Source organism: Nocardia sp. NPDC051900, from assembly GCF_044452545.1.
GTDB lineage: Bacteria > Actinomycetota > Actinomycetes > Mycobacteriales > Mycobacteriaceae > Nocardia > Nocardia sichangensis.
Genome location: NZ_JBITBU010000013.1, coordinates 170,714 through 228,384, shown reverse-complemented (window position 1 = coordinate 228,384; position 57,671 = coordinate 170,714). Strand labels below are relative to the sequence as shown.

The 57,671-nt window shown below is 69.3% G+C and carries 49 protein-coding genes (2 of these 49 running past the window's edge); 24 read left to right on the top strand and 25 right to left on the bottom strand.

Translation table 11 applies throughout. The annotated features are described in order from the left end of the window. A protein-coding gene (locus ACIA5H_RS23310; RefSeq protein WP_397077325.1) for a helix-turn-helix transcriptional regulator crosses the window boundary here: on the bottom strand, nt 1-150 show its 5' end (the start). Its footprint begins 753 nt before the window's first position; only the first 150 of its 903 coding nucleotides appear in the window; it begins with the start codon at nt 148-150; the stop codon falls past the left edge of the window. 115 nt (nt 151-265) lie between these two features. On the opposite strand from ACIA5H_RS23310, the gene ACIA5H_RS23305 reads away from it, so the two are divergent. Both ACIA5H_RS23305 and ACIA5H_RS23300 read left to right on the top strand, forming a co-directional pair. Beyond that, nucleotides 266-1,630, top strand: a complete 1,365-nt coding sequence (locus ACIA5H_RS23305; protein WP_379251677.1) for a hypothetical protein — start codon at nt 266-268, stop codon at nt 1,628-1,630. An 89-nt stretch (nt 1,631-1,719) separates the two neighbouring features. Then, nucleotides 1,720-2,064, top strand: coding sequence for an erythromycin esterase family protein (locus ACIA5H_RS23300; RefSeq protein WP_397077324.1), 345 nt, complete (start codon nt 1,720-1,722; stop codon nt 2,062-2,064). A gap of 559 nt (nt 2,065-2,623) precedes the next feature. Here ACIA5H_RS23300 and ACIA5H_RS23295 read toward each other — a convergent pair. Beyond that, nucleotides 2,624-4,144, bottom strand: coding sequence for a catalase (locus ACIA5H_RS23295; protein ID WP_355080880.1), 1,521 nt, complete (start codon nt 4,142-4,144; stop codon nt 2,624-2,626). 362 nt (nt 4,145-4,506) lie between these two features. Here ACIA5H_RS23295 and ACIA5H_RS23290 point away from each other — a divergent pair, with 362 nt between their 5' ends. The 7 genes from ACIA5H_RS23290 to ACIA5H_RS23260 all read left to right on the top strand — a co-directional run bounded on the left by ACIA5H_RS23290 (nt 4,507) and on the right by ACIA5H_RS23260 (nt 10,573). Then, entirely contained in the window at nt 4,507-4,836 is a 330-nt protein-coding gene (locus ACIA5H_RS23290) for a DUF732 domain-containing protein (protein WP_379251679.1), read from the top strand. A gap of 113 nt (nt 4,837-4,949) precedes the next feature. After that, nucleotides 4,950-5,999, top strand: coding sequence for a fused (3R)-hydroxyacyl-ACP dehydratase subunits HadA/HadB (locus ACIA5H_RS23285; RefSeq protein WP_379251680.1), 1,050 nt, complete (start codon nt 4,950-4,952; stop codon nt 5,997-5,999). Nucleotides 6,000-6,160: 161 nt separating this feature from the next. After that, nucleotides 6,161-6,325 (top strand): hypothetical protein, encoded by a 165-nt coding sequence (locus ACIA5H_RS23280; RefSeq protein ID WP_379251681.1) that lies wholly within the window; start codon nt 6,161-6,163, stop codon nt 6,323-6,325. A 278-nt stretch (nt 6,326-6,603) separates the two neighbouring features. Beyond that, on the top strand, nt 6,604-7,803 hold the full coding sequence (locus ACIA5H_RS23275) for a PP2C family protein-serine/threonine phosphatase (RefSeq protein WP_397077338.1): 1,200 nt from the start codon (nt 6,604-6,606) through the stop codon (nt 7,801-7,803). Continuing rightward, the gene (locus tag ACIA5H_RS23270; protein WP_397077323.1) at nt 7,800-9,425 is read left to right on the top strand and encodes a CHASE3 domain-containing protein; all 1,626 of its coding nucleotides are present in this window, start codon (nt 7,800-7,802) and stop codon (nt 9,423-9,425) included. The genes ACIA5H_RS23275 and ACIA5H_RS23270 overlap by 4 nt, the downstream gene beginning before the upstream one ends. Then, a complete protein-coding gene (locus tag ACIA5H_RS23265) occupies nt 9,422-9,868 on the top strand; it encodes a response regulator (RefSeq protein WP_355080889.1) in 447 nt (148 codons plus the stop codon). The genes ACIA5H_RS23270 and ACIA5H_RS23265 overlap by 4 nt, the downstream gene beginning before the upstream one ends. A 285-nt stretch (nt 9,869-10,153) precedes the next feature. After that, nucleotides 10,154-10,573, top strand: coding sequence for an ATP-binding protein (locus ACIA5H_RS23260; protein WP_397077322.1), 420 nt, complete (start codon nt 10,154-10,156; stop codon nt 10,571-10,573). A 9-nt stretch (nt 10,574-10,582) separates the two neighbouring features. On the opposite strand, the gene ACIA5H_RS23255 is transcribed toward ACIA5H_RS23260, so the two are convergent. Continuing rightward, nucleotides 10,583-10,960 carry a MerR family transcriptional regulator gene (locus ACIA5H_RS23255; RefSeq protein WP_355080893.1) on the bottom strand — a complete coding sequence of 126 codons (378 nt, stop codon included), beginning with the start codon at nt 10,958-10,960 and terminating at the stop codon, nt 10,583-10,585. A 145-nt stretch (nt 10,961-11,105) separates the two neighbouring features. Here ACIA5H_RS23255 and ACIA5H_RS23250 point away from each other — a divergent pair, with 145 nt between their 5' ends. From ACIA5H_RS23250 to ACIA5H_RS23240, 3 genes are all read left to right on the top strand, one after another. After that, nucleotides 11,106-11,525, top strand: coding sequence for an HSP20 family small heat-shock protein (locus ACIA5H_RS23250; protein ID WP_355080895.1), 420 nt, complete (start codon nt 11,106-11,108; stop codon nt 11,523-11,525). 206 nt (nt 11,526-11,731) lie between these two features. After that, a complete protein-coding gene (locus ACIA5H_RS23245; protein ID WP_356962146.1) occupies nt 11,732-11,890 on the top strand; it encodes a hypothetical protein in 159 nt (52 codons plus the stop codon). 23 nt (nt 11,891-11,913) lie between these two features. Further along, a complete protein-coding gene (locus ACIA5H_RS23240) occupies nt 11,914-12,171 on the top strand; it encodes a cold shock domain-containing protein (RefSeq protein ID WP_356962144.1) in 258 nt (85 codons plus the stop codon). A 27-nt stretch (nt 12,172-12,198) separates the two neighbouring features. Here the strand turns inward: ACIA5H_RS23240 and ACIA5H_RS23235 are convergent, their stop codons facing one another. Beyond that, nucleotides 12,199-13,794, bottom strand: coding sequence for a GMC oxidoreductase (locus ACIA5H_RS23235; RefSeq protein WP_397077321.1), 1,596 nt, complete (start codon nt 13,792-13,794; stop codon nt 12,199-12,201). A 341-nt stretch (nt 13,795-14,135) separates the two neighbouring features. Here ACIA5H_RS23235 and ACIA5H_RS23230 point away from each other — a divergent pair, with 341 nt between their 5' ends. Beyond that, nucleotides 14,136-15,599, top strand: coding sequence for a DUF6345 domain-containing protein (locus ACIA5H_RS23230; RefSeq protein ID WP_397077320.1), 1,464 nt, complete (start codon nt 14,136-14,138; stop codon nt 15,597-15,599). Nucleotides 15,600-15,921: 322 nt separating this feature from the next. Here the strand turns inward: ACIA5H_RS23230 and ACIA5H_RS23225 are convergent, their stop codons facing one another. Then, nucleotides 15,922-16,311: a TetR/AcrR family transcriptional regulator gene (locus tag ACIA5H_RS23225; protein ID WP_397077319.1), complete on the bottom strand. Its 390-nt coding sequence runs from the start codon at nt 16,309-16,311 to the stop codon at nt 15,922-15,924. Nucleotides 16,312-16,521: 210 nt separating this feature from the next. Between ACIA5H_RS23225 and ACIA5H_RS23220 the strand changes: the two genes are divergently transcribed. Beyond that, complete coding sequence (locus tag ACIA5H_RS23220) at nt 16,522-16,713, top strand: (2Fe-2S)-binding protein (protein WP_355080904.1); 192 nt, start codon at nt 16,522-16,524, stop codon at nt 16,711-16,713. 58 nt (nt 16,714-16,771) lie between these two features. After that, on the top strand, nt 16,772-17,251 hold the full coding sequence (gene bfr / locus ACIA5H_RS23215; RefSeq protein WP_039801806.1) for a bacterioferritin: 480 nt from the start codon (nt 16,772-16,774) through the stop codon (nt 17,249-17,251). Between the two features lie 471 nt (nt 17,252-17,722). Here bfr and ACIA5H_RS23210 read toward each other — a convergent pair whose 3' ends face one another. From ACIA5H_RS23210 to ACIA5H_RS23185, 6 genes are all read right to left on the bottom strand, one after another. Continuing rightward, complete coding sequence (locus tag ACIA5H_RS23210; protein WP_397077318.1) at nt 17,723-18,565, bottom strand: patatin-like phospholipase family protein; 843 nt, start codon at nt 18,563-18,565, stop codon at nt 17,723-17,725. Nucleotides 18,566-18,640: 75 nt separating this feature from the next. After that, nucleotides 18,641-18,820 (bottom strand): hypothetical protein, encoded by a 180-nt coding sequence (locus ACIA5H_RS23205; protein ID WP_397077317.1) that lies wholly within the window; start codon nt 18,818-18,820, stop codon nt 18,641-18,643. Further along, on the bottom strand, nt 18,808-19,008 hold the full coding sequence (locus tag ACIA5H_RS23200) for a hypothetical protein (protein WP_397077316.1): 201 nt from the start codon (nt 19,006-19,008) through the stop codon (nt 18,808-18,810). Before ACIA5H_RS23200 ends, ACIA5H_RS23205 begins: the two co-directional genes overlap by 13 nt. 38 nt (nt 19,009-19,046) lie before the next feature. Continuing rightward, entirely contained in the window at nt 19,047-20,057 is a 1,011-nt protein-coding gene (locus ACIA5H_RS23195) for an adenylate/guanylate cyclase domain-containing protein (RefSeq protein WP_397077315.1), read from the bottom strand. 43 nt (nt 20,058-20,100) lie between these two features. Then, a complete protein-coding gene (locus ACIA5H_RS23190) occupies nt 20,101-20,427 on the bottom strand; it encodes a hypothetical protein (RefSeq protein ID WP_379251690.1) in 327 nt (108 codons plus the stop codon). Nucleotides 20,428-20,766: 339 nt separating this feature from the next. After that, complete coding sequence (locus tag ACIA5H_RS23185; protein ID WP_379251691.1) at nt 20,767-21,192, bottom strand: DUF4383 domain-containing protein; 426 nt, start codon at nt 21,190-21,192, stop codon at nt 20,767-20,769. A 1,093-nt stretch (nt 21,193-22,285) separates the two neighbouring features. On the opposite strand from ACIA5H_RS23185, the gene ACIA5H_RS23180 reads away from it, so the two are divergent. After that, nucleotides 22,286-24,130, top strand: a complete 1,845-nt coding sequence (locus ACIA5H_RS23180) for an ABC transporter ATP-binding protein (RefSeq protein WP_397077314.1) — start codon at nt 22,286-22,288, stop codon at nt 24,128-24,130. After that, nucleotides 24,127-25,962, top strand: a complete 1,836-nt coding sequence (locus ACIA5H_RS23175; RefSeq protein ID WP_397077313.1) for an ABC transporter ATP-binding protein — start codon at nt 24,127-24,129, stop codon at nt 25,960-25,962. Before ACIA5H_RS23180 ends, ACIA5H_RS23175 begins: the two co-directional genes overlap by 4 nt. 108 nt (nt 25,963-26,070) lie before the next feature. Here the strand turns inward: ACIA5H_RS23175 and ACIA5H_RS23170 are convergent, their stop codons facing one another. Together ACIA5H_RS23170 and ACIA5H_RS23165 are read right to left on the bottom strand one after the other, a co-directional pair. After that, entirely contained in the window at nt 26,071-26,376 is a 306-nt protein-coding gene (locus tag ACIA5H_RS23170) for a hypothetical protein (RefSeq protein WP_355077673.1), read from the bottom strand. Nucleotides 26,377-26,549: 173 nt separating this feature from the next. Further along, nucleotides 26,550-27,140 (bottom strand): HdeD family acid-resistance protein, encoded by a 591-nt coding sequence (locus ACIA5H_RS23165; RefSeq protein WP_397077312.1) that lies wholly within the window; start codon nt 27,138-27,140, stop codon nt 26,550-26,552. A 213-nt stretch (nt 27,141-27,353) separates the two neighbouring features. Between ACIA5H_RS23165 and ACIA5H_RS23160 the strand changes: the two genes are divergently transcribed. After that, nucleotides 27,354-28,340, top strand: a complete 987-nt coding sequence (locus ACIA5H_RS23160; RefSeq protein WP_356962128.1) for a glycosyltransferase family 9 protein — start codon at nt 27,354-27,356, stop codon at nt 28,338-28,340. 30 nt (nt 28,341-28,370) lie between these two features. On the opposite strand, the gene ACIA5H_RS23155 is transcribed toward ACIA5H_RS23160, so the two are convergent. After that, nucleotides 28,371-28,691 carry an ArsR/SmtB family transcription factor gene (locus tag ACIA5H_RS23155; protein ID WP_379251696.1) on the bottom strand — a complete coding sequence of 107 codons (321 nt, stop codon included), beginning with the start codon at nt 28,689-28,691 and terminating at the stop codon, nt 28,371-28,373. A 183-nt stretch (nt 28,692-28,874) separates the two neighbouring features. On the opposite strand from ACIA5H_RS23155, the gene ACIA5H_RS23150 reads away from it, so the two are divergent. The 3 genes from ACIA5H_RS23150 to ACIA5H_RS23140 all read left to right on the top strand — a co-directional run bounded on the left by ACIA5H_RS23150 (nt 28,875) and on the right by ACIA5H_RS23140 (nt 30,959). After that, nucleotides 28,875-29,591: a M23 family metallopeptidase gene (locus ACIA5H_RS23150; protein ID WP_355077667.1), complete on the top strand. Its 717-nt coding sequence runs from the start codon at nt 28,875-28,877 to the stop codon at nt 29,589-29,591. Beyond that, nucleotides 29,575-29,757 carry a hypothetical protein gene (locus tag ACIA5H_RS23145; RefSeq protein ID WP_397077311.1) on the top strand — a complete coding sequence of 61 codons (183 nt, stop codon included), beginning with the start codon at nt 29,575-29,577 and terminating at the stop codon, nt 29,755-29,757. Before ACIA5H_RS23150 ends, ACIA5H_RS23145 begins: the two co-directional genes overlap by 17 nt. 140 nt (nt 29,758-29,897) lie before the next feature. After that, nucleotides 29,898-30,959 carry a hypothetical protein gene (locus tag ACIA5H_RS23140; protein ID WP_397077310.1) on the top strand — a complete coding sequence of 354 codons (1,062 nt, stop codon included), beginning with the start codon at nt 29,898-29,900 and terminating at the stop codon, nt 30,957-30,959. On the opposite strand, the gene ACIA5H_RS23135 is transcribed toward ACIA5H_RS23140, so the two are convergent. Then, the gene (locus ACIA5H_RS23135; protein WP_355077663.1) at nt 30,931-31,251 is read right to left on the bottom strand and encodes a hypothetical protein; all 321 of its coding nucleotides are present in this window, start codon (nt 31,249-31,251) and stop codon (nt 30,931-30,933) included. The genes ACIA5H_RS23140 and ACIA5H_RS23135 overlap by 29 nt on opposite strands. A gap of 243 nt (nt 31,252-31,494) precedes the next feature. Here ACIA5H_RS23135 and ACIA5H_RS23130 point away from each other — a divergent pair, with 243 nt between their 5' ends. Continuing rightward, a complete protein-coding gene (locus ACIA5H_RS23130) occupies nt 31,495-31,830 on the top strand; it encodes an RNA polymerase-binding protein RbpA (protein ID WP_355077661.1) in 336 nt (111 codons plus the stop codon). Between the two features lie 75 nt (nt 31,831-31,905). Here the strand turns inward: ACIA5H_RS23130 and ACIA5H_RS23125 are convergent, their stop codons facing one another. The 9 genes from ACIA5H_RS23125 to ACIA5H_RS23085 all read right to left on the bottom strand — a co-directional run bounded on the left by ACIA5H_RS23125 (nt 31,906) and on the right by ACIA5H_RS23085 (nt 54,606). After that, nucleotides 31,906-32,688 carry an ABC transporter permease gene (locus ACIA5H_RS23125; RefSeq protein ID WP_355077700.1) on the bottom strand — a complete coding sequence of 261 codons (783 nt, stop codon included), beginning with the start codon at nt 32,686-32,688 and terminating at the stop codon, nt 31,906-31,908. Nucleotides 32,689-32,777: 89 nt separating this feature from the next. Beyond that, nucleotides 32,778-33,770, bottom strand: a complete 993-nt coding sequence (locus tag ACIA5H_RS23120; protein WP_355077659.1) for an ATP-binding cassette domain-containing protein — start codon at nt 33,768-33,770, stop codon at nt 32,778-32,780. Next, entirely contained in the window at nt 33,767-47,404 is a 13,638-nt protein-coding gene (locus tag ACIA5H_RS23115; protein WP_397077309.1) for an amino acid adenylation domain-containing protein, read from the bottom strand. The genes ACIA5H_RS23120 and ACIA5H_RS23115 overlap by 4 nt, the downstream gene beginning before the upstream one ends. Nucleotides 47,405-47,780: 376 nt before the next feature. Continuing rightward, the gene (gene lnt, locus ACIA5H_RS23110; RefSeq protein WP_397077337.1) at nt 47,781-49,451 is read right to left on the bottom strand and encodes an apolipoprotein N-acyltransferase; all 1,671 of its coding nucleotides are present in this window, start codon (nt 49,449-49,451) and stop codon (nt 47,781-47,783) included. 666 nt (nt 49,452-50,117) lie between these two features. Beyond that, nucleotides 50,118-51,716: an amidohydrolase gene (locus tag ACIA5H_RS23105; RefSeq protein WP_397077308.1), complete on the bottom strand. Its 1,599-nt coding sequence runs from the start codon at nt 51,714-51,716 to the stop codon at nt 50,118-50,120. A gap of 40 nt (nt 51,717-51,756) precedes the next feature. Next, the gene (locus tag ACIA5H_RS23100; RefSeq protein ID WP_356962121.1) at nt 51,757-52,011 is read right to left on the bottom strand and encodes a hypothetical protein; all 255 of its coding nucleotides are present in this window, start codon (nt 52,009-52,011) and stop codon (nt 51,757-51,759) included. Nucleotides 52,012-52,065: 54 nt separating this feature from the next. Continuing rightward, nucleotides 52,066-52,548: an FxsA family protein gene (locus ACIA5H_RS23095; RefSeq protein ID WP_355077651.1), complete on the bottom strand. Its 483-nt coding sequence runs from the start codon at nt 52,546-52,548 to the stop codon at nt 52,066-52,068. A gap of 92 nt (nt 52,549-52,640) precedes the next feature. Then, on the bottom strand, nt 52,641-53,300 hold the full coding sequence (locus tag ACIA5H_RS23090) for a response regulator transcription factor (protein ID WP_039798341.1): 660 nt from the start codon (nt 53,298-53,300) through the stop codon (nt 52,641-52,643). Between the two features lie 133 nt (nt 53,301-53,433). Further along, the gene (locus ACIA5H_RS23085; protein WP_397077307.1) at nt 53,434-54,606 is read right to left on the bottom strand and encodes a sensor histidine kinase; all 1,173 of its coding nucleotides are present in this window, start codon (nt 54,604-54,606) and stop codon (nt 53,434-53,436) included. 107 nt (nt 54,607-54,713) lie between these two features. Here ACIA5H_RS23085 and ACIA5H_RS23080 point away from each other — a divergent pair, with 107 nt between their 5' ends. Next, nucleotides 54,714-55,481, top strand: coding sequence for a TSUP family transporter (locus tag ACIA5H_RS23080; protein ID WP_355077647.1), 768 nt, complete (start codon nt 54,714-54,716; stop codon nt 55,479-55,481). Here ACIA5H_RS23080 and ACIA5H_RS23075 read toward each other — a convergent pair whose 3' ends face one another. Next, a complete protein-coding gene (locus tag ACIA5H_RS23075; protein WP_356962114.1) occupies nt 55,482-56,129 on the bottom strand; it encodes a TetR family transcriptional regulator in 648 nt (215 codons plus the stop codon). 166 nt (nt 56,130-56,295) lie between these two features. Between ACIA5H_RS23075 and ACIA5H_RS23070 the strand changes: the two genes are divergently transcribed. Continuing rightward, on the top strand, nt 56,296-57,671 hold the 5' portion of the coding sequence (locus ACIA5H_RS23070; protein ID WP_397077306.1) for a TldD/PmbA family protein. Its footprint extends 154 nt past the window's final position; the window shows 1,376 of its 1,530 coding nt (coding positions 1-1,376); the start codon lies at nt 56,296-56,298; its stop codon lies off the right edge, out of view.

The window sequence follows — 57,671 nt, the reverse complement described above, 5'->3', positions numbered from 1 at the left end:
TTCGCGACGGAGCCCCGGTGTACGTCGACGCGTTCCGGTGGGGATGCCGACATCCTCGGGTGCGATACGCGCTCGCCGGGATTTGAGGAAGGCTCCTAGTTCCGCGCGGCGCGCCCTGCGCACTGCTCGCACATCGACGACTTCGGTCATTCCAGAGATCATCCCGTACCGAGACACAAGTATCCAGGTGCTGCTGGTACCAGTTTCAGCGCGGCGCGGCGCCGGTGATGTTCGGTTCGTCCCGGCTGGGTACGACTGTGAAGTGGTGCGATGGCGTGAAGCACTCGAAGGCGTCACCGCGTTCCTGGCCGCCGCGGTGGCCGGGCTGTTGCTGGTCGTGCCGCTCAGCTTCGGCAGGACCTGTCATTGCACGCCCTATCAGGTGAATCGATTGGTGTTGAGCGTGCCGCGGGAGGCAGCGATCGGTGTGCTGGTCGCGGCGGTCACCGCGGTGGTCGCGGTCAGCCTGGCCCGGGCGCGTACCGCGTGGTGGATCGCGCTGGCGGCGACATCGCTGTTGTTCGTCACACACACGGTCGAAGCGAACAGTGCCTCGCCCGACGTCCTGACGACCACCGCCAACCTCGACGCGATCGGCAGCGGCATCCTGCTCGGCGCGACGGGCGTGGCCGTACTCGGCCGCCGCGTGCCCGCGACGGGCTTGGTACTCGGCGCTGTCGGCTGCTTCGTCGTCATCACGCTCTCGCAGGCATCGGGGCTGCTGGGCAACCCGCATCGGGCGACCGCCGAGCCACACGTGTGGTCGGTGTTGGAAACGCAACCTCTGTGGTTGCTGGCGGCGGTGGCCGGGCTCATCCTGACGTGCCAGGTGGTCACCCGGCACCGCTTCACGCCGGAACCGATCTATCCGGAACTGCCGCTCAGCCCGGTCATCGCCGCGATCGTGCTCGTGCTGACCGAATTGGCCGTCGCGGAGTGGCGCTTCCGTCACGGCGACGGCAGTCTCGCGCTGATCGTGACGGCGCTGTGCACGCTGCTGGCCACGACCCTCGCCGCCTGGCTGCTACCGCGCCGGGACGGGATCGCGATCTACCTCGCGGTCGGGCTCAGCGCCACAGGCAGCGCGGTGGGCAATGGTCCGCGACCGATATGGAGCGTGCCGCTCCTGCTGGGCCTGATCCTGCTCGGGTATCTGGTCGGAACCCGAATCCGACCCTCGGATCCCCTGATAGGCGCCGGTTTGCTCGCGGCCGTCGCGCTGTTCGCCTCCGTTGCCCCACCAGGTGGCACGCGCAACGTGGTCACGGCCGCGCTCGCCGTCGTCGCGGGGTATTGCGCGGTCTGCGTCCAGCCACGAACGGCGGGCAGCATTCTGGCGATCGCCATCCTGTGGCGCCCCTCGACCGTGGCGCCCACCCGCACCGAGTCGTTCGACTGGACGATGGTGTCGCCGCACCATCTGCACGATTGGGGTCCGGTCACCGTGGTGTCGGGCTCGGAATGGGCGGCGTTCGCCATCGCGGTGGGCTGCGGGATCGGACTCGCTCTCCGCGCTCTTCCGAGGCGAAGAGCCCGCGTGCCGCGCCGCGCTCCGGCCGACATGGCGGCGATGCGACCCGCGATGTCCAGGGCGTCGACGGCTCGACATGGGCGCATGGAACCGAGTTAGGCGTACCTCCGCCTTCGTCCGGCCATGCGCGGGTTGAAGACCCACTACGTCCGACAGCACCCATTGGGCGATATGTAGCGGGCACGACCATGCTCCTGGTCGACGACGTCGCTACCGGCGCGAATATGCGCGCCGCGCTGGAGCGGTGCGGCGGCCGGGTCCGACGCGAATCGTGGTGGTCGTGCCCACTGCTCCGAGTCCACGTGCCAGGAAGTGGGTGGCGCCTTGGACCGAATCGTGTGCGCGACCACGCCCACACCGGACGTCGCCACCGGCCGCGAACCGAGCGGCGCAGTCACTACTTCCGAGCACGGATTGCCCACCGGTTCGACGCGCTGATTCACATCGAGGAGACCCGCGCACTGGAACCGCTCGACGGCACCTCCCGATGGGAAGCCGGGGAAACTGCCCGAACCTATCCCTTCGCCGTGTGACCGGTCGCACCGCCGTGGTGTGGCAGCGAACGACCGTCCTGATGCGGCGCCGATATCCCGCCGTGGTGCGGCACAGGTCGACCGAGCGGCATCTGCGGTACCGGCGGCGCGGGCGGAACGAATCGCAGGATTTCGGAGAAACCCCGGAATCCACCGGGAATGGGAACCTCCAGCGGGAGATCGGGTTCGCCGACGGACGACGGCTCCGCCACGGCGGGAGCGGCGGGAAGCACGGCTGCCGCGGCCGCACATACCGCGGCGATCGTCCGGGCGGCCCACGAACTATGTTGTGCGCGTCGATCAGGTCGAACATCGGCGTCAGACGCCATGATGCGGTCCTCCGATCTGCGTCGGCCGGCCCGGTACGACCCATCCGGTGCCACGGGGACGTCACCGAGCCTCGAATTCGTTCGAAACACCACGGTGGTTGCGGTCCACTGGATCCGGAGAGTCATGCTCCCGCACACATTCGAAGAGCTGGCGCGGGACACACGACGAAACGATCACGAAAAGACAACGAACAAGCGGCCGGTCGGCACCGGCCGCTTGTTGGCGTCCGTCAGGCCTTCGCTTGCGCCGACGAGCGAGCCGGATTTGCTTGCCCGGCCGCCTTGGGGTCGAGTTCGTCCTGTTTCGCGCGCACCCCGGCCTCGACCCGGTCGCCGAGATTCTTGTCGACATTGCGCCAGTACTCGAATGCCCGGTCCAGCACCGGCGCACTGACGCCGTTCAGCAGGTGCCCGACGATGTTGTCCACCAGCCGCTGCCGTGCCGCGTCGTCGAGTACGTCGCGGACCATGGTGCCCGCTTGGCCCCAATCGTCGTCGTCCCGGTGCAGCGTGTAGGCCGAGCGCACGAGTTCGCCGTCGGTGTGCCACGTCGCGGGCGGGCCAGCGACGGCGGGATCGGCGTGCGGGCCGCCCTTCGAGTTCGGCACGTACACCGGATCGCCCGGGTTGTGGTGACGCAGCGCGCCGTCCTTGCTGTACGAGCGGACGGTGGTGGCGTGCGGCGTATTGACTGGGAGTTCTTTGTAATTGGCGCCGATGCGGTGCCGGTGCGCGTCGGGGTAGGAGAACCAGCGGGCCATCAGCATCTTGTCCGGGCTCGGCCCGGTGCCGGGTACCGAACTGCTCGGCTCGAATGCCGCCTGCTCGATCTCGGTATGGTAATCCGCCGGATTGCGGTCGAGCGTCATCCTGCCGACGTCGATCAGCGGATAGTCGCCGTGCGGCCAGACCTTGGTCAGGTCGAAGGGGTTGAACCGGTATGACTTCGCCTCGTCGAACGGCATGATCTGCATCTTCAACGTCCAACTCGGGAAATCGCCGCCTTCGATGGATTCCCACAGATCGCGGGTGTGATAGTCGGTGTCCATCGCCGCCATCTGATCGCCTTCGTCCTGGGTGAAGAACTCGATACCTTGATCGGTCTTGAAGTGGTACTTGACCCAGAACCGTTCCCCGGAGGCGTTCACCCACATGTAGGTGTGGCTGGAGTATCCGTTCATGTGCCGCCACGTGCGCGGGATACCGCGGTCACCCATCAACCAGGTCACCTGGTGCGCGGATTCCGGCGACAGCGTCCAGAAGTCCCATTGCATGTCGTGGTCGCGCAGATTGTTGTCGGCGCGGCGCTTCTGGGAACGGATGAAGTCCTGGAACTTCATCGGGTCGCGCACGAAGAAGATCGGCGTGTTGTTGGCGACCATGTCGAAGTTGCCCTGCTCGGTGTAGAACTTCAGCGCGAACCCGCGCGGATCGCGCCAGGTGTCGGGGCTGCCGCGCTCTCCTGCGACGGTGGAGAAGCGGGCCAGCATCTCCGTCTTCTTCCCCGGTTGGAAAACCTCGGCCATGGTGTAGGCACTCACGTCGTGGGTGACCTCGAAGACGCCGAACGCGCCGCCGCCCTTCGCGTGCGGCTGGCGCTCGGGCACCCGTTCCCGATTGAACGCCGCCATCTTCTCGATCAGATACCAGTCCTGCAGCAGGATCGGCCCATCCGGCCCGACGGTCAGTGAATGCTCGTCGCTGGGGACCGGGATACCGGCGTCATCGGTGGTGTAGTTCGGGCCAGACATCTCTCTCCTCTCCTACGAGCCGCGGGCAGGAGGCCGGCGACGAGACCGCAGAGACAAGCGGCGCGGTCAGCTTCACGACCGCGACGTGGTTTGCGGGTAGGCACGAACGGCATCGCCGCTGCGGCAGGCCGAAGGCCGATACCCGTCCCGTCGGTCCTGTCGATCGACTTCCCAGGGGACCACGGCTCAAACTAGCGCTGACCAGGCCCTCCGCGACGGCGAGCGACCGGGTCCGCGCCACCGGCGGCGCGCGATCGGTACCCGCACGACCGGCACGGGGGCTCTTTCGCGGGGCGACCGGCGCCCGGCTAGGCTGCGTCGGCTGTCGCATGCCGAATTCCGACCGACCACAAATTCTTTCGATGGGAAACGAAATGAAGCTCGCGCTGTGCGGGGTGCTGGTCGTCTGCACGTTGTCCGTCTCCGCGATCGCGGCGGCGTTCATCGTCGCCGAAGCGCGGGCGCACGCGCCGCGCGGCGCCACCAAAGGCTATTTCGCCGATCTACAGCGGCTCGGCGTGCGGACCGCGGGCGACGGCGTGACCGCGGCGCTGCTCGATCTGGGCTACGCGGTGTGCCGGGAATTGGCGGCGGGAACGCCCGAAGCCGACATCGTCGTGCGGGTGAGCGCGCACCAATCGGTGGACGAGGCCGCCGCCGTGGTGGTGGCGGCCGAGCGGAATCTGTGCTGAACCGCCACGATCGGCGAGCGAGGCGACCCGGTCCGCGGACGTCTCCGGCCGCGAAACGGCGTGCGATGCGGGCTGACCGGAAATTCGGCTCTCCTTGGGTAGATTCCCCCGCGATGTCCAGAATCCCTGCTACATCGAGTGTGAACGACGCGGCCGACGCCGCGGTGCCCGCCGCTATGGTCGGGCGCCGGTATCGCAGCGGCGATCACTACGAGGTCGCCCGCGAGAAGATCCGTGAGTACGCCCGCGCGGTGCGCAATCAGCACCCGGCGCACTGGTCGGAGGACGCCGCTGCCGACCTCGGCTACGGCAACCTGGTCGCTCCGCCGACCTTCGGCGCGGTGCCCGGGTATCTCGCCTATGCCGAGGTGTTCGACACGATCCTGCCCGGCTACGACCTGAGCCGGACCATCCAGACCGACCAGATGATCGAATTCCACCGTCCGCTCCTGGCCGGCGACCGGATCTGTTTCGAGATGTCCCTGGACTCGTTCCGGCACGCGTTCGGCGGCGACCTCATCGTCCTGCGCCAGACCATCCTGGACCAGGATGATCGGCCGGTCCTCACGTCTCGGACCAGCTTAGTCGGGCGGGCCGACGAGGCCTTGCCTGCTTGGTTGGACGCTGTGGTGATGCACGGAGTACGTCCTGAGGCCCGGCAGCAGCGCCGTGTCCCCGACCCGCGCCGCGTGGGGAATGGCAGCGAGCCCGCCCGCGAGACGCCCGTCACATCGGCGAACCCGCGGGGACGTCGGTTCGAAGCCGTGCGTCCGGGAGCGGAACTTCCCCCACGCACACTCACGGTCAGCCAAGGCGACCTGGTCAATTACGCCGGGGTGGCGGGCGACCCGAACCCCATCCATTGGAGCACCGAGGCGGCGGCCAAGATGGGAATGGGAACGGTTGTCGCGCAGGGCATGTTCACCATCGGGCTCAGTGTGGATTTGCTCACTTCGTGGCTGGGCGACCCCGGGGCCCTGCGCTCCTACAACGTCCGGCTGACCAATCCGGTGCACGTCGGCGCGACCGGAGGCCGGATCGAATTCTCGGGCCGGGTGAAACACCTGGACGCGGACACGCGCACCGCCACCGTCGCGATCACCGCCGAGCACGACGGCCACAAGATCTTCGGTCGCGCGACGGCCGAGGTCGTCCTCGCGTGATCGCGCGACCCGTTCGCGCCGCCGGATCGGTGTGTTTGGTCCGGAGCGACGCGGGCACGTTGGAGGCGGAGCACGCGCCCGCCGGGATCGGTGGACGCGAACTCGGCACTCGATCGAGCGGGCAACCGGCCCGCTCGCACCCGAAAGGACCGGTATCTGTCGTGGTTGTGCTTCTTGCTGTGATCGGCTCGGCTTCCCTTGCCGTCATCGCGGTCCATGCCACGGTCGTCGCACGCAGCTTGGCGGAAGTCCGCTCCCCGCGCCGCGAAGGCGCGACCCGGGACGACGAGCGGAGCACCGCACGACTGACGGGCACCATGGTCTGATCTTCCGGCTCCCTTCGCGCCCAGCCTCCGCTTCCGCCCAGGTGAACACCGTCATGTCTCGGTCGGGTGGCGGATCGGATACGATCTTGCCTGCCTCTCGGTCCAGCAAACGGCCGCTGAGACAGTAGGCGTGCGCTGGTGCCGCCCTTGGGGATCGGAGGCCGGGTTGTCGGTGTTCGCCGACGACGGCATCAGTGCTGTCAGTCGTTCCGTCGCAACCGGACCCACGACCGGCGGTGTCCGTGCGGCGTGACGGGACAGACGACGATCCCGAGGTGATGGTCGGCGCGGATTGGCCGTGGCAGCAACCTTCGGTGCTCTTGATCGAGGACGATCCGGGGGACGCGCTGTTGGTGGAGGAACTGGTCGTGGACGGCGCGCCGGGCCTGCGACTGGACTGGGTCCGGTCGCTGGCGGAGGCCGCCGAGCACCTCGCCTCCGCCGAGCCCGACTGTGTGCTGCTGGACCTGCATCTGCCCGATGCAAAGGGGCTCGAGGCGGTGGAGCGCATCCGCAAGCACACCGACCAGGTCGCGATCGTGGTGATGACCGGGCTCGATCAGGAGCAGACCGGGTTGGCCGCGGTCGCGGCGGGAGCCCAGGACTATCTGGTCAAAGGCCGGGTCGAGCCGGAGCTGTTCGGGCGCGCCGTGCGGTACGCGATCCAGCGCAAGCAGGCCGAGCGCACCAGCGCGGCCCTGCAGGCGAGCAATATGCGCGCGCAGGAGAACGCGCGGCTGGAGCGCGGCCTGCTGCCCACCCCGCTGTTGCGGGGACAGCGGGTCGTCGACGTCGTGGCGCGCTACCGTCCCGGCCGGGCCCATTCACTGCTCGGCGGCGATTTCTACGACGTCGTGCAGGACGCGGACGGCACGGTGCACGCCGTCATCGGTGACGTGTCGGGGCACGGCCCGGACGAGGCGGCGACAGGCGTGGCCCTGCGCCTGGCCTGGCGCACCCTGGTGCTGAGCGGAGTCACCGGCGCACGGCAACTGCGGCTGCTCGAGCAAGTGTTGCTGGCCGAACGCACCGGCAAGCAGACTTTCGCGACGGTGACGAGCCTGGTGTTGCATCCCGGCGACCGCCGCGCCCAGGTGCTGCGGGCCGGGCACCCGGGGATGCTGCTGCGCTCGGCTTCCGGATTGACCTGGGTCGAGGTCCCCGGCGGGCCCGCCCTCGGCTTTCTGCCCGGTCGCGCCGAGTGGCCCGTCCACGATCTGGAGCTGCCGCTGGGCTCCGGGCTGATGGTGTTCACCGACGGCCTGTTCGAAGGCCACGCCGGGACCGACCGGGAACGACTCGGTGAGCAAGGGCTGATGGAGGTCGCACGCGCTGTGCGAGCCGCGGATCCCGACTGGTTCGTCGACGAGCTGATCGGTCGCGTGGAGGCGCTGGCGGGTGCGTCCGGCGGATTGGACGACGATGTCGCCATTCTGTATCTGGGATGGAACGGCGACGGGCAAGGACAGGAGCGATGACGATGACGACCGGTCGAGCGCCGCTCAGCGCACGGTTGACCGCCCAGGCCTGGTTCCAACTGGTACTGGCCGCGATGGTGCTGGTGGTGATCATCGGCACCGTGGCAGGCGCCCAGGTGATCGCGCAGACCAACCGCGTGACCGATCGGCTCATCGACAAGTCGTTGCCCGCGGCGGCCGAAGCCTACCGGTTACAGAGTGCCCTGGTTAACCAGGAGACCGGTCTGCGCGGCTACCGGATCACCGCCGACCCGCAGTTCCTCCAGCCCTACCGGGACGGCACCCGGGACGAGGCGCAGTCGGCGACCCGCCTGCGCGAGCTGCTGGCCGATCGACAGCCGCTGCTCGACGAGCTCGACGCCGTGGAGCAGGCCGCACAGCGGTGGCGCGACGAGTACGCGGAGCCGCTGGTCGCGGGGTTGGCCTCTGGATCACCCCTCGGCACCGACCCCACCACGCCGGTCCGCGGTAAACCGCTGTTCGACGACCTCCGGACACGTTTCGACACCCAGAACAGCAGTCTCGCGGCGGCCATCGCCCACGACGAAGACAAGCTGACACACACTCGCGCGGTCCGGGACGCCGTGCTGGCCGGGATGGTCGTGGCGTTCCTGCTGACCGGTGTCCTGCTGACCGTGCTGATCCGGCGCTTGATCGTCCGTCCCCTCGGGTCCTTGACGGATGCGTCGCTGCGGGTCGCGGGCGGCGACTTCGATCATCACATCGACGCCCACGGCCCCGCCGACCTGGCGACCGTCGCGAACGCGGTGGAGAGCATGCGCCGCCGCATCGTCGCCGAGCTGGATTCCTCCCGCGCCAAGGAAGCGGTGCTCGCGGAGCAGAAGACGGATCTGGACCTGCAGGCCGTGGAACTGCGCCGGTCCAACGCCGAGCTGGAGCAGTTCGCCTATGTCGCCTCGCACGATCTGCAGGAGCCGCTGCGCAAGGTGGCGTCGTTCTGCCAGTTGCTGGAGAAGCGCTACGGCGACAAGCTCGACGAGCGCGGCAAGCAGTACATCGACTTCGCCGTCGACGGCGCCAAGCGGATGCAGGTGCTGATCAACGACCTGCTCACCTTCTCCCGCGTCGGCCGCGTCACCGACCGCACCGAACCCACCGGTCTCGGCCCGTCCCTTGACAAGGCGCTGACCAATCTCTCCGCGGTGATCGACGACACCGCCGCGAGCATCCGGCGGCCCGACGAGCTGCCCGAGATCATCGGCGATCCGACCCTGCTGACCATGCTGTGGCAGAACCTGATCGCCAACGCCATCAAGTTCCGCGAGCCCGACCGCGCACCGCGGATCGAGATCACCTGCGAACCGGCCGAGAACGGCAGTGGCTGGCTGCTGTCGATCTCGGACAACGGCATCGGTATCGCGCCCGAATTCGCCGAGAAGGTGTTCGTCATCTTCCAGCGGCTGCACAATCGTGAGGAGTACAGCGGAACCGGTATCGGGCTGGCTGTCTGCAAGAAGATCGTGGAGTATCACGGCGGCCGGATCTGGATCGACACCGAGTACACCGCGGGCGCCCGCTTCTACTTCACCCTGCGCACCGCCGAAGCCGACCTCTCCGCCCGCACCGCCGACGTACCCGCCCCTGAAGGAGCCACCGCATGACCGATCCCGGCCAGCCCATCGACATCCTGCTCGTGGAAGACGACCCGGGCGACGAGCTGATGACGCGAGAAGCCTTCGAGGACAACAAGATCGGCAACACCTTGCACGTCGCCAGGGACGGCGAGGAGGCGCTCGAATTCCTCTATCGCCAGGGACGGCACGCCGACGCTCCGCGGCCGGATCTGATCCTGCTCGACCTGAACCTGCCCAAGTACGACGGCAGGCAGGTGCTGGAGAAGATCAAAGCCGACCCTGATCTGTCGCACATCCCGGTGGTCGTGCTCACCACCTCCGCGGCCGAGGAGGACATCCTGCGCAGTTACCGGCTGCACGCGAACGCGTACGTCACCAAGCCGGTGGACCTCGACCAGTTCGTCGCCGCCATCAAACAGATCGACGAGTTCTTCGTCCAGGTCGTCCGGCTGCCGCGCCAAATGCTGTGATGGCGTTCGCCGCGGTGCCGGTGCCGGTGGTTCTCACCGACGGGACCGCGGCCTTGCTTGGGGAATGATCAACTGGGTATAGCTTCGGGGAGAACGGCACATCCACGGCGAACACGACAGCCGAGCTCGACGGCGGTCCACGTGCTCGGCGTGGCGAGTACAGCGCACCGATCCCCGATAGGGAGGTAACGAGGTGACGGCGCATCGACGCTATCGGCAAGGCACGACGACGGGAAAACCGGCCCGCGACAGACACACTGCGATCCCGGCGGCTGGTACGCGCTCGTGAGCGCGGGCGAGCGGGTTCCCCTACCCAACGCCGTGACGCCGCTGGAGCTGGACTTCCCCGCCGAGGCGGTGCAATTGGCTACCGTCCGGCATACCTTGCAGGATTGGCTCACCCAGTGCGGCATGGCCGCGGCCCCGGCCTACGACGTGCTGCTCGCCGTCGGTGAGGCGTGTACCAACGCCGTCGAGCACGGCCATCAGGGCGACGGCGGCGTGGTCCGCTTGCGCGCGTCGCTCGACGGCGGCGAACTCCGGGTGACCATTTCCGACAGCGGCCGATGGAAACAGCCCGATCCGCAAGCCGATTCGCTGCGGGGTCGGGGCATGCCACTGATCCGCGCACTCATTCCAGAGGTCACCGTGACTGCCGGCGATACCGGCACGGTGGTCGATCTGCGCACACCTTTTTCGGCGTAGTCCCGGAACCTACGCGCCACCGGGCGGATGGTTCCGCGCGTCCCGCAGACGGACGTTGTCGGCCTGCAGCCGGTCGTTGTCCGCGTGCAGCCGGTCGTTGTCCGCGTGCAGGTCGGCGTTCGCGTCCTCCAAGTCGAGAATGCGGCGGATGCCGGCCAGGTTCGCTCCCGTGGCGACCAAGTCGGTGATTCGCCGCAGCCGGGCCAGATCGTCGCCGCTGTAGCGGCGGGTGCCCCCGTCGCTGCGCGCAGGGGTCAGCAATCCGTGACGCTCGTAGAGCCGGAGCGTCTGCACCCCGATTCCAGCCAGTTCGGCAGCGACCGAAATCCCGTACACCGCTCGGTCGGGATCCGGCAGATGCACCGAGTCGCCCCTCTCCTGCGCCATCCATCCTCACTTCACTTCGGCCGACAGATTTCCTAGTTTAGCGCCTTGCGCTCAACTTTCTCTGGTGGTACAAAAAATCTATGCCAGACAACAGAGGTTATCTGGCCCCTACTATGGAGAATGGAGTGAGTTGGAGGTGGCGACCATGCTGATGCGCACCGATCCGTTCCGCGATCTGGACCGTCTGACGCAGCAGGTGTTCGGCACGAAGGCGCACCCCGCGGTGATGCCGATGGATGCCTGGCGCGCCGGCGAGGAGTTCGTCGTGGAGTTCGACCTGCCGGGTATAGATCCCGAATCCCTGGACCTGGACATCGAGCGCAATGTGGTGACGGTACGCGCGCGTCGTCCCGAACTGGACTCGGGCCGGGAGATGATCGCCGCGGAACGCTCTCGCGGCGTGTTCAGCCGTCAGCTGTTCCTGGGCGAGAACCTCGACACCGACAAGATTCGCGCCGACTACACCGACGGCGTTCTCCGCCTCACGATTCCCGTGGCAGAGAAGGCCAAGCCACGCAAGATCGAAATCGGCCGCGGTAACGGGCACAAGGCGATCGACGTCTGAGAAGCCGCGTAGACCGCGAGATTCCCGCACAATCGAAAGCGAGGTGATGTCGCAGCCAGTGATATCGGAATCAATCTGCGAAGAGTGTCATTCCCGCTTTTTCGGGCGGGCCCGGAATACCGGGCCCGCCTCTCGCCGGAATATGGAAGATGTTGTCGCACAGGTTGTTTCGTGCGAACGGAGCGTACTTGATGGAGCATCCGATTATGGCAGCCACCGATCCACCCGACCCCATGCTCACCGCGACCGAGGCCGGAGCCGGGATTTCCTCCGACGCCGCGATCGTCTGGCCCGACCCGAGTCCGCTGGACGCTTGGTGGCGGCGGATCATGCATTCCGATCCGGTGCGCCGCAGCGCCGCGTGATCCGGCCTCTATCCTTGACTTTCGTGACCGAACAGCCCTACCGCCCCCGTGCCGCGGCGGAATACTGGCGCCGCGGCACGGTGGTCTGGTTCAACATCGAGAAGGGCTTCGGGTTTCTACAGCCCGAAGACGATCCCACGCCGGTTTTCGTCGAGTACACCAGCATCGAGACCACGGGATACAAAGCGCTGTACGCGGGTCAGCCTGTGGTGTTCACCGCCGCCATGCGCAAGCGCGGCCCCGAGGCCACGGCGGTGCGCCCGGTGCTGCCCGACGCTTGACCAGGGCCCTGGGCCCGGCGGCAACGGTCAGATGACCGTGCCGACGTCATCGGCCACCAAGGTGTCCAAAGCGCGCTCGGCAACAGCGGCAATCGTCATCGACGGGTTGCACGCCGCGGTGTTCCCGGGCATAAGAGCACCGTCGAGCACGTACAGGCCCCGCTGGCCGTGCACCCGGCCCTCCAGATCGCAGACGGCTCCCATACTCGCACCACCCAAGGGGTGCCAGGTCGACGGAAACAGCAGGTTGGTGTCGGTGAGAATGCCTGCCGGACCGGCGATCCGGTGGGCCGCGGGACCAATGTAGTTGTCCTGGATGTAGCTGTCACCGTCCTGCGGCCACTGCAGAATCGCGTCGTCGCGGGCCGCGTCGTAGACGAAGTGCCCACGACCGTCGCTGACGCCGTACCCGACCATCATGGTGCTGTCGGCATCGGCGCCCATGGGCGGGATGGACGCCTGGATCAGGGTGTGAGCGGAGTGCGGGTCGGACCAGTTCTTGCTGCCGTAGACCACTGGACCGCCCTGCTCCGCACCGAAACTCGCGGTCGGATCGGTCCACAGGTAGATGCGGTCGGCATTGGTGCCCCACCCTTGGCCGAGTCCGTCGGGCATATCGGGGATCAGGCCTTTCGCCGAGGCGCGCGCCAGCAGTCTTGTGGTGTTGAGGCTTCCGGCAGCCAGCACCAGCGCACCGGCGGTGATGATCTTGTTCTCCAGCACGGCGCCGCTGGTGTCCAGGCGCTCGACGTGGACGATCCACTTGCCGTCGGCGGCACGCTCGACATCGGTGACCTGGTGCAGCGGCTCGACCGTCACCAGGCCGGTCGCCTCGGCGGTGGCGATGTAGGTGACGTCGACCGAATGCTTGCCACCGTTGTTCACCCCCATGGCGCCGTCGCCGTTGGTGTAGGAGGGCTTCATCTCGCCCCGCAGTTCGGCCAGGGCGAAGTTCCAGTCGATGGGCATCGGGATCTTCGACAGCGGAAGCCCGGCGCGGCGCACACGGTCGGCGAAGGCCCGCGCGGCCGCGTAGTTGGGACTGGCGATCAACTCGTCCGGGGCGACGGCCAAGCCGAGCATGCGTGCCACCCGCGGGTAGTGCACCCTATCCATCGTCGCCCAGTCCAAGGCCTCGGGGAAGTGGGTATCGAACACCTCCCGCGTCGGTTGCAGGGACATCCCTTGATAGACCAGCGATCCCCCGCCCACGCCCGCCGCGCACAGCGCGGTCATATTGGTACCGGGCACCGCCTCGACGAGTCCGGTGTACGGCTCGAAGACCATCGGCTTGCCGAACAATACGGGGCTGGACTTGTACCAGAGCACCCGCTTGTCCAGCGCCGAAGCGCGCGGGAAGGTCTCCGCGTTCGGGCCCGTCCGCCAGCGCAGACCACGTTCGAGCACCAGGACCCGAACTCCGGCCTCGGCCAGGCGCAGGGCGGTGACACCACCGCCGAACCCCGATCCGATGACGACCACACGATGCTCCTCGCGGGTGAGCGGAACGCTGTTCACCCGCGCGGCGATCGGACTCGTCGTGTTCGCGTAGCGGGAGGCGATCACGAGACCGCCCGCCGCGGCTGCTCCGGTCAACAGTGACCGGCGCGAAATTGCTGACATCACACACCCTCGAAGATCAGACGCGAGCTCGGATCTCGCGCGGCCCACCATGGCCGCTACGGGACAGTAATATAACCGGACATGCATGTCCGGTAGTGGCCTGATCTGTAGCAGAGGTCACAATCGCATCGGAGGTGGTCGGGTGCTCGATGAAGTTCCGGATGCGGCTGCGGTCCTCGCGCAGGCACCGCTGGATATCGGGTTCCCCCTGCGGTCCTCGACGTACTCGGAGAACTAATCGCGACGTTCCGTTCAACCGGGTCGAAAACGGGCGATGACCCGCGCGAATCGAGTAGTCGGCTACCCGTGCTCCGATGGCCGACGCCCGCGACCATTCAGCCATGTCAGACAACATCTACGCCGGCGCGTCGGTTCAGGTCTACCCGCAGGACGCCCCACTGAGTCACCCGCACGCCTGCGTCAACGGCTTCCTCGACTACGTCGCGAAGTTCAACGCGATCAATTTCCACGCCAAGGACGACGACGTCCGGGAATGGCGCTACGACAAGGAGTACGACAACTGGCAGGACCGCCTCGGCATGGACTCGGTGAAGGTCTTCTACCACTACGCGCACAGCACGACCATGGACGACGGCGTGTTCCTCACCGCGATGGGCCGGACCTGGGACGACACCATCTACGCGTGGTCGGATCGGATGAGTTTCGGTGACCAGCGGTTGCGCTACTTGTTCCTCCACGGATGCGAGTCGTTGCGAATGCACGACGGGCACAGCCCATTTCGTACCTGGCATACGCCGAACCTGGGCGCGCGGATGCTGTTCGGGTTCGACAGCCTCACCTTCGACACCGATCAGCAGGGGACGCGGTTCTTCAAGGAGTGGAACACCGGCAAGTCGTTCAGCCAGGCCTGGCAGGACGCGGCGCTGTCGATCTTCCACAACGATCACCGGGTGTCCTCGGCGGCATGTGGCGCCACCGACCGGGAAGCACAGGACCGGCTGTGGAACGAGCGTCTCTTCTTCGGCGAGCCGGTGTCGGACAATTGGTACTGGTGGCGATGGGCCGGCCAAGTCCCCATCGAGGTCGACCTCGGCATTCACGTTCCTCGCCGGCCGCGGGCGCTGCGCTTGTCGCGCCGTCGCGCCGACGCGGATACCGCCGCCGAACTCGCCGAACGGTTCGGTCTGCGGTCCGTGCTCGCCGAGCCCGCGTCACCCACAGCCGAGGAATATTCTGCCCCGGTCGAATTCGAACCGCGGCTGGTCATGCATCCGGACGGCGCGTACCACGTGTTCTACGCCGAGCCGGACCGCACTGCCGACAGCATCGCACCACAGGAGGTTCGGGATATCGCCGATCGCGCGGTCCGGCAGCTCGACCTCGGCCACGACCTGGCGTTGGCCGGCATGTCGGCCACCTTCCACGGCGGTGGCAGCCGCGACGGCGACGAGGTAGCGGCATCGGTGGCCGAGTACACCCTGCACTACCGCCAGGTCTATGACGGCGTCGCCGCGGTGGCAGGCGGCGATGGTCAACTGAGCGTGACGCTCGACCCGGCCGGTCGGCTCTGCTCGATATCGGACACGACAGTCCCGATCGCGGGCGCCGACGAGACCCGCCCGCCATCGGGCGACGATTTCGACGCCATGGCGGCTCTGGACGCGGCGACCAGCGCGCGAGCCGAATGCCTGCGCGACGGCGCGCGCGCGAGCGTCGTGCCCGATTCGCTCGAGGTCGGCTACCGCTTCGATCGCGACGCCGCGGTCGTGGTCGCCCGGCAGGCGGTCGAGATCACCTCCAGTGACCGCTTCCGGATCCGCGACGTCGTCGAGATCACCGTCTGAGCCGGGCCCGGCGCCCTCTTCCCCGCGCATTCCGGTCTCAGCCCTGGATGGTTTGTCGACCAGAACGAACCGCGCCCACCCGCACCTACGTCGACAGGCGCGGATTCATCCCGGACCCGGCGGAGTCAGGGCGCGCAGGCAGAAGGCCGTGATGCGCTCGACGTCGCCGGGAGCGGGCTCGCCGCGTCGGCGCAACCGCTCGGCGAGCGTGCCGGCAATCGCGTGAGCGTCGAGTCGTAATCCGGTGCGGCGCTCACCAATTCCGCGAGCGTGTCGCGCAGTAGCCCGGCAGGCGCGGTGTCCACCACGCCAGGTCCGGCCGTCAACCCAGACCCGGCCCAGCGGCTTTCCAGAGCACGGCCAGTGTCGCGGCAGCGGTCCGCTCTTCGGCCTGCGGCAGGATCGCCGCGACCCAGCGCCGCACGCGCGCACGCGGGTCGGCTTCCTTGGCCATCGGGTGGGCCACACAGCCGGTCAACCGCTCCGCTCCGTCCTCCAGCAGGGCGGCCACCAGCGCGTCCTTGGACGGGAAATGCCGATAGAACGCGTCGTTGGACAGCCCGGCGGCGGCCACGATGTCCGATACCCGTGGACGTCCGGTGGTACCGGCCGCGCTGATCACCGTCAGCGCGGCGTCCACCAATTTGCGCACCACCGCGTAGTCGGCGCCGCGTTCGGCCAACATCCGCCGGGCGATCCGGGTGGAGGACATCGCGCTCACCGGCAGCGCCAAGATCAAGTCCAGCGAGTTGCGGCAGCTGGCCGCGAAGCGACTGGCCGGCTAGCGCCCCTATCCGATGCGCCGCGATTCGCGTCGGCACCGGACTTCACACCGCTGCTCCGAGCTGCTATACATTAGGGGAGGCTTACCTCGTTAGTCGAGGCTAACCTCAGTGATAAAGTGACCTGGTTGTGAGGCTTCATGTATGTCTGCATCTGTAACGCGGTGTCCGAAGGTGACGTGCACACCTGCGTTTCGGCGGGCGCCGACAGCATCCGCCAGGTGAAGAACGCCTGCGGATGGAAGCCCGGTTGCGGCAGCTGCACGGCGCGGTTGGCCGAGGTGATCGGCCGCGCGCGGGCATCCACCGGAGCGCAGCCCTCGGCCGCCTGAGCCGACACACCAGGCGGTCTGTCCGCAGCTGCGCGCATTTTGTGCCACGATCGCTGCTATGGACGGCGACAAGGACATCGTTGCGCTGCTCAACGAGCAGCTGACGGCCGAACTCACGGCGATCAACCAGTACTTCCTGCACGCCAAGATGCAGGAGAACTGGGGATTTACCAAGCTGGCCCGGCACACCCGGCACGAGTCCATCGATGAGATGAAACATGCCGAGATCCTCACCGACCGGATCCTCTTCCTGGAGGGCCTGCCGAACTACCAGAAGCTCAACCCGCTGCGCATCGGGCAGAGCGTGCCCGAGCAGCTGCGGGCCGACCTGCAGATCGAGATGGAAGCGGTCGAACGGCTGCGCCGTGGCATCGAGTTGATGCGTTCACGCGGCGACGTGACCTCCGCTCGTATCTTCGAGCAGATCCTGGAAGACGAAGAACAGCACGTCGACTACCTGGAAACCGAACTCGATCTGGTGGAGAAGCTCGGCGAGCCGCTGTACCTCCAGCGCTTCACCGAGACTCCGGACGACTGATCTGCACTCGCGGTGCGCCTCGGAGCGGCCGACCGGCGTTACGCTCCGGCGCTCGTCACGCCGAGGCGTATCGCCGGGCCAGCCGCCTCCGGCGGTCGGCGGGCGTACCGAACAGGGACCGATCGAGCGCGGAACTCGGCGTGGGCCGGGTGCCGGCCATCCGGTCCCGTCAGGTCGAAACGCCGGCCGCCGGGCTGCACGCTCCGATGGGTGTCGCCTTTGGCCCGGACGGAACCGTTCTGGTCTCCAAAACCGGTGTGGGGCGGATCGTTTCGGTGCGCGGCGCCGGGATCGACACGGTGGTGGACGGGGCGAAGTGGTTCGGGAATCCGTGCGACAGGATGCCGTGCACCGTGCGGAATCCTTTGTCCCAGTGGGCTTAGAGGGACCGGCGTCTCCAGTCCACAGCGGCGCCGGGCGTGGAGCGACGAGACACGCCCGCCCGATCGGCCGGCGGTCGCCACGGCTCGGTCAGCCTTCGGGCCAGACGTCCTTCAGCAGTGGCGCGGCATCGGCAGACTGCCGCACGCCCGCCGCATACGCGGGAGCAAGCGCCGCCGAGTCGAACACGTCGATTCCGAACGCGGCGACGCCTTCCTCGTCGGGGACAATGGAAACCTCTGTCGCCGAGCCCAACTCGCGATCGCTGGGGATGCGGGGGAACATGTGCGCCAAGGGTTCGAGGATCACCACGACATCCGCGCCCGCGGCCAGGTCCGCGTTGACCGGCGAGCGCAACCCGCCGTCGAAGTAGTGGCGGCCGTCGATCGGGATCGGCGGGAAGACACCGGGCACCGCCGTGCTGGACGCCAGCGCTTCGGGCAACGACGCCGCGCCGTCCTTGGTCCATGCCCGCAATTCACCGGTGGTGATGTCGATCGCGGTCACGACGAGATCGCGCGTCGGCCACTGCGCCACACCGGCCAGCCCGCCGATGCGCGCGATGTGCTCGTCCGGATCACCGGCCTGCGCGGCCAGCGCCAGCTCCCCCGCCCGGCGGCGCGCCTGGGCCGGGTCCTGGCCGGGGGCGCGCAGCACGGCGAATATCTCCGCGATTCGCGCCGGATCCGCCCGCACCGGCGCCGCCGACGTGGACGGCGGCCGCAACAAGCGCGCCGGATCGCCACCGTCGGCCAGGACCGCACCGACCACCGAGCCGGCGGAGGTCCCCACGAACCGGTCGGCCAGCGTCAAGTCGATACCGTTGTCCCGCAGCCCCGCGGCCAGTCCCGCCAACCACGTCAGACCGACCGGACCACCCCCGCCCAGCACCAGCGCGACCGAGAAACCCTTGGATGACACCGTGTCCGACATGACGCCAGCCTATCCGCACCGGCCCGGCCGACCGCTTGCTCATTCGGCCGACTCGTCGACCTGGCTCGCGATCTCTCAACGGTGATAGATCTCCACGACGGCGTTGCCGACCACCCCGACGAGACCGGGACCCCAGTTCATGCACCCTGTCGTCGTATGCTGCCCGTTCGGTGTGAAGGGATAACTGAGCTGGACGTAGGAACCGACCGCGTACAGCGGGAACGGCCCCGAGCTGTAGATGCCTACGCATTCCACGGCAAGACGTTTTCGGCTCCCTCGAGCTCGTCGGGTTGGCAGACCGCCGAAGCGCTGAACAGATCCCGCTCGACGACGCAATCCCGCGGCGTCGCCTGAGCCGGGCCCGAACCGGCGACCGCCGCGAAGGCCGGCACCGGAATCCCGGCGACCCCGAGCCGCGCGAGTGCGGTGACAGTTCTTTTCATAGAAGCTCCACATCATCTCGCCACGGGGCGGTAGCCGGTCAGCTTTGTTTGCGCTGGCGCTCTCGCAACACATGGGAACGCAACCGTGAGAATCCCTTGACCCGCACGCTGCGCAGATGGCGCAAGAGGAATTGCTCGTCGTCGTCCAGAGCCGCGGCGGCGCCGTCGTCGAGGAGGACGGTCCCAGGGCGGGCCACGCCGGTGAGCCGAGCGGCGACGTTGACCACCGTGCCGTAGAGGTCGCCGAAGCGGGTGAGGACGGGCCCGTACGCCAGGCCCACTCGGATCTGGGGCATTTCCGGAACGGTTTGCGCCGCTCGGGCGACCGCCGCGTGCATCGCCAGGGCGATTCGCGCACCGTCGCGGGGATTCTCGGCGGCGAACATCACCTCGTCGCCCACGTTCTTGATCACCCAGCCGCCGTGGGCGGTGACCGCTTCGGTGGTGGTGGTCTCGAATGTTTCCAGCAGATCCGTCAACTCGTCGAGGTCGAGGTGACGGGAGAGCCGGGTGTAGCCGACCATATCGGCGAAGCCGACGAGCAGTTGGCGTGTGGCGCCATCGGATTCGAGTGAGCGGCTCAGCGCCGCGGCGAGATGTCGTTGCCACGCGTACTGCTGCAGATCGGTGAGCACCGCGATGGTCCGGGCAGTGGCCTGGCGGTTCGATTCGGACATCGACTGCCCGCCTTCGGCGGCGATGCGGCTGCCGATCTCACGGGCGATCAGATCCGCCTGCCACTCGGCCAGTCGCGCCATCGCCTGACCGACACTGCGGGCGGCGGCGATCTGACTCTGCTCGCTCGCCCCCGCGACCGGGTCCATCGCGGTGAAGTGGCGCACCGCGGCGATGTCGGCATCGGTGAACACCACGTCGTCGTCACTCGCCGTGGCGGGGAAGCCGAGCGCAACCCACAGCTTCTTGGCACGTTCGACAGACACTCCGGAAAGCTCGGCCACCTGGGCGCGCGTGTACCGTCGTGGGCCGCCGAGCAACGACTGCTCGACCACAGCGTCGACCACGTCGGTCACCTCACCGGATTCGATCACCCCGCCAGTACAGCACATGCGGCGGCGACCGGCGCCCGATGATTCATGCCCAGATTCGCGACAGCGCCGAACGGGAGTACGTCTGCTGGGGCGTCACGGTGATCAGGTCGCAAACCTCGACGAGTTCGCCCGGCACCGCATTGCCGAAGTGCTGCAGACCCGGTGCGATCACGGCGTCGACGCCGAAGGTGCGGACGACGTCGACGAGGCGATCCACCGGTGCGTCGGTGCCGGCGCCGAAGGTCACCGTCTTACACAACTCGTAACCCAGGCGTTTGGCCAGACTCCGCATCTGCGCTTCGTCCCAATCCTGGGACACACCCGAGACGTCCTTGCGGAGATATCCCAGTGCGGGTGGTTTGGCCCTCATCGGTACTCCCTTGCCGCGTTTGCCGAAGTAGTCGAAGCGCCTGCACTCCTGCGGCTCGTGCGGTGTCGGCGCATCGAATTGCAGGCTGAGCAAGTTATTGACATCATATGTTGTCAACAGCAGTCGATGTCAACATGTCAGACGTTCGACAAAGCGGCTTTCCGGCATCGCCCGCACCGAGCGTACCGCCGAAGGCCGAGCTGCGCCGATTGCGCCGCCGGACAATGGGATTTGTTGGACCACAACACTTTTCGGTAACAGACCGGACACGGGGTGGTGTCGGGACACAGCCTTCGAACCGGCGGTCCATTCCCATGGACGACGCGGCCGATGCGTCGGCTATTCCAGAATTCCGGTCTGCCTGCCCGCGCCGGGCGCCTGGGTCAGGGGCCGCCGCGCCAAGACCGCACCGAGGGCGATCATGCCCGCGCCGAGCACGAAATGCAGCCAATTGTCGGCCGTATCGAGCGGCACGAAGTTCGCGTCGCTGCCGGGGTTCACGACGAGTCCGTACAGCCACAGCACGAGATAGAGGGCGCCGCCGCCGAGGAGGAACGCGCGCGCCGACGGCGCGGTGCGGGCGGCCAGCACTCCGGCGAGGCCGAAAGCCAGATGGACCGCGTTGTGCAGCACCGACACGCTGAACAGACCGAGCAACTGGGCCTGCGAGTGATGTCCCGCCCAATCGAGTTCGCCGTAATCGGTCGTGATCCCCGGAATGAACCCCAGGATCCCGACCAGGAGGAACGTGGCTCCTACCGCCATGGCGGCGACCTGAAGAGGAGACCGCCGATCCGTTGTCGCGCCCGTTGTGGAATTGGACATCGCCGAACCAGCCCTTTCGGTGTGGGTGGACCTCCGTCCCCACCGTGCTACCCGGGCGACAACGAGGCAAACAACGACAGCCCAGCCCGGCGGGACGACATCGTCCCGCAGCGAGCGGCCGAGTCCGCGCACCGCCCATCGCGGCGAACGAGCGAGACATGGTCGCGCTGAGACGCCACCCACATACCGAGCGACAGAGGCACTTTCGTGATTCGCATCTCCTCCGATCGGCGCGCCGAAAGCCACGGCGGCGAAAACATCGGCGTTCGCGCTGGTTATTCCGTTCGCGGCGGGACAGGTCGCGGCTTTCGGACACGATTGCGGAGGCATCGGCCCCGCACCGCGGACTCGCGCGCGCCATCCGGTCGGTGAATACTGTCGGCGACTCGAAAACAACTGTCCGCCTTGGTAAGCCGACGCAGTCTGTCAACCGGATGGTGATGCCAGGGAGGCAAGGACCGTGTTGGTCTGGTGTGTTGTGACGATGATCGTGGTCGTTCTGCTGGGAGGAGCGGCATCGGCGATGGCGTGGGATCCGCGGGGGCGTCGCCGCTCGGCCGCCGCTACGCCGGTTCCGGTGTCGGTGACCTCGGAGTCCACTGTGTCGAACCAGGGCGAGTGGCCGCGCACACGGTGAACGCGACGTCCGGCCCGCAAGAGGGATACCCGGACGAGTGCACGGGCGCGGTAGCGACGATGCGCCGGCCGCTGTCGCCGGAGACGCGTTTGCGGCCGCATTGCTCGCTCTAGCACCTTCCGTCATCAGCGGCATACTCGGAATCTCTCGGGCGCATTCTGTTCGCACGAAGGTGCGGTCGTAGCCTTCCCCGGATCGGGATCGCAGCGGCGGCAAGATCGTCCGCACCACCGCCGAACTTTTGCCGGGAAGCATCGTCGTCCCCGCAATTTCCGATCACGCTGATCGAGTCCATTGCCGCCGATTCACGATCCGAGGCACGGTTGTCCAGGGCGGGCAGGCGGTTGGAGGCGTGGTGGCGAATGGATCAGCCCGGACATTCCGGTGTCCGGGGTCATGAGCTACGGGAGAGGCGCACTGCTCGCCGCGGCCGCCGACAGCGAGGCCGGGCAGGACCCCCGCACCCTGCGCAGCGGGCTGGCGATCATGCTGCGCGGGTGCGGGCGGGCACCGGGCGCCGCCGCGGTCGCGATCGGCTCCGGCCTGGTGAACGCGTGCTGCATGGTGCTCGCCGCGAGAGCCGTCGGATGGAGTACGGAGCACGTGGTGGTCGCGAGCTTCGCCGAGGGCCGTTTCCTGGCGGGCGCCGCCGCGACCGGTGCGGCCTTCGTGCTGGCGGTCTCGCTGCTGCGCATCGCGACGATCATCCTGCGCGGTGTGGCGACCGGCACGGTGCAATACCGTAACGAGGCCCAGACCCGCAAAGCCGTGGTCGCGCAATACCTGCGGCTCGGCATCGCCTGGCATCGCCGCAGGCCGGCCGGGCAACTGGTCTCCCGCGCGATCTCCGACGTGGAGACGGCCTGGGATCCCATGCAGCACTTCCCTTTCGCGGTCGGTATGACCGCCATGCTGCTGTTGGTCATGGTCGACATCGCGCTCGCCGACCTCTGGCTCGCTCTGATCGCGCTGGTGCTCATCCCGCTGGTGCTGGCCGCGAATCTGCTCTACCAACGGGTGCTCGCACCGCGGGCCCGGGCGGCTCAGCAGCAGCGAGCACTGGTCAGCGGGCTCGCGCACGAGGCCATCGCCGGACGGCAGGTGGTGCGCACCCTCGGCATCGGCGAGCGGGAAATCGATCGTTTCGCGGCGGCCGCCGACGCCTCCCGCGCGGCGAACCGGCGCATGGGCAACGCGAGCGCCGTCTTCGACCCCGCGATCGAGCTGATGCCGCCCCTGGCGGCGCTGGCCATCCTGGCCGTCGGCGTGGCACGGGTCGACGCCGGTCTGCTCGGCGTCGGCGCCCTGGTGGAGGTGATCTACCTGCTCATCACCACCGCGATTCCGCTCAACGTCATCGCCCGCTTCCTCGGCGTGCTACCGCTGGGCGTGGCGGGGCAGACCCGAGTCGACCACGTGCTGACCGCCGCCGACCGCCCGGCGCACGGGCAGCTCCCACTCGGCGCGCACGATCGCGGCGTCGCCGTGCAGCTCGCCGGAGCCGGTTACGGCTACACCGGCGACACCCGCGCGGTGCGCGACCTGACCGTACGGGTACGTCCCGGCGCCGTACTGGCGGTGGTCGGCGCGACCGGCGCGGGCAAGAGCACGCTGCTGGCGCTGCTGGCGCATCTGCTCGAGGCCGACCGGGGCGCAGTCGCGCTCACCGGGGTCGACACCCGGCGCCTCGCACCGGACGCGGTGCGCCGCCGGACCGCGCTGGTCACCCAGAACGCCTTCTTGTTCGCCGACACCGCTCGCGCCAACATCACCCTCGGCGCCGCGGCCTCGGACGAAGAGATCGAGCGCGCGCTGCGCATCGCCGACGCCGCGGGGTTCGTCGGCCGCCTCCCCGACGGCCTGGACACCTACCTCAGCGAAACCGTGCAACTCTCCGGTGGTCAACGTCAGCGGTTGGCGCTGGCGCGCGCCGTCTTCCGCCGCCCCGGCCTGCTCCTGCTCGACGACGCCACCTCCGCGCTGGACCCCCTGGTGGAGCGGACCGTGGTGGAGGCGCTGCGCGCCGAGTACGCGGGCGACGACCGCCGCACCACGGTGGTGCTGGTCGGGCATCGCGCCGCGACGGTCGGTCTCGCCGACACCGTGGTTTTCCTCGCCGGTGGACGCATCGTCGCGCAGGGACGGCACGAGGACCTTCTCGCTACCGAACCGGCGTATCGCGCGCTGCTCGGTGCATACCACGCGTCCGATCAGACCGACGCCATGGAGCCGGCGTGGTGAACACGAGTCCAACCGAGCCGACCGGACCCGACTACCGAACCACCGGTCTACTGCGCCGGGTGCGCCGCGACACCGTGCTGTCCCGCCGCACTCTGGCGGTGATCTTGCTACTGGCCGTCGTCGCGGCCTCCGGCCGGATCGTCATCCCCGTCACCATCCAATACGCCCTCGACCACGCGCTGCTCGGTGCGATCGACCAGGCCACCCGCGCACGCGTCGTGACCGGCGCCGTGTTCGCCGGAGTACTCGCGGTACTGCTGGCGATGCTCGCTTCCGCGTTGATGAACCACCGGGTCATCCGCACCGTCGAGCAGGCACTGCTGGATCTGCGGGTGGCCGCCTTCGCCCGCATCCTGCGCCTTTCCCCCGCCGATCCCCGCGCGGATTCCGCCGGCGCTCTCGTCGCGCGCGTCACCAACGACGTCGACGTGGTCACGCTGTACGCCCAGTCCGGCGGAATCACGCTGGTGCAGAACATCTCTCAGATGCTGCTGGCGCTCGTGGTGATGCTGGTCTACTCGTGGCCGCTCGCGCTGCTCGTGCTATTGATCGGCATCGGCGTCCCGGTCGCGGGCCACACCTTGCAGCAATGGGTGGCGCGCCGCTTCGATGCCGTGCGCCGAAGCATCGGCGAACTCTACGGCGGCCTGCTGGAAGTGCTCGTCGGCATCGACACCATCCGCGGTTACGGCATCGAGGAACGGATGCGCGCCCGCGCCGACGCGCAGATCGACGCCGTTTTCGACGCCCAGCGGCGAACCCTGTGGCCGATGGGATTCAACGTCTCCATCGGCGAGGTCGCCAGCGGGCTCATCACCACCTCGGTCGTGGTGGCGGGCACCGCGGCCGGAATGGGCGTGCTGGGACCGGAGCTCGGGCTCAGCGCGGGCGACATCGTCGCCTTCCTGTTCCTGGTGACCTTCTTCGTCCGACCCATGCAGTTCGCCGTCAGCAGCCTCGCCGACGCCCGCAATGCCGAGGCCGGCCTGCGGCGCGTGGTCGAAATCCTGGACATCCCCGAGGAATCCACGGCGGCTCGGCGCACAACGCTGCCATCCGGCCCGGCTACCGTGGAACTGCGCGGCGTCGGCTTCCACTACTCCCCCGACCGGCCCGCGTTACGCGGCCTGGACGTGCGTATCGCGCCCGGCGAGCACGTCGCCGTCGTCGGCGAGACCGGCTCCGGCAAGAGCACTTTCGCGAAACTCGTGACCCGGCAGCTGCTGCCGACCAGCGGCGCGCTCACCCTGTGGGGTGTCGACCTCACCGAGATCGCCGACGAAGCACTCACCCGGCGGGTCGCGATCGTCCCGCAGGACGCCTTCCTCTTCGATCGCACCGTCGGCGAGAACATCGCGCTCGGTCGCGCGGGCGATTCCCGCGACGCCGTGCTCGGCGTACTGACCCGGCTCGGGTTGCGGGATTGGGTGCGGACTCTGCCGCAGGGACTGGAGACTCCGGTCGGCCAGCGCGGCGAGGCCTTGTCGGCGGGTGAACGCCAGCTCGTGGCCTTGGCCAGGACCGCACTGGTCGATCCGGATCTGCTCGTCCTCGACGAGGCCACCAGCGGCGTCGACGCAGGCACCGACGTGCGGGTGCAACACGCGCTGGCGCGCCTCACCCGCGGCCGCACCACCCTCACGATCGCGCATCGGATGCACACAGCCGAGACCGCCGATCGGGTGCTGCTCTTCCACGAGGGCCGGATCACCGAGGACGGCACCCACACCGAACTGATCGAACGCGGCGGGCGTTACGCGCGCCTCCACGCGGTGTGGGCACGCGACACCGTGTCGCCCTCGCAACGGATTCCCACCGACGTCGGCGGGTGATCCGGGGCGCGGCAGGCGATCACGGAAACGGCCGAGGCGGTCGCACCACACCGGCGAAGTTCGTGCGATGGGTGACGCCACACCTCGGCCGCCATTGCGACGAGCGGCTCAGCTGACGGAGACGCTGCCGCCCTTGGGCAGATACCCGATCTTCTCCACGGGCAGCTCGCCGACCACGGAACCGGTGCAGTCCCTTCCGGAGTACAGCGTGACGGCACGATCGGTGCTGTTGACGACGGTGATCTGGAACGTGGTGTAGAAAAGTCCGTCGGTGTTCAGGCAGCCCACCGGATCCGCGTGCAGTTCGCCGTTGATCCCCAGCGTGCCGACCGCGGCCTGCGCCGTCCCCGCCGACAGCATCGCCGCGGCCCCCGCCAGGGCCAGCGCACCGACAAACCCAGCAGTACGAATCATTCGTGCCTCCAGTTCTTTTCGATGTCGACCAACCCCGAAGCCGACGTCTGGTGAAAATGCGCCTGTGATTCTGTCACGAGTTCCAGCAGGACGGAACCGTGCTGGTCAGACGCACGGCAGACACGGCACCGCCCGGCCGGGCGCCGGTGGCGCCCCGCCGAGCGGATTCGTGATCAGGCGACAGCGCCCTCGGCGCGAAGGGCCTTGACCTCCCGGCGCACCCCGAACGCCACGATGATCTCCACGAGGCCGATGATGATCAGCCACACTCCGGCCAGGAGGGCCAGCGTGGCCACCGACTGCACCGGCCAGACGATCAGCACGACACCGGCCGCCGCGGTGACGACCCCGAAAAACACCTGCCACCAGCGTCCCGGCATCTCCGGCTCGGAGATGCCGGCCACCAGCAGCGCGATCCCGCGAAACAGCCAGCCGATGCCGATCCACAATCCGAGCAGCAGCAACGAGGCCAGTTCGTCGCGGAAGCAGAACACGCCGATCACGATGGACACCACGCCGATGATGAACGCCAGCACCCGCAGGCCGGTGCTCGCCGGTGCGGCGAAGGCCGCGACCAGCTGCAGGAAGCCGGTGACCACCAGGTAGATGCCGAAGACGATGCCCGCCGCCGCCAGAGTGATGTCGGGCCAGACCAGGATCAGGATGCCGAGGATCACCGCGAAAACGCCGGTCAGCAGGATGGTTTGCCACGCACGGCGGGCAAGAGACTGCAGTGGACCCTCTACCACGCTGTTTGTCGTCATTCACTGATGCTATAGCCGCTCCACATGAGTTCTCTGGACATTTGCTGATTGGGATTTCCCGCGGTTTTCCGGTAAGCGCGACAACGTTGCGCGGTGTTCACGTTTCGCTGTTCGAACGTCCGGGTAGTTATGCCTTAGTGACTCTTCGTTGGCGCCCCTGGGCTGAACGGGTGGGTCGGGGTTCGGTGAGACTCGGGTGGCTAGGAGAAGAGGGTGGCGGTTCTGCTCGTGTTGCAGGCGCGTGGGCTGGGTGATCTACTCACCGCGGTCCCGGCTCTACGTGCGCTGCGCCGGGCCAAACCGCACGATCGCATCGTCTTGGCGGCACCGCTGCGACTCAAACCGATCGTCGACCTGATCGCCTCGGTCGACGCCTTGATGCCGACCGCCGATCCGAGCGGCTTCCGCTGGGACGCGCCTCCCCCCGAGTTGGCGGTCAACCTGCACGGCTCGAGCGCCGAAAGTATCGTCACGCTGTCCAAGACTCGGGCCGAGCGCATACTCACCTTCCGCAATCCCGCGTTCCCCGAATTGTCCGGCCCGGAGTGGGAACCGGACATGCACCAGGTGGACCGTTGGTGTCACCTGCTGGAGTACGACGGCATCGGCGCGGATCGCCGCAACCTCGGACTGGTTCCGCCGGTGTCGACGACCAGCCGCCGCGACTGCGTGGTCGTGCACGTCGGCGCGGGCGCACCGGCTCGCCGCTGGCCGGCGGACCGGTTCGCCGCCGTCGTCCGGCACCTGCTCGCCCTCGGGCGAGAGGTGGTTCTCACCGGGGACGAATACGAACGCCAACTCGCGCTGGGCATCGCCGCGCGGGCAGGCCTGCCCGTGGGCCGGGTGCTCGCCGGGCAGCAGAACCTCATCGATCTGGCCGCCACCGTCGCCGAGGCCGCCCTGGTGATCTGCGGAGACACCGGCGTGGCGCATCTGGCCACGGCGTTCGGCACCCGCACCGTCCTGTTGTTCGGCCCGACGCCGCCGCGGTGGGCGGGCCCGCCCGCACACCTGCTCGGCAGGCACGCCGTGCTGTGGACCGGCCACGTCGGCGATCCGGACGCCGACACCCCCGACCCCGGTCTGTTGCAGATCGGCGTCACCGAGGTGATCAACGCCGTCGACAAGCAGCTGAGCAAGCGCAATTGGCCCGGCACGGGTACCGACCGCCGTAAGACGGCGTATCGACGCGTGGGATGACAGGCGTTCGGTGCGGTCACACCGCCGCGGTCAAGCGTTCGCCGTCGCGGCGGTTTTGAGGGCCGCGGAATAGGCGGCGATCGCACTCGGCCAGAACTGCTCGAGGTAATCGCGGGCGTCGGCGAGACCGCGCGGGTCGAGGGAATACAGCCTGCGGTTGCCGTCCGGCCGCATCATCACCAACCGCGCCTCGCGCAGCACACGCAGATGCTGTGAGACCGCCGAGCTGGTCACTCCGAGTTCTCGAGCGAGTTCGCCGACCGAGCGCGCGGCCTGCGGCAGGGCTTCGAAGATCGCGCGGCGGGTCGGGTCCGCCAGCGCCGTTAGGGCACGAACTCCATTAGTCGCCACTCACACAGTCTGCGCACCCAGCTTTTCTCCGGTCAACTATCGACACGGCATCGTCTTCCCAGCTCGCATGGGAATCCGGCGCCTTTCGTCACCTTTCCGTGACCGGCGAGCTGGGTTTTTGCCCGGCGGTGATGGTTGCCACAGGATTGCGGATGCCCGAGACGGCTCCCGTACGTTCGACGCATGCCCGTGACCTTTCCGTTACCGATCCGTCGCGCCGCGACGCGGTTGCGCCGTGATCGCGCCGCCGCCCGCGTCGTCGCCGCCGCCGCGGTCGTCACCGCCTCCTTCGGCATCCTCGCCGCGGCGCAGCAGGACGAGGACACCGACGCGTCCGCCCGTCTCGTCGCGGGGAAGATCGCCTCGGGCGAGATCCGCCCGGCCGAGGGCATGGCTCGATTCGCCGTCTTCACCCCGCCGACCGGTCCGGCGCCGCAGGCCGCCCCGATGCCCGCGCCCTCGGACGTGAACCGCATCGCGCAGAACTTCGCGCGCCCCATGACCGTCCGGCCCGCAGCGGGCGTGCTCACCTCGAATTTCGGCACGCGCTGGGGCGCGATGCACGCGGGCCTGGATTTCGGTGACCCGCTCGGAGCTCCGATCGCCGCGGTCACCGACGGCGTGGTGATCGAGGCCGGTCCCGCTTCGGGCTTCGGCCTGTGGGTGCGCGTGCAGCAGGACGACGGCACCATCGGCGTCTACGGCCACGTGAACGACATCCTCGCCACCGTCGGCCAGCAGGTCCGCGCGGGCGACGTCATCGCGACGGTCGGCAATCGTGGCTACTCCACCGGCCCGCATCTGCACTACGAGGTCCGTCTGCCCGACGGCACGCCGATCGATCCGCGGCCCTGGCTGGCCGGACGCGGCATCGACGTCGGGTATGCGCAGGAGGACTGATCTCGCGAACGGACCCGGCGACAGCGCCGTCGCCCGCGAGGGCCACGAACGCAACGACGCGTTCGCGGCCCGCTTCTTCTCTCCAGGCGGGCCGGGCACGCCGAGCACGACGGCCCGCGATCTCGCCGCGGGATCACATCGTGTGAGCCGACTGGACGAGCTGTGACAGCGAGCCGGGGCGCGACCTATGCGGCGGCATGTGCGTCTGCGGTACCGACCGATCGTGTCGCCCGATACCCGGGTACTAGGAGCGAATAGCGCCGCGGCGGGACGCCCTCCGGCGTCCGTGATTTCTACGTTCGGTGCATGTCCACAACATATTTCGCCACCGCGCCCGAAGACGGGTCGCGGGCGAGCGCGAAGACGGCGACGCGCGGGCGACTGCATCGGCCACTGCTGGGCACGGTCGCCGCGATGACGGCGCTCGTCCTGTTCTCCCTCGCGGCGATGCCGATCGACGACCGCACGCTGCTCGGCGAATCGGTCTGGCTCAAGCCGATGAAATTCGGCCTGGCGTTCGCGCTCTACAGCCTCACCCTGGCGTGGCTGCTGTCGTTGCCGCACAAGGGCAGCCGGGTCACGTGGTGGCTGGGCTCGGTGTTCGCGGTGACCGGATTCATCGATGTGGGATTCATCGTGCTGCAGGCCGCACGCGGCACGTTCAGCCACTTCAATACCGAGGACGACCCGGTGAACTCGATCGGGCAGATGGTCTTCGCCTCCGGCGTGCCCGGCCTGTTCCTGGCCAACCTGCTCATCGTGCTGATCTTGTCCTGGCAGCGTTTGGTGGACCGCCCGACCGCACGCGCTGTCCACGCCGGACTGGCACTGGCCGTGGCGGGCATGGCGCTGGGCTACCTGATGGGCTTCACCGGCAAGCAACTCGTCCGCGACAGTGACGGACGAATCGTTGAATTGGCCGCCGGGCACACGGTGCTGTCCGGCGCGGGCGATCTCGCCGCGCGCGACGCCATGCGCGGCATGCCGATCACGCACTGGAGCACGGTCGGCGGTGACCTGCGCGTTCCGCACTTCGTCGGGCTGCACGGCATCCAGGTGCTGCTGCTGGTTGCCGTCGCGCTCGCCTGGCTCGCTCCCCGGTACCGCTGGCTGCGCCCCGAACGCGCCCGCGCGGCCGTCGTGGGTGTGCTCGCGGCGGGCTACGCAGGCCTGCTGGCGCTGGTCTTCTGGCAGGCGATGCGCGGCCAGTCGCTGGTCCACCCGGACACCGCCACCTGGTCGGCGGGCTGCGGACTCGCCGCGACCGTCGTCGCGCTGCTCGCCGCGGTGTATCTACGCCACCGCGACCGCGCCGCACACCCGAACCCGGCGGACCCGGTCAGCGCAGACGTTCCGCGTCACGGGTGAGCGCGACCAGCGTCTTGCCGAGCACGGCCAGCTCATCGGGCGTCGCACCCTCCGCGATGGCGGTGGCGACGTCCTCGGCGGCGCAGCGGGCAGCGAACCAGCGATCGGCCAAGTCGGCGGCCTCCTGGGCACTGAGTACCACCGCGTCGTCGGGAATCCCCGTTCCCTTCAGACTGTTGCGGTGTTCGTAGGCGCGTTGGCGACAGGACTGGCGGCAGTACCGGCGACGGCGGCCGGCCTCCGATTCCACGATCTCCCGCCCACACCACTGGCAGGACAAGCGGCGCGACATGACGCAGAACACTAATAGCTCGCCATCCGCGGTCCACTCAGCGACCCCCGGCGAAACACCCGCCATCGGGCGCGACGAGTCCTGTGCGCCGCGGGCACTACAATGGAACGGTTCACCGCGGCCGCGTCGGGAACTATCGGCGCAGGCCCGATCGTTGTACATCAGGTCCGGCGGGTGCCCCGCGCACTCGCGCGGACACGGTCGCAGCGCACGAAGACTCGAGCACACAGGGAGAGGCACACCATGGCAGATCGCGTACTCCGAGGCAGTCGGCTCGGAGCGGTGAGCTACGAGACCGATCGCGACCACGACCTGGCTCCGCGTCGGATCGCCCGGTACCGGACCGACAACGGCGAGGAATTCGACGTTCCCTTCGCCGACGACGCCGAGATCCCGCCGACCTGGCTGTGCCGCAACGGCCAGGAGGGCGTGCTGGTCGAAGGCACCAGCCAGGAGACCAAGAAGGTCAAGCCGCCGCGCACGCACTGGGACATGCTGCTGGAACGCCGCAGCAAGGAGGAGCTCGAGGAGTTGCTCAAGGAGCGCTTGGAGCTGCTCAAGACCCGCCGCCGCGCCTGACGGTTCGCGAATACGGAAACGGCCGCCGCATCGTCCGGATGCGGCGGCCGTTCGCTGTGCGCGTGGTCGTGCGGGTCAGTGACTGGCCACCTTGCGGTAGCGCAGCAGCGCCAGCGGCACGGCCACCACGAGGATCGCCACCGAGCAGGCTGCCGCGTATTCGACGCTGTGGTCGGCGGCCCAGCCGCTGGGCGGGACGAAGGTGGGCGGCGAGTCGTTGTCGAACAGCTTTCGTCCCGCCGCCGAGACCGCGGTGATCGGATTCCACTCGGCGATCGTGCGCAGCGGACCCGGCAGCGTCTCGGCCGAGATGAACGCCGAGGAGATGAACGTCAGCGGGAACAGCCAGATCAGGCCGGCGCTCTGTGCCACTTCGACGGTCGGCGACATCAGGCCCGTCAGCGCGCCGACCCAGGACATCGCGAAGGCGAACAACAGGATCACCGCGAACGCCAGCACGGCGTCGGAGACGCTGCCGTGGATGCGCCAGCCCACGATGTACCCGCACCCGACCATCACCGCCAAACTCAGGATGTTGACCACCAGGTCCGACAGCGTGCGGCCCATCAGCACGGCCAGTCGCGACATCGGCAGCGCGCGCATCCGGTCGATGATGCCCTTCTGCAGATCCCCGGCCAGGCCGACCGTGGTGAACGCGGCGTTGAACGCCACCGTCTGGGTGAAGATGCCCGCGAGCAGGAATTCGCGGTATTGGCCGCCGCCCAGCGAGGCGCCGAAGATATAGGCGAACAAGAACACGAACATCAGCGGTTGGATCGTGGCCGTCACCAGCAGCGTCGGCACGCGCAGAATGGTGAGCAGATTGCGGTGCGCGACGATCGCGCTGTCCCGGAACAACCGCAGCCGCGGGGCGGAATTCGGTTGCGTCATGGCCTTTTTCGGCTCCTGTTCCGCCTTCGCGGCGGCCTCCCCAACGATTGCCGTGCTCACGACATGATCTCCTCTTGTACGTCGTCGGTCTCCGGTTCCGTGACGGTCGCTCCGCTCGGTTTGCCGGTGAGGGAAAGGAATACGTCATCGAGGCTCGGCCGGTGCACGTTGGCGTCGACCACGCAGACGCCCGCGTCGTCGAGCCTGCGCAGCGCCTCCACCATCGTGCGCGAACCGTCGCCGACCACCACCGATACCTCGTCGGTGCCCGCCTCGTGGCCGGGCTCGCCGACGCCGACCTGCGCCAGCACGGCCAGCGCGGGCGCGGCGGCCTGTCCGGCGGCCAAGGTGACGGTGAGCCGGTCGCCGCCGATCGAGGTCTTCAGTTCGTCCGCCGAGCCGCGCGCGATGACCTGCCCGTGATCGATGACGGTGATGCGGTCGGCCAGCAGGTCGGCCTCTTCCAGATACTGGGTGGTGAGCAGCACCGTGGTGCCGTCGTCGACCAGGTCGCCGATCACCCCCCACATGTCCAGTCTGCCGCGCGGGTCCAGACCGGTGGTCGGCTCGTCCAGCACCACCACGGTGGGCCGGGCGACCAGCGCGCCCGCGAGGTCCAGCCGCCGGGCCATGCCGCCGGAGTAGGTTCCCGCTCTGCGGTGCGCGGCGTAGTCGAGCCCGAGAGCGCCGAGCAGTTCGGTGGCCCTGGCGGTCGCCTGCCGCGGCGACATCCCGTACAGCCTGGCCACCATGCGCAGGTTCTCGTAACCGGACAGATTGGCGTCGACGGCGGCGTACTGGCCGGACAGGCCGATCCTTTTGCGCGCCGCCGCGGGATCGCGCAGTACGTCGACGCCCGCCACGCGCACCGACCCGGCGGACGGCTTCAGCAGCGTGGTGACGATCCGCACGGTCGTCGTCTTGCCCGCGCCGTTGGGGCCGAGCAGGCCCATCACGGTGCCCGTGGGAATTCGTAGGTCGATCTCGTCCAGCACGCGGACCCGGCCGTAGTTCTTCACCAGGCCGGTCACTTCCACCGCGAAACTCACCTGTGCGTCTCCTTCGTCTCCAGCCACCTCCGCAGCACCGGCCCGATCACCGCCAGTGCCTCCGGGGTGGTCATCGCGGAGTGCGCGCAGCGCAGCTCGTGGTCGTGGACGGCGCCGGTGACGTACGGCTCCCAGGCGTCGGCGCGCCGGTCGGGATCGGCCCGGTTGATCGGGTCGTCGCCCGCGCTGAAGAACAGCAGGTCGCCGTCGAACGGGCGGGGCCGGAAGCTGTGTGCGAGCACGGCGCCGTTGTCGTAGCCCGCGTAGAGCCGCTCCAGATGCTCGACGGTCAGCGCCGCGAACGGTCCGGACCGGGCGCGCAGCAGTTCGGCTGCCTCCCGCAGACTCATGCCGGGATCGATCTCCGCGCCGAGTTCGTCGCTGCCGAACTCCCCGACGATCTCGGCGACGCTCGGCGTCGCCTGGTCGAGCAGTTCGTCGGACAGGCGGTAGCTGTCCATCATCGACAGCAGCGCGACTTCGTCGCCCGCCTCTTGCAACTGCACGGCCATCTCCTGTGCGATCAATCCGCCGAGCGACCAGCCGAGCAGGTGGTAGGGCCCCTCGGGCTGGATCTCCTTGATCGCGGCCACGTAGTGGCTCGCGGCCTCGTCGATCGACGCGTAGCCGTCCTGCCCGGCGGCGTGCGGCGCCTGCAACCCGTACACCGGCCGGTCCCCGGGCAGGTGCGCGAGCAATCCCGAGTAGCACCAAGCCAGACCGATCGCCGGATGCACACAGAACAGCGGCGCCCGGCTCGCCGCGGTACCCGGCCGGATCGGCAGCACCGGCGCCAGCATCGCCGCCACCGCGGCGCCCGCGGTCGCGCCCGCGTCGTCCAGCCGCGCCGCGATGGCGGCGGGCGTCGCGTCGCCGAACATCAACTGCACCGGCAGGTCGATGCCCGTCTCCCGCACGTGCGCGACGACTTTCGTGGCCAGCAGCGAGTTGCCGCCGAGTTCGAAGAAACCGTCGTCCGCGCCCACCGACTCCACACCGAGCACCTCGGCGAAGGCCGCGCACAGCGCCTCCTCCGTCGGGGTGGACGGGGCCCGATAGCCCTCACCCGTGGTGAACACCGGTTCCGGCAGCTTCGCCCGATCCAGCTTGCCCACGGGGCTCAGCGGAACCTCGTCGAGCAGCATGATCGATTGCGGCACCATGTAATTCGGTACCAGTCCGGCCACGTGCCCGGTCAGCTCGGCCGCGGTGAGCGACACTCCGTCGCGCGCCTTCACGTACGACACCAGCGCTGTCGCGCCTGCCGGGGTGCGATGCCCGATGGTGGTGGAGAACGCCACCCCGCCGTGGCGCGCGAGCGCGGCGTCGATCTCGCCGAGTTCGATACGGAAGCCGCGGATCTTGACCTGATGGTCGGTACGGCCGACGTACTGGATCTCCGGCACGGCGTCCGCCGACGACCCGTGCTCGCGCGACCCGGCCCACCAGCGCACCAGGTCGCCGGTGCGGTACATCCGCTCCCCCGGTTTGCCGAACGGGTTGGCGACGAACCGCTGCGCGGTCAGACCAGGACGGTTCAGGTAACCGCGGGCCAGCGCGTCTCCGGACAGGTGCAGCTCGCCGGTCACCCCCAGCGGAGCCGGATGCAGCCGCGCGTCCAGGACCGCCGCGTTGACGCCGCGAATGGGTCCGCCGATGGTGATCGGCTCGCCGGGCGTCATCGGCTGCGACATCACCGTGACGATGGTGGTCTCGGTCGGGCCGTAGACGTTGTACAGATTGCGGCCCGGCGCCCACCGGGTCACCAGGTCCGGCGGCAGCGCCTCACCGCCGACCAGCACGTGCTGCAACTCCGCGAGGCCATGCGGGTCGACCGTGCCGAGCGCCGAGGTGGTGATGAACGCGTGGGTGATTCCCTCCGCGGCGAAGACCTGCCGCAGTTCGTCGCCGCCGACCACGCCGCTGGGCGTGATCACCAGGGTCGCCGCGCCGCCGAGGGACAGCAGCAGATCGAGCATCGCGGCGTCGAAGCTCGGCGTGGCGAAATGCAGCACCCGGCACCCCGGCTGGACGTCGAACCGGTGGGCGGTCTCGGCGGCGAAGTTCGACAATCCACCATGGGTGACCATCACGCCCTTCGGCGTGCCGGTGGAGCCGGACGTGTAGATCACGTACGCGGGATTGTCGATGCGCAGCGGGGCGAGGCGCTCCGCGTCGGCGATCGGCACGTCCGGCGCGGCGAGCACCAGGCGGCGGAACGCCGGGTCGTCGAGCACGATCCACTCCGCGCCCTCGGGCAGCTCGCCGCGGTAGCCCGCCAGCGTGATCCCCAATGACGCACCGGAATCCGACAACATGTGCGCGATGCGCTGCCGCGGGTACAGCGGGTCGACCGGCACGAACGCCGCTCCGGCCTTGGCCACCGCGAGCACCGTCGCCACCGACTCGATCGACCGCGGGATGCCGAGTGCCACCAGTGTTTCCGGGCCGACGCCACGGGCGATGAGTACGCGCGCCAGCCGGTTGGTCCAGCGATCCAGGGCGTCGTAGGTCACCTCGGTGCCGTCGGCCACCAGGGCGATGCCGGCCCGGTCGACGCTCGCCGCCAGCTCGAACACTTCGGGGAAGGTGATCGGCCGGTCCGGTTTGGCCCCGCGCACCGGAGCCAGCCCCGACCACTCGGCGGGATCGAGCACCTCCAGATCGCCCACCGCGGTGGTCGGGTTCGCGGCGATCGCGGCCAGCAAGCGGGCCAGGCGCTTGCCCAGCCGCTGCGCGGTCGGCTCGTCGAACAGGTCACTCGCGTAGTTCACCGCCACCGTGATGCCGGCCGGATCACGTTGCGGGGTCTGCGTTTCGGTCAGGGTGAATTGGAGATCGAACTTTGCTATCCCGGTGTCGATGTCGGCCGCCTCGATGCGCAGCCCCGGCAGGTCCAAACCGCCGACCGGCTCGTTGCGGACCGAGAGCATCACCTGGAACATCGGATGGTGCGCCTGGGACCTGGCCGGGTTGAGCACCTCCACCAGACGTTCGAACGGCAGGTCCGCGTGGGCGAAGGCGTCCAGGTCGGTTTCGCGCACGGCGTGCAGCAGGTCGGTGAACCGGGCGCCCGGGTCGATCCGCGTGCGCAGCACCAGCGTGTTGACGAACATGCCGACCAGCCGGTCCAGCGCGGGATGACCGCGACCCGCGATCGGGGTGCCGACGGTGATGTCGTCGGTGGCGGTCATCCGGTGCAGCAGCACCGCGAGCGCGGCGTGCAGGACCATGAAGAGGCTGACGTTGTTGCTACCGGCGATCATCTGCAACTCGCGGTGCGTGACCGGGTCCACCGCGCACTCCACGGTGCCGCCCCGATAGGACGGGGCGGGCGGACGCGGCCGGTCGGCGGGCACGGTCAGCAACTCCGGGATGCCGTCCAGGGTGCGCCGCCAGTACTCCAGCTGCCTGGTCACCGCCGAGTCCGGGTCGTCCTCGCTGCCGAGCACCTCCTGCTGCCACAGGGTGTAGTCGGCGTATTGGACCTCGGGTTCCGCCCACTCCGCCGCGCCGCCACCGCAGGCGGCGCGGTAGGCGACGGCGACGTCGGCGGCCATCGGTTCGAGCGACCAGCCGTCCATCGCGATGTGATGCACCACGACGACGAGCACGTGCTCCGCGAACTCGCCGGTCTGCACCGAGATCAACGCCGCGCGGATCGGAACGGTGGTGGACAGATCGAATCCCGGTGCGGCGAAACGATGCACGGCGGATTCGACCTCGTCCGGGCGCACCGTCATCCGCGACAGCGAGATGGCCGCCTCGGCCGGGTCGAGTACGACCTGCGCGGGTGCGCCGTCGGTCTCCGGGAACACCGTGCGCAGGGTTTCGTGTCTGGCTTGCACCGCGTGCAGTGCGGAGACCAGCGCGCCGACATCGAGGGCACCGGTCATCCGAAGCACGAGCGGGACGTTGTAGGCGCCCGACGACTGCCCGGCGCCCGACCCGGCGTTGAACCGGTTGAGGAACCACAACCGCCGCTGAGCGGCCGACAGCGGGATGCGCTCGGGGCGCTCCCGGCGCACCAGCGCCGGGCGGTCCGCATCGGACGCCGCGCCCGCGTCCAGCAGCTCGGCGAGCCCGGCGACCGTCGGCGTGGCGAACACGGTGCGCACGGCGAGCCGTACGTTCGTCGCCGCGGCCAGCCGCGCGACGAGCTGGGTCGCCAGCAAGGAGTTGCCGCCGATGTCGAAGAAGCTGTCCTCGGCGCGCACGCCGTCGGCCCCGATCAACTCACCCATCACCGCGGCCACCAAACGCTCCGCGTCGGTCCGCGGCGCACGGCCGGACGAATCGCCGAGCAACTGCGGTTCGGGCAGTGCGCTGACGTCCAGCTTGCCGACCGGAGTCAGCGGAATGGCGTCCAGCACGGTGAGCCCGGAGGGCACCATGTGCGTGGGCAGCCTGCCCGCGACGAAGGCGCGCACCTCCTCGGTGTCCACCCCGGCCGCCCGGTCGGCGGGTTGTACGAACGCGACGATCCGGTCGGCGCCGGCGATGCGGCGCACCTCGGTGTGCGCGAACCGCACCGACGGGTGTTCGCCGAGCACGGCGGTGATCTCGCCGAGTTCGACCCGGAAACCGCGCAGCTTCACCTGGTGGTCGCTGCGCCCGAGGTAGACCAGCTCGCCGGCGGCGTTCCAGCGCACCACGTCACCGGTCCGGTACATCCTGGCGCCCGCGGGCCCGCACGGGTCGGCCACGAAACGCGTTGCGGTGAGCCCGAACCGGTCGAAGTACCCGCGCGCGAGGCCGTGCCCCGCGAGGTACAGCTCGCCGGGAACACCGACCGGCACCGGGCGCAGTCGCTCATCGAGCACCAACGCCCTGGCTCCGCGCACCAGGCTGCCGATCGTGATCGGATCGCCGAAGCGGATCGGGCGGGAGATCGTGATGACCACGGTGGTCTCGGTCGGCCCGTACACATCGCACAGCACACGTCCCGGCGCCCAGCGCGCCACCAGATCCGGCGCAACCGCCTCGCCGCCGATCATGAGCGCACGCAGGTGCGGCAGCGGCCAGCGTTCGTGGTCGATCGTGGCGAGCGCGGCCGGGGTCATGAAGCCGTGGGAGACGCGCTCGCGTTCCAGCAGCGCGGCCAGCTCGTCACCGCCGTAGATGTCGGCCGGGCAGATCACCATCGCCGCGCCCGCGCCCAGCGCGATGAGCAGATCCAGGATCGCCGCGTCGAAACTCGGCGTCGCGAAGTGCAGTGTGCGGGAACGCTCGTCGACGCCGATGCGGTCGCGGATCTCGTCGGCCAGGTTGGACAGACCGCCGTGGGTCACCGCGACGCCCTTGGGCGTTCCGGTCGATCCGGAGGTGTAGACCAGGTAGGCCAGGTCGGCCACCTGGTTGGCGCGCGAGCGTTCGTGGTCGTGGATCGGCGCGTCGTCGTGGCCGTCGAGTTCCGCGGCGAATTCGGGACGATCCAGTAACAACCACTCGATCTCCCGCCCGGCCGGGGAGCCCGCGCGCAGCTGCTCCGCGTGCGCGGTGATCGTGACGCCGGTCGCGCAACCGGAGTCGGCGAGCATGTGCCGGATGCGCTCGGCGGGGTACTTGGGGTCGACCGGGACGAACGTCGCGCCTGCCTTCGTCGCCGCCAGCAGCGCCACCACCGAATCGATCGAGCGGATGAGCCCCAGCGCCACCCGCGTTCCCGGGCCGAGTCCGCGCGCGATGAGTGCCCGCGCCAAGCGGTTGGAGCGCCGGTCGAGCTCGGCATAGGTCAGTGAGGTCGTCCCCGCGCACAGCGCCGTGTTGTGCGGGAACCGCTGCGCGGTGGCGGTGAAGTACGCGGCCAGCGTGCACGGCTCGGCCGCCTTCCCGCCCCGCGCCGGGGCGAGTGTGCGGCGCTCGTGGTCGGTACGCGCGTCGACGTCGCGGATCGGCACGCGCGGGTCGGCGGTGACGGCGGTGAGCACGCGCAGGAATCGGTCCGCCAACGTCTCGATCGTCGTCGCGTCGAAAAGTTCTGCGGCGTAGACGAACTCGTAGACGCTGTCGGTTTCGTCCGCGGCGGATCCCGGTGCGCCGGTGTCGTTCGCGACCCGCAGCTCCAGGTCGAACTTCGCCAGCGCGATGTCCAACGGCTCCGCGCGCAACGCGAGGCCGGGCAGTTCCAGCGCGGGCACCGGACCGTCCTGCACGCTCAGCGCAACCTGGAACAGCGGATGACGGCCCGTGGCGCGGGCCTCGGCGCCGAGTTCGTCCACGATGCGCTCGAACGGGATGTCGGCGTGCGCCAGCGCGGCCAGCTCGGTATCCCGGTCGGCGCGCAGCAGGTCGGTGAAGCTGCGGTCCGGGTCGACGTCGGAGCGCAGCACCAACGTGTTCACGAACATGCCGACCAGTTCGTCGAGCTTGGTGTCGGTACGCCCCGCCACCGGGGTGCCGATCACGATGTCCCGACCGCCGGTGACACAGCGCAACAGCACCGCGAACGCCGAACGCAGCACCATGAACTTGCTGACACCTCGATCGCGAGCCAGCGCGGCGAGCCCGCGCCGCACCTGCTCCGGCACCGTGAAACGCACCGTTCCCGCCTGCTGCGTCGGCTCCTCCGGCCGCGGCCGGTCATAAGGCAGCGGCAACTGGTCGGGAATGTCGGCCAGCGCGGTACGCCAGTACTCCAGTTGGGTCGCCGCGATGCTGTCCGGATCGCCTTCCGAGCCGAGGCAGGCACGCTGCCAGAGCCCGAAGTCGGCGTACTGCACCGGAAGCGGCGTCCACGACGGCGCCGCACCCTCGTGCCGCGCCGCGTAGGCGGCGGCCAAGTCCTTGGTCAGCGGACCGAGCGACCAGCCGTCGGCGGCGATATGGTGCAGCACGACGCCGAGCAGGTAACGCTCCGGGGAGGTGCGCAACAGCGACAGACGCAGCGGCGGCTGCCTGGTGAGATCGAAACCGCTGTGCGCCAAAGCTTCCAGCGCGGCCTTCGCGCCGGAGTCATCGATGTCGGTGACCACCACCTCGGGCACCGCCCGCTCGACCGGCAGCACCACCTGCTGCGCGCCGTCGGCGTCCTCGGGGAAGACGGTGCGCAGCACTTCGTGCCGCCCCACCACGTCGGTGATCGCCTCGCGTAGCGCGGGCACGTCCAGATCGCCGGCCACGCGGATCACGAAAGCGATGTTGTACGCACTCGATTCGGGCGCGAATCGGTTGATGAACCACAAACGCTGCTGCGGCAGCGACAATGGAATGCGTCCCGGACGCGGCGTCTGCACCGCCAGCGCCTGCCGCTGCGTCCGGGGCGCTCGGTCCAGTTGCTCGGCGACACCCGCGACCGTCGGCGCCTCGAAGATCGACCGCACCGGCAGCTCCACACCGAACTCCGCGTGCAGCGCGGCGGCGAGCCGGGTGGCCAGCAGCGAGTTGCCGCCCAGATCGAAGAAGCTGTCCTCGGCTCCGGTCACCGGGCGTCCGAGCACCCCGCCGAACACGCCCGCCACGCCCAACTCCAGTGCGGTGCTCGGCGGACGGGACGTCGCCGCGGCCTCGAACACGGGCTGCGGCAACGCCTTTCGGTTCAGCTTGCCCGCGGGCGTCACCGGGATCTCGTCCAGCACCGCTACCGACGCGGGCACCATGTAGCCGGGCAGCCGCTGCCGCGCGGTCTCCAGCACGGCCCGCGCCTCGACCGGCCGATCGGCCGTCACATACGACGCCAGCCGTACCTGGCCCTGCTCGTCGGTGTGCACCACGGTGAGCGCGAACCGGATGCCGGGATGCAGGCGCAGCACGTTGTCGATCTCGCGCAGTTCGATACGGAAGCCGCGGATCTTGACCTGATCGTCGGCGCGCCCGAGGAACCGCAGCTGTCCGGACCGCTCCATGACGACCAAGTCGCCAGTGCGGTACATCCGCTCGCCACGCCTGCCGTGCGGGTTGGGCACGAATCGCTGCGCGGTCAGACCGAAACGGCCGTGGTAACCGCGGGCGACGCCGGGACCCGACACGTACAGCTCGCCCGGCGTGCCCGGCGGCACCGGATGCAGGCGACTGTCCAGCACGAACAGACGCATGCCACGCACCGGCGCACCGAGCGGCACGGGCTGGCCCGGCCGCATGGGCCCGCTCGCGGTCGCCGCGACGGTGGCCTCCGACGGACCGTACATGTTGTGCATGCGATGCCCGGCGGTCCAGGTCTCGACGAGTTCCTCCGAGCAGGCGTCACCGCCGACGATGACCGTCTCCAGCTCGTCGAGCCCCTCGCTCGGCACGGTGGCCAGCGCGGCCGGTGTGACGAAGGCGTGGGTGACCCGCTCCTCGCGCAGCAGCGCGGCCAGCTCGGCGCCGCCGTACATGCCCGGCGGGGCGATCACCATCGTCGCGCCCGCGGCGAAGCCGAGCAGCAGCTCCAGCACCGACGCGTCGAAGCTGGGCGAGGAGAAGTGCAGCGTGCGCGCCGCGTCCGAGATGCCGAACAGGTAGTTCTGCTCGCCGGCGAGGGAGGCGATACCGGCGTGGGTCACGACGACCGCCTTCGGCGTGCCGGTGGACCCGGAGGTGTAGATGAGATAGGCCGGGTGGCTCACCCGCATCGGGTGGTGCCGCTCGTCGTCGGTGATCGGATCCGCCGAGTGGCCCGCCAGCTCGGCGGTCAGTTCACCCGAGCCGAGGACCAGCCAGTCGACCTGGGTCTTGCGGTGCCTGCCCCGGGTCGCGGGCAGGGCGGGCATGGCGGCGAGGCATTCGGGGTCGGTGACGCCGAGCGTCGCCCCGGAGTCACCGATCATGTGCGCGATCCGCTCGCCGGGGTAGCTCGGATCGATCGGCACATAGGCCGCACCGGTTTTGGCGACGGACCACACCGCGGTGATCGCGTCGAGCCCGCGCGGCAGCGCGATCGCGACGACCGTCTCGGGACCGGCCCCGTGCTCGATGAGCACGCGCGCCAGCGTGTTCGATCGCTCGTCGAGTTCGCGGTAGGTGGTGTCGGCGCCGAGATAGCGAACCGCCACCGCGTCCGGCAGCCTGCGCGCGGTGCCGGACAGCAAGGTGGCCAGCGTGATCGACGGCTCCGCGGGCGCGCCCCCGATGGGCACCAGATTCTCGGACTCCCTGCGGTCGAGGATCGGCAGGTCGCCGACCGGCAGCTCGGGAGCGGCCACGCCGCCCGCCAGCACGGCGATGAACCTGCGGGCGAACGACTGCACGGTGGAGTGGTCGAAAACGTCCGTCGTATAGCCGAATTCGGCCGACAGCGGTCCGTCGCCCGAGTCGTCGTGGACGACCAACTGCAAGTCGAACTTGGCGACGTCCGAGGCGATCGGCAGCACCGCCGCGCGGACGCCGGGCAGCTCGATCCGCAGATCCGGCGCGTGGTCGTAGGACAGCATCACCTGGAACAACGGATGCCGCGACGGAGAACGCTCCGGGTTGACCACCTCGACCAGCCGCTCGAACGGTACGTCGGCGTTGGCGAAGGCGTTGAGGTCGGTCTCGCGCACCACGTCGAGCATCCGGTCGAACCCGGCCGCCGGGTCGACCGCGGTGCGCAGGACAAGGGTGTTGACGAACATGCCGACCAGGTCGTCGAGCGCCGGATCGGAACGACCCGCGATCGGGGTTCCGATCGCGATGTCACCGCTCGCGCACAGTCGCGACAGCAGGGTCGCCAGCGCCGCGTGCAGCACCATGAACATGCTCACGCCCCGGCCGGCCGCGAGTTCGACCGCCGCGCGGCGGATCTCGGCCGGAATGGTGAACTCGACCCGGCCGCCCACGGTCGACCTGCGCAGTGGGCGCGGGCGGTCCAGCGGCAGATCGAGTTGCTCGGGGAGCCCGGCCAGCGCCGTGCGCCAGTGCGTGAGCTGACGGCTGAGCGCGCTGGCCGGATCGGACTCGTCGCCGAGCAGTTCGCGCTGCCAGAGGGCGAAGTCGGCGTACTGCACCGGCAACTGCGTCCACTCCGGTTCCACGCCGTTCGCGCGCGCGGCCACCGCCGTCATCAGGTCCTTGGCCAGCGGTGCGATGGACCAACCGTCACCGCAGATGTGATGCAGCACGACGAGGAAGACGTGGCGCTGCGGGCCGGTGCGGTAGAGCGCCACCCGGATCGGGGCTTGGCTGCGCAGATCGAAGCCGTACCCGGCGTACTCGGTCGCCAGGTCCGCCACGTCGGCCGCTGTGACATCGATCGGGTCGAGCGTCAGCGGGATCGCCTCGGCCGAGTGGATCAGTTGGTAGGGCCCCTCCGGCGACTCCGGGAAGGTGGTGCGCAGGCTCTCGTGCCGTTCGATGACGTCCACCAGGCCCGCACGCAACGCGGCCACGTCCAGTGGGCCTTCTACCTCCACCGCGAGCGGCATGTTGTACGCGGCGGCGTGTTCGGAGAACCGGTTCAGGATCCACAGCCGCTGCTGCGCCTGCGACAGCGGGATCCGCTCCGGTCGTTCGGCGGGCGTCAGCCGCGGCGAGGCGACGTCGGTGGTCTGCATGGCGAATCGCCGGGTGAGCGCCTCGATCGTCCCGGACTCGAACAGGTCACGGATGGTCAGTGCGGTGCCGAGGGCGGCGTTGATCCTGGATACCGCCCGCGCGGCGATGAGCGAGTTGCCGCCGAGATCGAAGAAGTTGTCCTCGATGCCGACCTCGGTGTCGAGCACCTCGGCGAAGATGCCCGCGAGCACCCGCTCGACCTCGGTGCGGGGTTCGGCGATCGGCCGGATCGACCGCGTGCCCGGCGTGGGCACGGGCAGCGCCTTCCGATCGATCTTGCCGTTGGCGCTCAGCGGCAGCTCGTCGAGTTCCATCAGCGCGGACGGCACCATGTAGCTGGGCAGCGTGCGCCGCAGCGCGGTCAACAGCGCGGCCGTGTCCAGCGGGGCATCGTCGTCGTCCTGCTTCGCCGCGACCACGTAGGCGACCAACTCGTCGCCCGCGCGTCCGGTGTGCGCCACGCATACCGCGCGAGCCACCTTCGCGTCCTCGAGCAGTGCGGCCTCGACCTCACCGAGCTCGATGCGCAGGCCACGGATCTTGACCTGGAAGTCGCTGCGGCCCAGGTATTCCAGCACGCCCGGCTCGGCACCGGAGCGGCCGATCTGCCAGCGTGCCAGGTCACCGGTGCGGTACATCCGCGCGCCGGGAGTGAAGGGGTCGGCAACGAATCGGTCGGCGGTCAGCCGCGGCTGTCTCAGGTAGCCGCGGGCCAGCTGGACTCCGGCGAGATACAGTTCGCCGACCACGCCGGGCGGAACGGGCTGCAAGCGGTCGTCCAGCACGTAGGTCTGGGTGTTCCACACCGGCGAGCCGATCGGCACGGCGGCGGCATCGGGTGGGCACGCCCAGTAGGTGACGTCCACGGCGGCCTCCGTCGGGCCGTAGAGGTTGTGCAGTTCGGCGGCGGGCAGCGCCGCGTAGAACTCCCGCACGGCGGCGGCGGGCAGCGCCTCACCACTGCAGAACACCCGGTGCAGGCAGGCGCAACCGCGTAGATCCGCCTCGGTGACGAACACCGATAGCATGGACGGCACGAAATGCGCTGTGGTGATGCCTTTTTCGGCGATGACCCGGGCGAGGTACGTCGGGTCGCGGTGCCCGTCGGGGGCGGCGATCACCAAGCGCGCGCCGACCTGCAAGGGCCAGAAGAACTCCCACACCGAGACGTCGAAGGTGGCCGGGGTCTTCTGCAGCACCGCGTCGTCGCGGCCGAGCGGATACTCGTGCTGCATCCAGCGCAGCCGGTTGACGATGGCGGCATGGGTCACCCCGACGCCTTTGGGCTTTCCGGTCGATCCGGAGGTGAAGATGACGTAGGCGAGGTGGTCGGGGCGCAGCGCGCCCGTGCGGTCGGCGTCGGTGACCGGCGCGTCGTCGAATCCGGAGAGCCGCACGGTGTCGATCTCCAGCCTGGTGACCGTCGCGGGCAGCTCCACGTCGTCCCGGCTGGCCGTGAGCACGCACAACGGCTCGGCCTGACGCACGATCTGCGCGATCCGCTCGGCCGGGTGCTCGGTGTCCAGCGGCAGGTACGCCGCGCCCGCTTTCACGATCGCGTACATGCCGACCACCAGGTCGAGGCTGCGGCGCAGGCACAGGGCGACCGTCGTATCGGGCCCGGCGCCGCGCGCGATCAAAAGCCTGGCCAGGCGGTTGGCGCGGCCGTCGAGTTCGGCGTAGGTCAGCGACTCGTCGCCGAACTCGAGTGCGGTGGCGTCCGGATCGGACCCGACGCGTTCGGCGAAGAGGCTCGCGAGGGTGCCCTCCTGCCGGGGCGCGGCGGTGGCGTTCCACTCGTGCAGGACCCGCTCGCGCTCGGCGTGGGTGATCGCGCCGAGCGACTCGGCGGGCACCGTGGGATCGGCGGCCAGGAAGCGGCCGAGGAAGTCCAGATAGCGTGCGTGGTGCACGCCGACTTCGGCCTCGCCGTAGAGGCGGGGATTGGCTTCGAAGTCGATGTGCAGGCGGCCACCCGCGCCGTTGTAGACGTTGACCGAGAGGTCTTCCACCGGGCCGGTGGCCAGCACGTGCATGGAGCCGACCAGACTGCCGAAACGCAGCTCGTCGTGGAACAGCATCAGATTGACCATCGGGCCGAAGAATCCGCGCGCGTCGCGGGAGTAGCCGCTGTCGCGCCGGATGTCGTCGTGCCGGTAGCGCTGATGCCGCAACGCGCCGGTGATCTGCAGCTCGGCCGCCTTCACCAGGTCGCCGATCGTGGTCGCCTCGTCGAAACGCAGCCGGATCGGCACGACGTTGGAGATCACGCCCGCCGAGCGGCGCAGCGACACTGTGGTGCGCGCCGAGACCGGCAGGCTCAGCACCACGTCGGCGTTGCCCGTCACCGACCGCACGTAGGTGGCCAGCGCCGCGACGAACATCGCCGAGTCGGTGGTGTTCCACGCGCTGGTCGCCGCGTCGATCGCGGCATGTTGCTCGTCATCGAGCACGGCGGTGGCCAGCCTGCGGCCCGCGTCGTGGGTGGCGGCGCCGAGCCGGGCGCCGCCGAGGCTCACCGGCTCGCCCACGCCCGACAACTGCCCGGCCCAGTACTCGCGGTCGCTCTGGAAACGGCTGGAATCGTGGTAGCGCGCCTCGTCGGCGTAGATTTCGGCCAGCGGCGTCGCCCGCGACGCGACCGGCTCGGTCCGGTTCTCCAGCGCGGTGTAGATCTCCGCGGTACGGGTCAGCGCGTTCATCGCACCGTAGCCGTCGATGACGATGTGGTGGGCGAACGAATACCAGATGTAATGGGAGTCCCCGATCCGCAGAACCGCGTTGGAGGTCAGCGGATCGCGTTCCAGATCGATCGGCGAGCTCGTGTGTTCGTGCATCCAGCGCAGCGCCGCGGCGCGCGGGTCGGCCTCGCCGCGCAGATCGATACGGCGCCAGCCGGGCCGTGTCACCGGGTCGACGATCTGATACGGAGTGCCATCTATTTCCATCAAGCGCACTTGACCCACCTGGGTCTCGGCGCCGAAACGCTCGATCGCGTACAGCAGCCGCCCCTCGTCCAAGTCACCGTGGATCTCGACGTACTGAGAGATCGTGAGCGGTACGTCGGGGCGAATCCGCTGCGCGTACCAGAGAGCTGTCTGCGCGGGTGACAGAGCAAACGGTTGGGCCGAGAATTCGCCGGATGAACATTGGTCGACGCGATCCGTGGCCAATGAACTCATCAATCACTCCGTTCTGCCGCTGTTGACGCAACTCCCCGAGCACCGCCCCAGCAAGCGCACGCGCGCCAGCCGTAGGACGTAATCCACGCCCTATGATTCGGAGCGTCGCATCAGCCGGATTGCCGACGTTTTGGATTTGTTTCACATCCAACGTCCTTGGCAGAAGGCCACTTTGGTTGGTTACATTTCCGCAAACATTGCGACTCAACTAGGTCGAACCGAAGCAAAACGGGCCCTGACCAGACTGTTCGATGCTACTCCGCAGATCGCTTCAGTTGTCTGGCGAACGGCGCGCAACTTTACTACGCACCTTCGTTTTCGGGGCGGTAGGGGCAAGAACAAACCGGGTGTTCGGTAAAAGCTGGTTCGACAGGATCTATCGGTCGTCGACGGCTCGACGGCCGCTTCGCTCATCCACGCGGGTAGCAGATCGCCGCCGGAGGGCCGCGGCCAGCGCGGCGGCAGCCGTCAGGATAACGAAAACTCGCTCCGGCGCGGGCCCGATTCGTGTTGCGAGAGTGGTGTCGTTGCGCAACGGAAGCGCGGAGACCAGAGCCGCGGGCGCGAACAACGCCGATTCCTGCCGCACACTGCCGTCGGCGGCGATGACGGCGCTGACACCCGACGTGGCCGCGACGACCAGCGCTCTGCCGTGTTCGACGGCGCGAACGCGGGACATGGCCAGCTGCTGATAGGTCATCTCGCTGTCGCCGAAGGTCGCGTTGTTCGTCGGCACGGTGAGCAGTTGGGCGCCCGCGCGCATCGCGTCCTCGAACGAGCGATCGAAAGCGACCTCGTAGCACGTCGACACGCCGATGTCGATACCCGCCGCGTGCACAACTCCGTCACCATTTCCCGGTACGAAATACCCCGCCCGATCGGCGTATTCGGAGAAATGCCGGAAGAAACTCCGCATCGGCAGATACTCGCCGAAAGGCTGGATGATCTTCTTGTCGTGCCGGTCTCCCGGACCCGCCGCGCCGTTCCACACCATCACCGAGTTGGTCGTCGTCCGGTCCGGGTTGATCAGCACGGCGCCGACCAGAATGGGTGCGCCGATGCGCTCGGAGGCGGCGGTGATCAGGGCGGCGGCGTCGGCGTTGCGCAAAGGATCGATGTCGGAGGAGTTCTCCGGCCAGATCACCACATCCGGGCGCGGCGCGCGGCCCGCCGCCACCTCGTCGGCCAGTTCTTCGGTGCGCCGGACGTGATTGTCCAGCACGGCCCGCCGCTGTTCGTTGAATTCCAGTCCGAGGCGGGGCACGCTGCCCTGGATCGCCGCGACCGTGACCGTTCGGTCGCCCACGTCCGGATCTGGCAGAGCCGACCGGAGCAGCAGACCGCTGAGCGGCATGATCAAGACGGCGAAAGCCACAGCGGCGTATCCCAGTCGGGTCGCCGGGACGGGTCCGCTCACGGCGGTCGACTCGGGCGCGCCGTTCTCGGAGACCGTGGTTTCGCGCGCGTCATCCGTGGTACGCACCGACCACAACATAGAGACCAACGCGGCCAGCCCGGTTCCGGTGAGCGCGACGGCGAACCCGACCAGCGGGGCTCCACCGATCGCCGCCAGTGGCAGGAACCAGCCGTCGGCCTGACCGAAGGCCAAACGGCCCCAGGGAAAACCACCGAACGGGAAGCTGGACCTGCCCCACTCCGTCGCGGCCCAGGCCAGTGCCACCCACAGCGGCCAGCCGGGCAACGCGCCGACCAACCGCCCGAGCACGCCGAAGACGCCGAGGTAGACCGCGCAGGCGGTGGACAGCGCCAGCCACGGCAGCGGTCCGACGTAGATGCCGGTCCACGGCAGCAGCGGGACGAAAAACGCCAGCCCGGCCAGAAACCCGTAGCCGAAGCCCGCCCGCAGGCGGCCGTCGCCGCGTACGGTGAGCGTGAGCACCGCCACGCCCAAAGGGGCGAGAAACCACCACGGCCTGGGCGGGAAGCTGCCGAACAGCAACAAGCCCGCGACGACCGCCGCCACCGACCGCGTCGCCACCGGATGATCGCGCGCCACCGCGGACGCCTGCCGCACCGACGCGAGCATTCGCTCTCGCACCATTACTCGACCACCGTCCGCCACCGTGCGGGCCCTCGCCAGTCGGCGGTCGACAACCGAGCCGTCCATCGGTCCGAGTCCGTCCCACGCCGCTCGACAAATCTCGACCCAGCAATGGACGTGATGTTTATCACACGGAATATCAAGTCCGCCATGCTTCGAGTGCGCGCAGGCGACTCGCCCAACCGATCGACTCGCCCGGGGGCGTATTCACACCACACGGCCGACCGAGCGGAGGCGAGGCCCGGAAAACGGCGGATACTCGAGTCATCGGGTATCCATTTTTTCATCGCCGGGCCCCACTGAATCGTTAGCCGCCGCGTACGCGATATCGGTTCGCCGCTCGCGCTCCGTCGGACAGACCGCAGCGTTCCAGCCGGTGCTTGCGAAATCGCTAGCCGCCACGCTCGGTTATGCGGCTGGTTCTCGCACCGATCCGCGGTGGCGCGACGGTTCACCGGAGAGCGTCCGGCAAACGGAGAAGATGGAGTACTGGCACGCAGTGCCACATCGGACCGCCGTGGACGAACAGAGTGCACTCGGCAAGGGGTGTTGTTCGCCCGGCCCGAGCCGAGCCGCTCACGAGCCGCCCCGTGCACCCGAACGCCGGGCACGAGACGGCCGAGAACCGTCGCGGACTCCGCCATCACGCGCTCACTTCGCATAGATCGTCACTCCCCGGTGCACGGTGCGCAGGCACGTGGGCAGCGGCGCGCCCGGCTCCAGCGCGGGCAACCCAGGGACGCGCGACCGCGGGTCGGTGGACCAGCGCTGCACCGAGTCGGCGGCCGCGCTGACGACCAGTTCGCCGGCATCCCAGATCGCATAGGAGGCGGGCGCCCCGGGGACCAGTGTGCCCGCCACCCCGTCGCGAACTCCGCCCGCGCGCCACGCGCCTCGCGTTGCCGCGGCGAAGGCGGCCCGCGGGGACAGGGCGTGGCCGGGCGTGCGGTGCCCGGCGGCGGCACGCACCGCCGCCCACGGATCGAGCGCGGTGACCGGGGCGTCGGAACCGATCGCCAGGGCCACGCCCGCGGAGGCCATGGCGGCGAACGGGTTCAGCGCCGCGGCGCGCTCCGCGCCGAGCCGAGCCGCGTACATGCCGTCGGTTCCACCCCACGCGGCGTCGAATCCCGGCTGCACACTGGCGATCACGCCCCAGCGGGCCAGGCGGGAGATGTGCTCGGCATCGACGAGCTCGGCGTGTTCGACGCGATGCCCCAGCGCCGCGACGGCGGGACCGCCGAGTTCGGCGACCACCCGTTCGACACCGGCGACCACGGCATCCATGGCGGCGTCGCCGATCACGTGGAATCCGGCCTGGATGCCGGCGACGGTGCAGGCGCGGACGTGATTCGCGATCGCCTCGACATCGAGATAGCTTCGGCCGCAGCCGGATTCGTCGGCGTAGGGTGCGCGCAGCCACGCGGTGCGCGATCCGAAGGAGCCGTCGACGAACAGGTCGCCGCCGAGTGCGTGCACGCCGAGTTCATCGATCAGGGCGCGAGCCTGCTCGGCGCTGCGCACCGCCTCGCCCCAGTAGGCCCGCACCTGGACGCCGTGCTCGAATTCGAGCAGTTCGCGGACGTCATCGCGACCCGCGATCTCCGGTCCCGCGCATTCGTGGACCGCGACGACACCGCGCGCGGCGGCGTGGTCCAGTGCCGCGGCGCGCGCTCGATCCCGTTGTGCCCGAGTCAATCCGGCGAGCGCGGCGGCGCGCACCAAGTGGTGGGCGGCGGCACGCACGGGCTCGCCTCGGGTGAATCCGTCGGTCGCCGCCAGCCCGGGCAGCGCGTTCAGCAGCGCCGAGGACGCCACCGCGGAGTGCGCGTCCACGCGGGAGAGATAGACCTGCCTGCCCGCACCCGCCGCCGCGTCGATCTCCTCGACGGTGGGCGGCCGTCCCTCCGGCCAGGTGGTCTCGTCCCAGCCGTCACCCAGTACCGCGCTGTCGGGGTGCGCCTCGGCGAACTCCCGCAGCAGCCGCAGGCAGTGTTCGAGCGACCGGGCGGCCGACAGGTCGAGCCCGGTCAGCTTCAGGCCCAGCGCGGTGACGTGCACATGCGGATCGACGAACGCGGGCGCGACGAAGGCGCCGTGGAGGTCGACGATCTCGGCATCCGGATGCAGCGCCCGTCCGGGTTGCTCGGCGCCCAGCCAGACGACGGTTCCGTCGCTCACCGCCATCGCCGTGGCGTCGGGTGAACTGGCACTGTAGAAACGGCCGCCGATCAGCAACTGGGTACTCACGAGGCACCAGTCTGCCCCATGCCCGAACCGGCGGTTTCGGTCAGGCGTTCAGCACGGAGTGGCGGTCCAGATCCTCCGGTTGCGCGAGCACCGCCATCACCTCCGCGTATTCCGGCGGCGTACCGCCGGTTCTCCCGGCCGCCGCGGGCAAGCAGCCCGCCTCCACGGCGATCAGCTCCAGCCGCAGCGCCGCGGCCGTGAATCCGGAAATCGACTGTCCCGCAGCGGCGGCCGCTCGTTTCACCGCGGCGGCCAGCTCTTCGCTCACCGTCACGGTGAGTTGCTCGGTGGTCATCGCGTCACGATAGCCCTTCGCGGCGCGACACGGAACCGGGTGCGGCGAGTTCACTCAGGACGAGGGGATCGCGCGGCGCGCGTTGCCCTGACCGTCGTCGTACCACTGCCCCACGACGACGCCGTCCACCACGTCGCCGCCGTCGACGACCACCCCACGGTAAGGCGCGGTCGCGACCAGCTTGCCGAAGCGCCGTGCGGCGAAGGCCGCCAGCACTGGACGCGCCAGCAACCGCGTGGGCGGCAGCAGCAGGAGCAGACCGAACAGCGAGGTGACCAGGCCGGGTACGAACATCAGCACACCGCCCGCCGCGACCAGGGCGCCGTCCGCCACGGCGGTCCCTGGCGCCACTTCCCCGCGCGCGGCCCGGCGGAACTGCTCGAACACCCGCCGCCCCTGCGAACCGACCAGCAGCATTCCCGCTCCTGATCCGGCGATCAGCAGCAGAATGGTCGGCAACGCGCCGATCAGCTGACCGACCGTGACCAGCGCGGCGATTTCCACGACGACGTACAGCACGAACAACAAGGCGGGCATGGCGATCCTTTCGGACGATCTACCCCGGTCAACGTCTCGCGCCCGGTTTTTTCTCCGTGATTCGCCTGATAGGTCGCTGAGAGCCCGCGCCGTCATCCGCCCGGCCGCACCAGCCCGGTCTCGTAGGCGAGCACGACTGCCTGAACCCGATCGCGCAGACCGAGTTTGGTCAGCACCCGGCCCACGTGTGTCTTGACCGTGGCCTCCGAGAGGTACAACTGCTCGGCGATCTCCGCGTTGGAGCGGCCTGCCGCGATCTGCTCGAGCACTTCACGTTCGCGGGCGGTGAGCACATCGAGCACGCCCGGGTCGCGGGTGCGCGCCGGGTTCTCCGCGATGAGCCGGTCCAGCAGACGTTTGGTGACCTTCGGCGACACCACCGCGTCACCGGCGGCGACGCTGCGGATGGCCGAGACGAGATCCTCCGGCGGGGTGTCCTTCAACAGGAATCCGCTCGCCCCCGCCCGCAGCGCGCCGAGCGCGTGCTCGTCGAGATCGAAGGTCGTCATGACGAGCACCCGGCTGCCGTGCCCGGCCTCCACGATGCGGGTCGTGGCGACGACCCCGTCCACCACGGGCATCCGCACGTCCATCAGCACCACGTCGGGACGCAGTTCCGCCGCTGTGGTGACCGCGGCCGCGCCGTTGGCCGCCTCGCCGATCACTTCGATGTCCGGGTGCGCGCCGAGCACCATCTTCAATCCCATCCGCATGAGTTCCTGGTCATCGACGACGAGCACGGTGATCGGCACGTTCCCCAATGTAACGTGGCCGCTTCGCCGCGCCGGGCGGCAGTTGCGGCGCCGGTCTCGCCTATCGGTCGACATGGGCCGAATTCCACTGCCGCTCATTACTTTTCACGCAACGAGCGGCCGGGCGGCTCGTTCAGTCCGCCGGGTCGGAACGCAGCGGGATGCTGGCGTGCACCCGCCAGGCTCCGTCCGCGTGGCGGCCCGCGTCCAGGCTGCCGCCGAGCACGGCGACGCGTTCACGCATCCCCACCAAGCCGAGACCGCTGCCCTGGATGCGCGCGGCCGGTTCCGTCGGCGACGCCCCACCGGTGTCCGTGACGTCGATCAGCACGTCGGCATCGGTGCGGCGCACCCGCACCCACGCCTTCGGATGCGGCCCGGCATGCCGCAGCGTGTTGGTGAGCGATTCCTGCACGATGCGGTGCACGCCGAGACTGACCTCCGGCGCGATGTCGTCGAGTTCGCCGGTCAATTCCAGCTCGACGGCCAGGCCGGTGCCGCGCATCATCTCCACGACCTTGGCGATGCCCGCGGTGCCGTGCTGGGGCAACTGGTCGGGCGCGTGCTCCGTGCGCAGCAGGGCCACGGTTCTGCGCAGTTCGCGCAGCGCCTCCCGGCCGGTGCTCGCGATGGTGGCGAGCGCTTGCTCGGCCGCGTCCGGGTCGCGGCGCAGCGCGTACTTCGCCCCGTCGGCCTGCACGATGATCACACTCACCGCGTGGGCGACCACGTCGTGCAGTTCCCGCGCGATGCGGGTGCGTTCGGCCGCGACGGCGTCGTGCGCGCGACGCTCTTTGTCGTAGTCGGCGACCGCGAGCCGGGCCGCCACCTCGGCGTCGTAGGCGTGCCGCGCGCCGATGAACTCCGCGAGCGTCCAGCACAAGGCGTAGAACATGGCGGTGAACACGCTGTCGGACCCGGACGGCTTCCCGATCGCGACGATCGAGAGCACGAGATCCACCACCAGACCGAGCCCGTACCACAGTCCGTCCCGCCTGCCGACGTATGCGACCAGCGTGTACAGCATGATGCCGTGGGACAGCTGCGCGATGTGGTCCGCGTCGTCCTGGACCAGGAAGCCGACCAGCGTCTCGGTCAGCGACAACGCCAAAGTAGCCGCCGCCATGGCCCGGGGATACACCCGCCGCAGGGCGAGCGGCAGCGGAAGCAGCACCCCGATGGCCAGGTAGGCGAGCTTGTTGTGCGCGTTCCCCACCCCGATGATCTCGAGCAGCACGAAGATCGCCGCCAGCGCCGAGTCGGCCACGACGGGCTTGCCCCGGAGCCACAGACTGAAACGACGCACCGGATCAGAGTAGGTGGCCTCGGCACGCGGGCGACCCGGCCCAGCCGACGACTGCCCGTCCCCGGCAGCGGGCAGGGTCCGGATCCGCGGTCTGGTTGTCTGACCGGGTGGAGATCGGAGACTGGGCGGTTTTGTTGACAGCGGCGACGGCGGCGGGCTGGGTGGACGCGGTGGTGGGTGGCGGCGGGCTGATCGTGCTGCCGACGTTGTTCGTGGTGGCCCCATGGATCGCGCCGCAGACCGCGCTGGGCACCAACAAGCTCGCCGCGGTCGCGGGGACCAGCGCCTCGGTGCTGACCTTCGCTCGCAAGGTGCCGATGCGCTGGCGGGTGCTGCTGCCCGCGGCGGTGATCGCCGCGGGGGCGGCGGCACTGGGCGCGGCCGCGGTCTCGCTGATCGACCGGGAACTGTTCATTCCGATCGTCATGGTGGTGCTGGTCGGTGTCGCGGTGGTGGTCACGCTGCGTCCGTCGATCGGCGTCACCCTGGCCACGCATCCACCCACCAGGCGGAAGGTAGTCCTCACGGTGGCGTTGGCGGCCGGGTTGATCGGCTTCTACGACGGCTTGCTCGGGCCCGGCACCGGAACGTTCCTGATCATCACCTTCGCGACCCTGCTCGGGACCGAGTTCGTGCGGGCCGCCGCGATGGCGAAGGTGATCAACTGCGGCTCCAACCTCGGCGCTCTGCTCTTCTTCGGGGCGACCGGGCACATCCTCTTGGCACTCGGCGCGGGGATGGCCGTCGCGAATGTCCTCGGCGCCGTGGTCGGCGCGCGCATGGCGCTGCGGAAGGGCGCCGAGTTCGTCCGCGTCGTGCTACTGGTGGTGGTGATCGGGATGGTGATCCGCTTGGGCTGGCAGCAGTTCGGCTGATCAGCCCACCGGTTGGGGGTGCTGGGTGGCCAGCCACGGTTGCAGCACCCGCGAGGTGGTCTCGTGGATCTCGCGCTGCAGGCGCTCGCCGTCCTCGACTCCCGCCACCGGTCGCTGGAACAGCACCGTCAACGCACCCGACACCGCACCGACGACCGCGCCGACCAACGCGGCGGCGCCGACCTCGTCGAGCTCGGCGGGGAACGCCTTGTGCAACTGCCTGGCGATCTCGCGTTGGGTGACCAGCTGGGCGTGCGCGGCGCGGCCGCTCACCGCGGGCACCGTCCGCGACACCTGGGCGCGCAGCGCCCCGATCCGGGCATGGAGGTCGTCGACGAGATGCTCGCCGGGGTTGTCACCCGCCGCGCGCAGCCCGCGCAGCACGACCTCCACCGGCCGTTCGCCCGGACGCCTGCTGGCGATGGCCGCCACCGCGGCGCGCACCCGCTCGTCGGATTCCGGGAAGAGCAGCTCTTCCTTGCTCGCGAAATAGTTGAAGAACGTGCGTGTGCCGACGTCCGCCGCCGCGGCGATGTCGGCCACCGTGGTCTCCTCGTAGCCGCTCGTCTCGAACAGCTCGGCTGCGGCTTCCAGAATGGCTCGGCGGGTACGTTCGCGTTTACGGTCACGGAGGGCGGATGGCGGCACGCGGGCACAGTACGGCATCCGGCGAGCAACACGCGGTAAAGCCCGAGTGTCGCGCGCGCCGTTCACTCAGCGCCACTACGCATCGCGCGCGAATCGGCACCCGATGCGCTGTCGCACGGCGTGTGATCACCGCGCACCCGCGGCGAGACCGACTAGGTTGGTGCGGGTGAGCATCGCGACTTCCAGAGACGTGGACGCCGAGTTCCTCGGCCTGCCACTGGCCGCGCTCGCCGACGCCGCACTGGCCGCGGCCACGGCGGCCGGCGCCGAGCACGCAGACCTGCGGGTGCACCGCCAGGTGACCCAATCGATCCGGTTGCGCGACGGGCGCGTGGAGGCCGTCACCGACAGCACCGAACTCGGCTTCGCCGTGCGGGTGATCGTCGACGGCACATGGGGTTTCGCGTCGCACGCCGTGCTCACGCCCGGTACCGCCGCCGAAGTGGCGCGCACCGCCGTCACGGTCGCGACCACGCTGCGGGCACTCAACCGCGAACGCGTCGAGCTGGCCGACGAGCCGCGTTACGCCGACGCGCGCTGGGTGTCGGCCTACGACGTCGACCCGTTCGCCGTCCCGACCGGCGAGAAGGTCGCGCTGCTGCAGGACTATTCGGAGCGCCTGTCGCACGCCGACGGAGTGGATCACGTCACCGCGAGCGTGTTGCAGGTCAAGGAGCAGACCTTCTACGCCGACACCGCGGGCTCCTCGATCGTCCAGCAACGAGTGCGGCTGCACCCGAGCCTCGAAGCGATCACCGTGGACGCGTCGGCAGGTGTGTTCGAGACCATGCGCACGCTCGCCGCACCGGTGGGCCGCGGTTGGGAATACGTCACCGGGGCCGACGGCATGTGGGACTGGGACGGCGAACTGGCCCGGATTCCGGAGTGGCTGGCCGAGAAGGTGAAGGCGCCCAGCGTGCAGGCCGGGCCGACCGACCTCGTCATCGATCCGACCAACCTGTGGCTGACCATCCACGAATCCATCGGCCACGCCACCGAGTACGACCGCGCCATCGGCTACGAGTCCGCTTACGCGGGAACCTCGTTCGCCACTCCGGACCAGCTCGGGTCACTGCGTTACGGCACGCCGATCATGCACGTGACCGGCGACCGCACCGAGGCGCACGGGCTGGCCACGGTCGGCTACGACGACGAGGGCGTCGCCGGGCAGCGCTGGGATCTGGTCCGCGACGGCATCCTGGTCGGCTATCAACTGGACCGGGTGTTCGCGCCGCGCCTCGGCCTGGAGCGGTCCAACGGCTGCTCGTACGCGGATTCGGCGCATCACGTGCCGATCCAGCGCATGGCCAACGTGTCACTGCAACCGGATCCCGACCGCGACACCAGCACCGAGGAACTCATCTCCCGGGTGGACGACGGCCTCTACATCGTCGGCGACCGGTCCTGGTCGATCGACATGCAGCGCTACAACTTCCAGTTCACCGGCCAGCGGTTCTTCCGCATCCGCGGCGGCAAGCTCGACGGCCAGGTGCGCGATGTCGCCTACCAGGCCACCACCACCGACTTCTGGGGCGCGATGGA

What these genes read in the sequence shown, in the direction of transcription:
- lnt (WP_397077337.1), bottom strand. Translation starts at nt 49,451, where the DNA reads ATGCTCGCGTCGGTGCGGCAGGCGTCCGCGGTGGCGCGCGATCATCCG.
- ACIA5H_RS23270 (WP_397077323.1), top strand. Translation starts at nt 7,800, where the DNA reads ATGACGATGACGACCGGTCGAGCGCCGCTCAGCGCACGGTTGACCGCC.
- ACIA5H_RS23145 (WP_397077311.1), top strand. Translation starts at nt 29,575, where the DNA reads ATGCGCAGGAGGACTGATCTCGCGAACGGACCCGGCGACAGCGCCGTC.
- ACIA5H_RS23130 (WP_355077661.1), top strand. Translation starts at nt 31,495, where the DNA reads ATGGCAGATCGCGTACTCCGAGGCAGTCGGCTCGGAGCGGTGAGCTAC.
- ACIA5H_RS23250 (WP_355080895.1), top strand. Translation starts at nt 11,106, where the DNA reads ATGCTGATGCGCACCGATCCGTTCCGCGATCTGGACCGTCTGACGCAG.
- ACIA5H_RS23265 (WP_355080889.1), top strand. Translation starts at nt 9,422, where the DNA reads ATGACCGATCCCGGCCAGCCCATCGACATCCTGCTCGTGGAAGACGAC.
- ACIA5H_RS23100 (WP_356962121.1), bottom strand. Translation starts at nt 52,011, where the DNA reads ATGACCACCGAGCAACTCACCGTGACGGTGAGCGAAGAGCTGGCCGCC.
- ACIA5H_RS23245 (WP_356962146.1), top strand. Translation starts at nt 11,732, where the DNA reads ATGGCAGCCACCGATCCACCCGACCCCATGCTCACCGCGACCGAGGCC.
- ACIA5H_RS23135 (WP_355077663.1), bottom strand. Translation starts at nt 31,251, where the DNA reads ATGTCGCGCCGCTTGTCCTGCCAGTGGTGTGGGCGGGAGATCGTGGAA.
- ACIA5H_RS23150 (WP_355077667.1), top strand. Translation starts at nt 28,875, where the DNA reads ATGCCCGTGACCTTTCCGTTACCGATCCGTCGCGCCGCGACGCGGTTG.
- ACIA5H_RS23180 (WP_397077314.1), top strand. Translation starts at nt 22,286, where the DNA reads ATGAGCTACGGGAGAGGCGCACTGCTCGCCGCGGCCGCCGACAGCGAG.
- ACIA5H_RS23285 (WP_379251680.1), top strand. Translation starts at nt 4,950, where the DNA reads ATGTCCAGAATCCCTGCTACATCGAGTGTGAACGACGCGGCCGACGCC.
- ACIA5H_RS23140 (WP_397077310.1), top strand. Translation starts at nt 29,898, where the DNA reads ATGTCCACAACATATTTCGCCACCGCGCCCGAAGACGGGTCGCGGGCG.
- ACIA5H_RS23165 (WP_397077312.1), bottom strand. Translation starts at nt 27,140, where the DNA reads ATGACGACAAACAGCGTGGTAGAGGGTCCACTGCAGTCTCTTGCCCGC.
- ACIA5H_RS23115 (WP_397077309.1), bottom strand. Translation starts at nt 47,404, where the DNA reads ATGAGTTCATTGGCCACGGATCGCGTCGACCAATGTTCATCCGGCGAA.
- ACIA5H_RS23255 (WP_355080893.1), bottom strand. Translation starts at nt 10,960, where the DNA reads ATGGCGCAGGAGAGGGGCGACTCGGTGCATCTGCCGGATCCCGACCGA.
- ACIA5H_RS23170 (WP_355077673.1), bottom strand. Translation starts at nt 26,376, where the DNA reads ATGATTCGTACTGCTGGGTTTGTCGGTGCGCTGGCCCTGGCGGGGGCC.
- ACIA5H_RS23095 (WP_355077651.1), bottom strand. Translation starts at nt 52,548, where the DNA reads ATGCCCGCCTTGTTGTTCGTGCTGTACGTCGTCGTGGAAATCGCCGCG.
- ACIA5H_RS23275 (WP_397077338.1), top strand. Translation starts at nt 6,604, where the DNA reads ATGGTCGGCGCGGATTGGCCGTGGCAGCAACCTTCGGTGCTCTTGATC.
- ACIA5H_RS23300 (WP_397077324.1), top strand. Translation starts at nt 1,720, where the DNA reads ATGCTCCTGGTCGACGACGTCGCTACCGGCGCGAATATGCGCGCCGCG.
- ACIA5H_RS23210 (WP_397077318.1), bottom strand. Translation starts at nt 18,565, where the DNA reads ATGTCGGACACGGTGTCATCCAAGGGTTTCTCGGTCGCGCTGGTGCTG.
- ACIA5H_RS23200 (WP_397077316.1), bottom strand. Translation starts at nt 19,008, where the DNA reads ATGAAAAGAACTGTCACCGCACTCGCGCGGCTCGGGGTCGCCGGGATT.
- ACIA5H_RS23220 (WP_355080904.1), top strand. Translation starts at nt 16,522, where the DNA reads ATGTATGTCTGCATCTGTAACGCGGTGTCCGAAGGTGACGTGCACACC.
- bfr (WP_039801806.1), top strand. Translation starts at nt 16,772, where the DNA reads ATGGACGGCGACAAGGACATCGTTGCGCTGCTCAACGAGCAGCTGACG.
- ACIA5H_RS23230 (WP_397077320.1), top strand. Translation starts at nt 14,136, where the DNA reads ATGTCAGACAACATCTACGCCGGCGCGTCGGTTCAGGTCTACCCGCAG.
- ACIA5H_RS23295 (WP_355080880.1), bottom strand. Translation starts at nt 4,144, where the DNA reads ATGTCTGGCCCGAACTACACCACCGATGACGCCGGTATCCCGGTCCCC.
- ACIA5H_RS23225 (WP_397077319.1), bottom strand. Translation starts at nt 16,311, where the DNA reads ATGTCCTCCACCCGGATCGCCCGGCGGATGTTGGCCGAACGCGGCGCC.
- ACIA5H_RS23185 (WP_379251691.1), bottom strand. Translation starts at nt 21,192, where the DNA reads ATGGCGGTAGGAGCCACGTTCCTCCTGGTCGGGATCCTGGGGTTCATT.
- ACIA5H_RS23235 (WP_397077321.1), bottom strand. Translation starts at nt 13,794, where the DNA reads ATGTCAGCAATTTCGCGCCGGTCACTGTTGACCGGAGCAGCCGCGGCG.
- ACIA5H_RS23190 (WP_379251690.1), bottom strand. Translation starts at nt 20,427, where the DNA reads ATGAGGGCCAAACCACCCGCACTGGGATATCTCCGCAAGGACGTCTCG.
- ACIA5H_RS23290 (WP_379251679.1), top strand. Translation starts at nt 4,507, where the DNA reads ATGGGAAACGAAATGAAGCTCGCGCTGTGCGGGGTGCTGGTCGTCTGC.